Raw genomic sequence first — 57671 nt, forward strand, 5'->3', positions numbered from 1 at the left:
ATACAGGGCGGCGGGTCAATCCTCGGGCTTCTCCTTCGCATCTGCCATGCGGACGATGCGGGGGTTGAATTGGGCGAGCACTTCTACCAGGCCGGCTTGCGCGGCCATTACGGTATGGATGTCTTTGTAGGCCATGGGCGCCTCGTCAACGTCGCTGCCCATCAGGGTAATGCGCTTGTCGATAAGGTTGGCGGCAATGGCGGCCTTATCCAGCGTTTTGAAGGCGGCACTACGGCTCATCAGTCGGCCCGCGCCGTGGCTTGCCGAGTTGATGCTGCTGGCATCGCCCTTACCGCGCACTACAAAACCGGGTGTGCTCATGCTGCCGGGGATGATGCCCAGCACGCCTTCGCCGGCCGGGGTAGCGCCTTTGCGGTGTACCATTACTTCGGTGCCGTCGGCAAGGTGCTCGCGCCAGGCAAAGTTGTGGTGGTTTTCGATCCGCATGGCGGGCTGCAGGCCAAGGGCACGGGCTATTTTGTTGTGTATCTCGTGGTGGTTGGCACTGGCGTACTCGCCGGCAAGGTTCATGGCTATCCAGTACTCCTGGCCCTCGTCTTTGTCGAGGTCGAGCCAGGCCAAATGTTTGGCTTCGGCAGGGAGTTTGGTTTTGCTCATGGCTATACGGCTGTAATGGTCGGCCACCGAGCCACCAAAACCACGGGAGCCCGAGTGCGACAGCAAAGCCAGGTAGTTACCCGCCGGGATGTTGGGTAGGGCGCCTTCGGCAATGGTTAGTTCGCCCCACTCTACAAAGTGGTTGCCGGTGCCGCTGGTACCGAGCTGGGCGTAAGCCTTATCCTTGAGCGAGCGGATGACCTTGGTTTCGCCCCAGGTTTTACTATCGAACAGGGAGCTATCAAAGTAGCTTTTGGTGGTGCATCCCATACCGAAATAGGTATTATCCAGCAACAGCTGTTGCAACTTGTCGGTTTGGGTATCTATCATCGCGGCAGGCAGATCGAAAATGCTGAGGCACATACGGCAGGCAATATCCACACCCACCGCGAAGGGGATGATGGTATTGGCCGTGGTAGCCAGCACGCCGCCAATGGGCAGGCCGTAACCCTGGTGAGCATCGGGCATCAAAGCGCCGGCAACAGCTATGGGCAGCTGTATGGCGGTACGCATCTGGGCAAGGGCGCCAACTTCGATATGCTCCAATCCCCATACGGGGAAATGGGCGATCTCCTGCTTGAGCGCGAAGGTGCTGCGTTCCTGCTTGACGAAGCGGCCCTCTTTACGGAGGTTGATGACGCTTTCGGCCAGGTTTTTAAACTTGCCGCCTTTTTTGAGGGCGTAGGGCATAGGGTCGGCAATGAGAGCTTCGAGGTTGGCGAGGATGGCAGGTTTATCCATTACGCCGTGCTTGAGCAGTCCGTTAGCCACGCGGCTAAAGCTGACGAGTATCTCGACGTCGTTGATGCCGAGGGCTTGAGTTCGTTGTTGGTTATTTTTTCCTTTTCCATAGGATGGTTGAATTGATATAATGATACAAAGAAATATGGTATGTGCGCAGTGTATTTGCGCAGTGGGAAATAATTTTTAATTTCGGATGTCGGATGTTCGATTTCGGATTTAAAAAATGGAAAGTCTCGAAATCACAAACAAATCCGATATCGTAATTCGTAAATCCGACATCAAACCATGCCTGTTAACCGCAATGCACTAATCCGCTACCGTACCATTGACCAGTGCCTGCAAAACCGTCGCCGGAAGTGGACGCTGGATGATCTGATAGATGCCTGCAGTGATGCCATTTATGAATACCAGGGGATAGATACCGGCGTGAGCCGTCGCACTGTACAGGCCGATATGGAAATGATGCGCAGCAATAAACTGGGTTATGAGGCGCCCATTGTGGTGGTAGATAAGAAATACTACATCTACAGCGACAAGAATTACAGCATTACCAATAGTCCGCTGAACCAGCAGGATATGCAGGTACTGAGCGAGGTATCGGGCTTGTTGAAGCAGTTTAAGGGTTTTAACCACTTTACGGACCTGAACGAGATGGTGAGCAAGCTGGAGGATAAGATATACAGCCAGAAAACACAAAGCACACCTGTGATCGACTTTGAGAAGAACGATAATCTGAAAGGGTTGGAATGGATAGAGGTGATCCGTAAGGCAATTGTGGCGAAGAAAACGATTTACATTACTTATCAATCCTTCAAAGCCAGAGAAGCCAGCACGTTTTGCTTTAGCGGATACCTGCTTAAGGAATACCGAAACCGCTGGTTTGTTTTAGGGATGCAGCACAAGCGCAATGCGCACATTATGAATTTGGCCCTGGACAGGATACATGCCGTAGAAGAGCACGATGAACCTTACCGGGAGAATACTGAGCTTAACCTGGCTACTTATTATGATAATTGCATCGGGGTAACCAAATCTCCCGGCCAGCGCGACTGTGAGGTGGTGTTCTGGATAGATGCGGCTAATGCGCCCTATGTGGTAACCAAGCCTTTGCACCATACCCAAAAGCTGTTGAGTGAAGATGAGACCGGTAAGATATTCAGCATTAAAGTAATACTGAATTTTGAGTTGGAGCGAGAATTATTAGGCTTTGGGGCCAAAATGAGGGTACTTGGGCCAAGAGTATTGGTAAAGCAGATAAAGGCGCAATTGAAACAAACATTGGAACAATACGATGCCATAAATACCATCACCTATAATGGTGATGGTTGATCATGTACAGATATAGCGGTTCAATTAAATAAGTTAGTCACTTGAAATCATTCATTAAACAGGTTCAGCCAGTAAGGGCGCTATTGCAGCTTAACCAAAGCTTTTGCTAACAAGTGGGCATCAAAAGGTGTAAATGTGAACGGCATTGCACCCGGCTATATCGCGACAGGCAATACCGACGCGTTACACGCTGATCCGGACAGGAGCAAATCGATATTGGATCGAATAACCGCCGGCCGTTGGGGTGAAGTAGAAAATTGAATTAACTTATTGGAAATACATTAATTGGGTGAGTGCCTCAACTTAATAAGATTATATACTGAATATTGATTATGACGCGACTACTTATTGATGAAAAGTTAAATATATATAAATAAGGATACATTGTTTATTTTGATCGACACGCTAAAAAATGACAATCCAAAAATGTCATTAGGATCATAATATTTAACATGTAATAAAATATTTATAGAAATTTGTTTTTATTATTTATAAACCTAATATTTACATAACTTAAAGATTGTGCAATATATTTTTTGAGTTTGTTGAAGACTGCTTTCCCCAGGTCAGACACAGGTTTTCCTTTTCCATAGGTCCTTATTATTAACATGAAAAAAACATTCATACTGGCATTGCTAATGCCTTGTTATTTCCCAGGTAAAAGCTCAGTATAATACTGAAGTTGTTTCTAACCCATCTATACCATTATATATTTATTTGGGTAGTTTACCTGAAAGTTCAGCAGGTAATTTACATAAGTTAAAAGTTGATGTATTAGGGGGAGCATGGGAGTCATTCTCTACCGGAGAAACTACGTTTTATATATCCAATAGAAACGGTTTAAAAATAGATCAAACTACGATGGGCAGTACCAGTGCAGGCCGGTACTCCCTACATGCTTATACCAACTCGGGTAACGGTATGGATTTTTATTTATTAACAAATAACTATACGGCAATAGCGGTAAAATCATGTATGCTGGGTGGTGGCAATGCAACTCAGCTTATTACAAATACATATTCTGCAAATGCCCCGAGCGGCGTTACCGAAATTACACCCTTAACAATCAATCCCATATTGATCACTAATGAATTAGGTAATATTGGGATAAATACAGCTTTGCCGATAGATAAGTTTGACATAACCGGATCAACCGGAGGTAATCCCGGGCATGTGGTTTTTGGTGATGGAAATGTGTATACACCATACATGAAATTTTTTAAATGGGCAGGCAGTGGTAACATTTACCTGCAAACAACCATAGCAAACAGCCTTGATGTGAATGGCGGATTTTCTTTCCAAACAGGCAGCGGGGGCAATGTTATAGGCAGTGATGCTCAAACAACACGAATGGTAATAACACAGCCCGGTAATGTGGGAATTGGCACAATAGCACCCGGGTTAAAGTTCCATACCGATGGAGCAACCGGTTTTCCGGCAAGCTCAGGGACAACACAAACAGGTGTAATGCGGTTAGGTGTTACCGGCGGATATGGTTCAGTACTTGATTTTGGTTCTAATGGTGTTTTAGGACAGGGGTGGATACAGTCGACAGACAGAAGTAATTTGGCTTTAAATTACCCCCTACTGCTAAATCCGAATGGAGGCAATGTAGGCATCGGGACTAACAACCCCGGCGCAGGTCTTCAGGTTCAAAAAACATCCCAACTACAGCCTGCTATAATGATCGGCGGGGCATTTTCAAATGGTCCCCGGCTGCAGGTATATGGGCTGGATGCCGATTCGCAAGCATATATGGGCTTAGGCACGGATATGGGCGGAGGGCCTTATGAACACAGTGTTTACTTTCCCACAGGTCCTTCCTGGGGCCCTGGTAAATTAACTTTTGGTGATTATAATGGCTCACAGTATAATACCAGGATTACCTTATTGCAAAATGGCAATTTAGGTATCGGTGCAACGGGGCCCAATGTTAAATTGCAGGTGAACTCTAATAATAGCGGCACTGGTTATAACGATTGGATTACAGCAAATTTTGGTGCGGCGTCAGGAGACCGGCTTGTAGTTGGATTACTAGACGGAACAGCAACAATAGGCGCACATAATAACACACTCACTGCCTGGTCGGATATTTCAATAAATCCCTTCGGTGGACGGGTAGGCATTGGCACAAAAACGCCAAATGCCAATCTTGAGGTAAATACAAACACAATAATGGGTACGGGAGGCGATAAGTTTAATACCGCCCTCACCTTAATAAAAAACGGAGACGCCTATGGTATAGATTATCCTGCACTGGTAATAAAGCATAGCGGCAGCGGAGTGAATAGCTACGGCAACCCGGGGAGTGATAATGGTATTATTCAGATAACAGGATTTAATACCGGCGTATCAAACAAAGCTATTAACTCTAATAACAACTTTTATGTATTTACAAACGGTACGGTGGCTGTAAATGCAAGCCGTGTACCCACCGGCTATAATTTCGCAGTAGGTGGTAACGCCATAGCCGAGCAAATGACCGTTATGTTACAGGCCGATTGGCCCGATTATGTTTTCGAAAAGGATTATGCCTTAATACCGCTAAAAGAATTGGGCGACTATGTAAACAAAAACCATCACCTCCCCGAAATCCCATTGGCTGCCGAAGTTAAAAAAGACGGCCTGAACCTGGGTGAGATCAATGGCCTGCTGGTTAAAAAAGTGGAGGAGCTGACCTTGTACCTGATCGAAAAGGAAAAAGAGATCAGGGAATTAAAAGCATCACAGGAAGAACGGCTAAAAAAGCTGGAGCAGCGCTTAGAACTTTTGGAGAAACAATAACGTAAAAAACGGCAACCTATCCACCTTATGAAAAAACTTTGGCTCAGCTTCCTATCAGGATTAATTTTCCTGAATTTTTCTTATGCTCAAAATACGGATCCATGGCCGTCAACCGGTCCGGTTGGCATAGGTACAACCAGCCCGGCATCAGGTCTTATGCTGGATGTTATTGGCAATGGTAGTTTCTCGGGCGCTTTATCATTGGGAGTAGGCGGAGCAGCAACAAATATTTTTCAGCAAACGCTGGCTCATAACTATTACGGAATTTCGGGTGTAAGCTATCCGGGTCAATTCAGGTGGTACGCATCTCCTAACAATTCGTTATATAAAGACAATGCCTTATTTCAATTACGCTCGTGGGATGCGGGAACAAATACAGAAAATACGATGGCCACTTTTACAGGTGGTGGAAACTTTGGTATTGGCACACTGCCTACAGGTGGCCGGTTACATGTGCTTGGTGCCGCGGGCCTTTCGCCGATTTACCTTGCAGGCGAAACTGTTGAGGGTGAATTTTTAACCGCAACAAAATCAAATGGTGCTTATGCTACCCACTTCTACACTTCGGGCGGTAATAACGCGACAGATCAAGCCCTGAGAGTAGGAAATGCTCAAGGTAACGCATTATTTACGGCATTATATAATGGGAATTTTGGCATTGGTACAACCACTCCTGCCACAATGTTGCATGTTACAGGAGGGGGGAGTGCTTATGGTAATATACTTACTAATGTAACACCAAGTCTTTACTCGAACGGTAATGCAAGTGGATTGGGATATGGATTGCTCAGTAATACCACATTTGCTAATCAGGGAGCATGGTCAGATATTGGTTTAGTACAGCAAACATCAAATGCAAATGATATTGCTGCCGGAGTACATCTGGCCATTTACGGATGGTACCAAAATAGCGGAACATCATTGCCAATATCATTAGGTGGCGGGTACGCGGGTATGACCCCATCGGTTTACATTGCATCGGGCGATGCTTACGGAAATGGCAATGTAGGTATTGGAACGATCATATTTGACTCCCCCCCGCTACCGCAAGCGTCCCCGCTTGTGGTAAACATGCTAAGTAGCGAGTAGGTTAGTAGGACTATAGTTAACATTAAACCAATGAGCCGCAACTATAAATTTCATAACCCGGAAGGTTTATATTTTGTAAGTTTTGCTACGGTTTTTTGGGTTGATGTATTTGTAAGGCGCATATATTTTGATTGCCTTACAGATAACCTGAATTATTGTGTTAAGGAGAAAGGGATGGAAATTTATTCATGGTGCATAATGCCGAGCCACGTGCATTTGGTTTTCAGGTCAAACTTAATTAAACCGGATGAACTGATAGGAGGTTTTAAATCTGTCACATCAAGAAAATTGATAGCTTTGATCGAAGAGAATATGCAGGAAAGCCGGCGTGAGTGGTTATTAAATTCGTTCAAAAAAGCAGGTGCAGCAAATTCAAATAATACTAAAAATCAGTTTTGGCAGCAGCATAATAAACCTATTGAATTATGGAGTGCAGCAGTGATACAACAGAAAATAGATTACATTCATAATAACCCGTTAATAGCCGGTTTTGTTGAAAATGATTATGAATATTTATACAGCAGTGCAAGGGACTATTGCGGTACAAAAGGATTTGTTGATGTTTTAACTGCCTAATTATTACTTGCCTCAGTCCACAAGCGGGGACGCTTGCGGTAGCGAGGGGTAGTGCACTAAAACTGTTGGTATTTATTTACCGCCCCCGTGCTGGCGCACGCGTGCCGCGTGTGAAATAGTTGGTCAACTATGCAGCAGGAGTTTTTTATATCATAAACTCAAAAGCTCATATTTAAACAATGAGTAACTCATCAGAATTCAGAAGCCCCAAAAAATTTCTTACAATTCCCCCTTCCCGCCGGCGGAGGCACCAACAGGTTTTACTTATATTAACTTTATGTTTTACCGGGCGACAGAAAAGTAATAAGACTTATTGAAAAGAAGAATATCACTTAACAATAAGGTAATAGCTATCTGTTTTATTTGTAATAAACTTAAAACATGGCACAATTACCTTCCAATCCGGAAACTATCGTGAGTGCAGTATTTGCACTTTATATGAAAAACATATCCCTTACAATTTTGGCTTTGGTAATTGCCTCGCAGTTATTTGCTCAACAGCACAAAACTGAAAATGTAGTAATAGTAACGCTTGATGGCTTTCGCTGGCAGGAAGTTTACCGCGGTGCTGATTCTGCCCTGGTAAACTCAAAGTATACCCAGGATAAGCAAGCGACACGCACAAAATATTGGGCAAAAACTGCTGCTGAGCGCAGGTTGCTGCTAACTCCTTTCTTTTGGTCGGCGCTGGTAAAGCAAGGCCAGTTTTATGGTAACAGGGATTTGGGTAGTAAAGATGAGGTGGCCAACCCGTTTCACTTTTCATACCCGGGTTATAATGAAATAGTGACCGGCTTTGCCGACCCGAGGATGAATACCAACGATGCAATTACTAACCCTAATATGAACCTGTTTGAGTTTTTAAATAAACAAAAAGGCTTTGAAAATAAGGTTGCCGCATTTGCATCGTGGGAAAGATTCCATCAAATATTTAATGTGGAACGCTCGGGCTTGTTGGTTAATTACGGGTATAAAAACCTGGATGTGCCGGGTATTAATGCACGCTTAGCGTATTTAAATGAAATACAATGCAAAGCGCCGCATTACCTTGGCGACTCAACCCGTATTGATTTTTTAACCTGCGAATTTGGAAAGGAATATATGAAGCAGTTTAAACCGCGTGCATTGTATATAGGCCTTGATGAGGTTGACGATATGGCGCATGACGGTAATTACCAGTATTATCTGGATCGTATACACCAACAGGACGAATTTATTAAACAGTTGTGGGAATACATCCAATCAGACCCTTTCTATAAAAACAAAACTACACTTTTAATTACCTGCGACCATGGCAGAGGCGATACAAGTATAGAAGCATGGCGTGATCATGGTGCCAAAGTAGTGCACTCTGAACAAACATGGTTTGCCATAGTAGGGCCCGATACACCTGCAGGTGGCGAAATGACGAATAGCACTACAACCTATCATAAGCAATTAGCCCAAACCATATCAAAACTGTTGGGGTTTGATTTTAAAGCTGCTGCCGGGCACGAAGTTGGCGACCCTATAGCTACGGTTACCAAACCCTGACCTGGAAAAAGGTAAGCAACAAGTAATAATTGCTATTTAAGGGAGTTTACCCAAACCTGTAACGTGTTTTATCCCATTGGTAATAAAAACTGAAAGCTACTACCTTCGCCCATTTCGCTGTGTACGCTTATTTTACCTTGCTGGGCCTCAATAAAATCTTTGGCTATGGCCAGGCCCAAACCCGTGCCCGATTGATCTGCGCTGGCACCGGGGATCTTAAAGTAGCGGTCGAATATTTTGGAGAGGTATTTTTGTTCGATACCCTGGCCATGGTCGGTAACGGTGAAGGTAATGGTATCCCCCTTGTTTTTACTCACCAATAGTTCAACAGTTGTTCCCTCGCGGCTGTACTTTATCGCGTTTGATAGCAGGTTGATCAATACCCATGTCGATTTATCCAGATCAGCACGAACATTGGGCAGGTTGTCATCACATTTAATGCTGATGCTTACCTGGCGTTGGTCGGCAATAAATTTAACGGCTTTAACCGCATAGTCTACTATGTTTTTGGGATGGGTGCTGCCAAAGTTGAGTTGTATTTTACCGGTTTCTAACTGGCCCATATCCAACAATTCGCCGGTGATGAGGAGTAACCGTTTGGTATCATCCTCAATGTTTTCTAACAGGGCACGTTGCTCGGTGTTTACTTCGCCAACGCGGTTATCTTCCAACAGTTTCAGGCTCATTTTAATGGACGATATAGGCGTTTTTAACTCGTGCGATATGGTAGCTATAAAATTGGTTTTGGCTTCATCCAATTGCTGAAACTCGGTAATGTTTTTCAGGATGATCACCTTACCTATAAATTTATCCTCATTTGTTACCTCCAAAACTTCTTTGGTAAAATAACTTTCCTGATCATCGGCATATATCTTCATCTTTTTGTTTTCGGTAATGAGCATATTGCGCAGCAGGTCGTTCTCATCGGCAATGTGTGGTGCAAATTGGCCAACTAATTTATCCTCGGGCAAACCAATCAGGTTACAAGCCACCTCATTCACAAAAATGATAATTTGTTTATCATCAAAGCCTATTAAAGCATCATGCATTGCATTGATGATGGTTTCAATACGCCTTTTCTCGAACAGTATATTCGCCAGGTTACTGGTTTCATACTCGCTTAATTTTTTAGCCATCTGGTTAAAGGCGGTTGACAATTCGCCATACTCGTCGTCCGAATTAAACATTAGCCTCTTGCTGTAGTTTTTATTGGCTATCTGCAAAATGCTTTGGGTTAATTCGCGAATTGGTGTAGCGATATATCCCGGAAAGTTGATCATAAATGTAAAGCCTATCAAAAAACAAAACGAACCCAACAAACCGATAATGATCAAAGCACGGCTCGAAGTATCGGCAGCCTTTTTATCTTTTTGCTGGATGGCGTTCATGTTCATCGTCATGATACCGCTAATGGCATCGCGCATTTTTATACTAAGGGCTTGTTGTGCAGCCGGGTTTACCTGCGCGGTTTGGTATTGATTAAAGAACTGTTGCAGCGAGTCGGTAAGTTCTTTTTCACCTTTTTCGGTAATGTTATGTTCCTGTTGCGTCAGGTTAGTTTGAATGTCTTTTAAGCGGTTGGGTTTTAAAGCCGGCGGGGCATCCAGCAAGCTGCTGATGTTTTTGGTATAAACGAGGGTACGGTAATTATCCTTCAGGATAGCACGCGAATCGTTGGATAGCTGTTGCAGGTAATACACCGCAAAGCCCGAACATAGTAGCGCCAGTAAAAACAAAAAACTGATACCGGTGCGGAGTTTATTTTTAATGCTCATGGTTATGATAGGATTACAATATCAATAGGTGTTTTGGCTATTTTGTTAAGTAGTTGGGTAAATACGGCTGTTTTTAAAACCAACTGGTAAAACTTGAATTGCGGCGTGCCAATACAAATGGTGGTAATGTTGTATTGCTCGGCGGTAGCCCAAATGGTTTTGGCAATGTTGTTACTTTTAACTTTAAGCAGCTCGGCGCCCAACTCGGTAGCCAGTTTAAAATTGTTGATGAGGTAGCGCTGTGATGCCAGGTTGATCTTATCGCTGCTCTCATTATCGGTTTGCACATATAGCACATACCATTTGGAGCGATAGTACGATGCCAGCCTTGCAGTTTTACGGATGATGACCTTTGCTGAAGTATCATTAGTGCTGATGCAGGCCAAAAAAAGTTCCGGCCTCAGTTTGATATTTTGCGGTACTTCGATGGATATTTTACGCTCCACCTGGTGGGCTACTTCTTTCAAAGCCAGTTCGCGCAATTGCAAAATACGCTCCCACTGGAAAAAGTTGTTGAGTGCCAATGGCACCTTTTTAGCATCGTATATTTTACCTGCCTTTAGGCGGTCTATCAGTTCATCTGCCGTAAGGTCAATATTTACAACCTCGTCGGCCAGTTCGAGGATGCGGTCGGGTACGCGTTCTTTTATGGCTACGCCGGTTATCTTTTCTACCTCTTCGTTCAGGCTCTCAATATGTTGGATGTTAATGGCGCTGATCACATTAATACCTGCATTCAATAGCGCTATCACATCTTGCCAGCGTTTTTCATTGGTGCTGCCTTCAATGTTGGTATGGGCAAGCTCGTCAACTATCACAACTTCGGGATGGATGTTGATGATGGCTTTCAGATCCATTTCTTCTAACTCTTTCCCCTTGTAAAACAACTTACGGCGGGCAATCACAGGCAAGCCCTGCAATTGCGCTTCAGTCTCAACACGCTTATGTGTTTCAACATAGCCTATCTTCACATCGATATTGTTGCGTAGCAAAGCCTGTGCTTCTAACAGCATGCGGTAAGTTTTACCTACACCGGCGCTCATGCCAATGTATATTTTAAACTTACCCCGTTTTGATCGTTTGATCAGTTCGAGAAAATGCTCAACCGACCGTTCTTTAGGATCATCCATATCTGTTTATTTGTGGCTCATTTTAAACTGATGATAGGGGATGTTGCCACCCCCTATACATCATGAACCGATAACTCACTTATCAATCAACATCAAACAAACTATAATTCAACGTTAATCTGTTCATACTCTTTGCTACTTATTTCCTCAATTGATCCAAAGCCACATTCAGCTTTAGTACGTTTATTTTTGATGGGCCGAACACACCCCATAAAGGCTGCTCGGTATGCGCGTTAACCAAAGCAGCAACTTTATCAGCAGATAGGTTGCGTATTTTAGCGATACGTGCGATCTGAACCTTTGCACCTTCGGGCGATAGATCGGGATCTAAACCACTACCTGATGCGGTAACCAACTCCGCCGGAATTTGCGCCCGTGTTACATCCGGGTTATGCTTTAAAAAGTTTTGAATACGGCCTTCAACATCCTTTAAGTAATCGGGGTTGTTGGGGCCTTTGTTCGATCCGGCAGAACCGTCGGCGGCATAATTAACAGCCGACGGGCGCGACCAGAAGTACTCGTCTTTAGTAAACTTTTGGCCAACATTAGCAAAGCCAACTACCTTACCATTTACCTTGATCTCTTGGCCATCGCCACCACCGGGGGTTAACTTACCGATAGCCGAAATAAGCAAAGGATATACACCACCTGCCAATACGATAAGTATAAGGGTGAGTTTTAATGATTGAAAAAAATGCGTTTTCATTTTCTGAATATTTAGATATTGATATTTTGCCGGGTTTATATACGGGCACATCACAATACGTTTAATTAAATTAATGTACCTACAACCAGATCTATCAGTTTGATGCCGATGAACGGAATGATGACCCCGCCAAGGCCATAAATAAACAGGTTGCGGCGTAACAAGGCGCTTGCACCTATAGGTTTATAGGCTACACCGCGCAAAGCCAATGGTATCAGTAACGGAATAATAATGGCATTGAATATCACTGCCGAAAGGATAGCCGATTGCGGGCTGTGCAGGGCCATGATATTCAAAGTTTTTAACGCTGGAATTGACACCATAAACAACGCCGGAACAATGGCGAAATACTTAGCCACATCATTAGCGATAGAGAAGGTGGTGAGTGTACCGCGTGTCATCAGTAACTGCTTGCCTATCTCCACAATCTCGATCAGTTTGGTTGGGTCGTTATCCAGGTCAACCATATTACCGGCTTCTTTGGCGGCTTGGGTACCGCTGTTCATGGCTACGCCAACATCGGCCTGGGCCAGGGCTGGGGCATCGTTGGTTCCGTCGCCCATCATGGCTACAAGTTTGCCGCCTTGCTGCTCTTTTTTTATGTAGTTCATTTTATCTTCGGGCTTAGCTTCGGCAATAAAATCATCAACACCGGCCTTTTCGGCAATAAATTTCGCGGTAAGTGGGTTATCGCCGGTTACCATTACGGTTTTAACCCCCATTTTGCGCAGGCGCTCAAAACGCTCGGCTATGCCGGGTTTAATAATATCCTGCAATTCTATCACACCTAATATCTGTTCATTTTCGGATACCACTAATGGCGTACCTCCGTTTGATGAGATATTACGTACCTGCTCTTCAGTTTCGGCAGGGAATAGGTTGCCTGCTTTTTTAGCGATGTTGCGAATGGAATCGAAAGCACCTTTACGGATGCGCAGGCCATCAGGCGTATCTAATCCGCTCGAGCGGGTTTCGGCAGTAAATTTGATAAACACCGAATCTTTTGGTGCTTTGATAGCTGCCATCCCGATAGACTGCTCGGCAAGTTCAACAATCGATTTACCTTCGGGAGTTTCATCAGCCAGCGAGCTTAAAATGCAGGCTTTTGTAAAGGCGTTCACATCAACACCATTAGCCGGGTAAAAGTTGGTGGCTTTACGGTTGCCGATGGTGATGGTGCCGGTTTTATCCAGCAAAAGCGTATCCAGATCGCCTGCAGTTTCAACCGCCCTGCCCGATTTGGTGATCACGTTTGCGCGCAAAGCCCTGTCCATACCCGCAATACCAATGGCCGATAACAGGCCACCGATTGTAGTTGGTATCAAACACACAAATAAAGAAATGAAAGCGGCTATGGTGATAGGCGTGTTTGCATATTGGGCAAAGGGTTGCAGGGTAACGCATACAATAACGAAGATGAGCGTAAAGCCTGCCAGAAGGATGGTCAACGCTATTTCGTTCGGGGTTTTTTGGCGCGATGCACCTTCAACCAATGCGATCATCTTATCCAAAAAGCTTTCGCCGGGTTGGGTGGTTACCATTACTTTTATCTTGTCGGATAAGACTTTGGTGCCACCTGTTACCGATGATTTATCGCCACCCGACTCCCGGATAACCGGGGCAGACTCGCCGGTAATGGCCGATTCATCTATCGTAGCTATACCTTCAATGATCTCGCCATCGGTAGGGATATTATCACCCGTTTCGCAGATAAACACATCGCCTTTTTTTAGTTGTGATGACATTACCTTTTCTTCCCTGCCGTTAACCAGTAAGCGTGCAGGTGTTTCTTCGCGGGTTTTGCGCAAGCTTTCGGCTTGTGCCTTGCCACGTGCTTCGGCAATGGCCTCGGCAAAATTAGCGAAGAGTACAGTTAACAGCAGCACCATAAAAATGGTGAAGTTATAACCAAAGTGGCCCTGGCTGCCATTTGATAGCGAGTATATGGTAACGATGGCCATTACCGCAGTGCCTATCTCTACCGTAAACATTACGGGGTTGCGCACCAATATGCGGGGATCAAGTTTGATGAGCGATTGCTTTAGCGCATCTTTCACCTGGTCGCCCTGGAATAATGTATTTGAGGTTGATTTCATTGTCTTATTTATTTAATAGAAACGTGTTCGGCAATTGGGCCGAGCGCCAGTGCAGGGAAGAATGATAGCGCAGCAACAATTAATATCACAGCAAATATCATCAGTCCAAAGGTTATGCTATCGCTTTTAAGCGTACCTGCCGATTCGGGTATAAACTTTTTGCCTGCCAACAAACCTGCGATAGCTACCGGGCCGATGATGGGTAAAAACCTGCCGATGAACATGACGATACCCGCGCCAACATTCCAGAAGATTGAGTTATCGCCCAGGCCTTCGTAACCCGATCCGTTATTGGCGGAACTTGACGTGAATTGGTACAGCATTTCGCTAAATCCGTGAAAGGTTGGGTTAGCCAACCATGCCGAAGGCTTTTCGGCCCAGTTGATATTAGGGAAGTGCACTAAAAAATAACATGCCGTAGCAGTACCCACCAGTATCAGGAAAGGATGCAATAAAGCGATAAGCGATGCGATCTTCATTTCGCGGGCCTCTATCTTTCGGCCCATAAACTCGGGTGTTCTCCCTACCATTAAACCCGATATAAATACCGCGATAATAATGAAGATGTAGAAGTTTAAGTAACCTACGCCAACACCCCCATAAAACGCGTTGATCATCATATCGAACATTTGGCCCATGCCCGATATCGGCATCATGCTATCATGCATGGCATTAACCGAACCGTTTGACGTTACCGTTGTAGTGATTCCCCAGTAAGCTGAAGCAGCAGGGCCGAAACGAACCTCTTTGCCTTCCATTGATCCGGTGGCTTGTGTAACGCCCATGTGCGCCAGGGCCGGGCTGCCACCTGTTTCGGCATTGATGGACAATAACAGCATGGTGAGAAAGCCCGCCGTCATCACACCATAAATAACCCATGATAGCTTGCGCCTGTTGAGGTAAAAACCCAATGCAAATACTAAAGCCATAGGTATTAGTAAAATGCTGATATTTTCGACCATATTAGTTAAATAGTTCGGGTTTTCAAGTGGGTGGGCAGAGTTTGCACCGAACCAACCACCACCATTTGTACCTACTTGTTTAATGGCTATCATACCGGCAGCCGGCCCGCGAGATACATGTGTGGTATCGCCTTGTAAAGTTATCACTGTTTCTTTGCCTTTATAGCTGGTTGGCGTGCCGTTAAATGCTAATATAACAGCAACTACAAAACTGATAGGTAATAATATGCGGGTGATGGATTTGATAAAGAAATCCCAAAAGTTACCCAACTTATCGGTCACCTTATCTTTCATGGCTTTAAACACTACCATCATGGCGGCAATGCCTGTGGCGGCACTAACAAAGTGTAAAAAAGTAAATACGAATAGTTGCGTATAGTACGTAGCGCCGCTCTCGCCCGAGTAATCCTGCAGGTTAGTATTAGTAATAAAACTGATGGCTGTATTAAAAGCCAGATCGGGTGTTTGGCTTGGGTTGCCATCAGGGTTAAGCGGTAAATGGCTTTGAAACAACAGGCAGAAAAAGGCATAAAATAACCACAATACATTAATGGTAAGCAGCGCTTTTAAATGCTGTTTCCAGTTCATCTCTTTTTCGGGATTGATGCCGCTTAGTTTAAAAATGAGCCGCTCCAGCGGGGCAAAAAAGTTGAGCCATGTTTTTTCGCCATTAAATACCCTGGCAATATACTTTCCAAGCGGGATGGCTAAAAGGATGGTGACCGCATACATGGCCACTACCCCGAGTAATTCGGTGTTCATAGGTTAAAATTTTTCAGGTTTAAGCAGTACGTAGATCATGTAAATGAACACGGCCACTGCAACAATGAATAGTGCGATCATGATCAGATGTTTTCGAAGTAGTTAACGGATTTAAAAAAGAGCCAAAAGAAAACCATGAAGATGGCGACGTAGGCGATAGTGAGTATAGTATCCATTTTAATAAGATTTCGGAGCACCTTGCCAAGTAAATGCCAGTTGAATAAGATTGTTATTAAATTATTGATTATTAATACTTTATATATTATATGGCTGTGTAGGGATTAAAAAAACCCTTCCGTTTTGGAAGGGTTTTGCCATAAAGGGTAGGATGAGGTAGAACTTTACCTATTGAATTATCGTTCAGCCGGCGGCGGCTATTATCAGCGCCACTAATCTGGAATTTCCGACCCCGTAATCGCTTTAGCTATATCCAGGATGCAATGCGTAGCAGGCAGTACCATGATATTTTGTATATAATGATTGTTAAGGCCAGGTATGCAAAAAACTAATTGCCCGGATAGTAGGGCCTCAAAATAAATTTTTGTTGAATTAATGTCAGATATGCAAAATTTGCCATAATGGTGATTTTTGCATATTTAAATAAGGTGATATTGGCTAAGATTGTAATTAGCCCTATTGCTAATAAGGCAGCACTATTTTTTTATTGATTAACCCATTAACATGACTTCTAAAAAACCCGCCACGCACTCGCCATGACCATTTCCAAATGGATTAAAACTTAATCTGGCATCAAGAGAAAATTAACAAACTGACTCTAAATTAATTAACATGAAACAAAAATTACTTATTTTTTTATTAGTATGTTTTGGTGCATTTACAAGTGTGTATGCTCAAAACAGAAAAATTACCGGCAAGGTTACAGGTGCCGATGACGGACTGCCTCTGCCTGGAGTATCCGTAAAAGTTCAAGGTGCTTCAACCGGTTCACAAACAGATGGTTCTGGTAACTTTTCAGTTGAAATGACACCAGGTTCAACATCATTGTTATTCTCTTATATCGGTTATGGATCAAAAACTGTTGTTGTAGGCAGCAAAACAAGCCTCGCTGTAGTGCTTGAGCCACTGGCAAACCAACTACAGGAAGTTGTTGTATCATCAGGTTTTGGTATTGTTCAGTCTAAAAAAGACGTTACCGGATCTACTGCAACCATTGGAGGTAAAGAGATAGAAGACCTGCCATTACAAAGTGTTGACAGGGCTTTGCAAGGTCGCATCCCGGGTGTGCAAGTTTCTTCTACCAGCGGTATACCAGGCTCGGCTATTGATGTTCGTGTACGTGGCGCGGGATCGTTAAGTACCGCATCTGCGGCTAACAGCCCATTATATGTAATTGACAACGTTCAGGTAACATCGGGTGATCAAACAAGAGGTACCACAAGCTCTAATGCGCTGGCATCTTTAAACCCTGATGATATTGAAAGCATTACAGTATTAAAGGATGCTTCTGCCGCTGCAATTTATGGTGCACAGGCTGCAAATGGTGTTGTGGTAATTACTACCAAACGTGGTAAAAACGGTGCAACTCAATTAAACGTAAGCTCATATATTGGGTATAATGATTTTCTTAAAAACCCGCAGCTTTTAACAGGGCCAGAATATGCTCAGTTATCTTTAGAGGCTTACGGTAACCGTTACGGATACACTTCAACACAATATACAAGTTATTATAATACCTATGTTGCGCCTTACGGATCAGTAGCTAGTGTACCTACTTATGACTGGCTTAAAGCTGTATCACAAAAAGGCAGAACAACCAACTACGAGGGTAATGTACGTGGCGGTAATCAGAATACGCAATTTTATATCGGTGCAAATTATAACGCACAAGATGGACAGGTTATTGCAACTGATTTTAGCCGCGGAAGTTTAAAGATCAATTTAGATCACCAGCCAACCAAAAAATTGGAAATCAGTACATCTATCAATTTAGCAACTGTAAATCAGCGTACATTTTCAGGTGCTGGTGCATTTGCTAACTTGAGTCGTATTGGTCAGTTGCAAGCACCAAACAATCCTATTTATAATGCCGATGGCAGCTATAACACCAACTTGCCGGGTGCTTACGATGGCTATAATGTTGTACAATTGGCCGAGTTTAATAAAAATACAAACGTTACAAAACAATTTACCGGTAGCGGAGCGCTTAAATATTATATTTTACCTGAATTATCAATCAGGTCAAGTTTTGGCTTAGATTACTACCTGGGTAATGAAATTAACTATTTGGATCCTCGTTTTGGTGATGGCAAGGCATCAAATGGTGATGTTACTGCATTTGAGAATCAAGTAACAAACTTCCAGAATGATGAAGTATTAACTTATACTAAAACTATAGCGAAAAACCATAATATAACTGCATTGGCCGGTTTTAACTATAGAAGTGTTGTTACCACTACATTAACAGAAGAATCGCAAAACTTTCCTTTGTATTTGTTTACTCAAATATCAAGTGGTTCGGTTCCATTCTCAACTTTGCAAACATTTACCAACTACCGTACTGCCGGTTATTTTGGCAAATTAGATTATAACTACAAACAAAAGTATTACGCATCGGTTACAGCGCGTTATGATGGTTCATCACGTTTTGGTACTGATAATTCTTTTGGATGGTTTCCTGCAGCAGCGGTTTCTTACCGTATCAGCGAGGAGCCTTTCATGAAAAAATTTACCTTTTTGGATGATTTGAAAATACGTGCAAGTTATGGTATCACAGGTAACCAAGGTGCTTTAGGTAACTATGATTCTAAATCATTATATGTAAAAGCAGGTGATTATTTAAATAATGGTCTATTATCAACCGGTTTGAATAATACCTTAGGTAACTCACAATTAAGGTGGGAAAAATCAGCCACAACAGATATTGCTGTAGAATTCTCATTATTTAATTCAAGGTTAGCCGGTTCAATAGGTATTTATCGTAAAGTTACAAATGACCAGTTAACTGCTGCTGCATTACCGTTAACATCGGGCTTCGCAACAATTACTCAGAATGCTGGTAAAATAAGCAACGAAGGGTACGAAATTCAAGTGAGCTCTATCAACTTTGCTTTAAAAAATGGCTTTAAATGGACAACAGATTTTAATCTTGCGTTTAACCGTAACAAGTTAGAAGAATTACCAAACGGACAAACAATTTTAGCCGGTGATTATACTTATACAGTAGGTTTACCTGTTGGCCAGTTTTATACTTACAACTCAGCAGGTGTTAACCCTGCCGATGGACGCGCCATGTTTTATGATGGTAACGGCAACATAACTTATACATTGAACGCCGCTACTGACCGCGCTTACTGGGGAGATAGAAACCCCCGTTTTGTAGGTGGTTTGGGTAATAACTTTTCTTACAAAGGTTTAACTTTAAGTGCTTTCTTCCAGTTTAGCTTAGGTAACTACGCATTAAACTCTGACAGGACATTCTTTGAAAGAAGTGGTTCAACAACTGATCGTAACCAATATGCTGATAACTTACGTCGCTGGACAACTCCTGGCCAGATCACTGATATCCCGAAACCATACTCTGGCGGTACGGTAATTGTAAGTGGTATTACTGCTTCATCGCAATATGCTACATCAAACAGGTTTGTTGAAGATGCATCATACATCAGGCTGAAAAACATCACTTTAAGCTACGATCTTCCAAAATCGTTATTGAGCAAAGCTAAAATACGTAGTGTTAAAGTATACGCCCAGGGTGTTAACCTGGCTACAATAACAAAATACCGTGGTATAGATCCTGAAACACTATTGACAGGTGATTTTGGAACCTATCCTCAGTCTAAAAATTATACACTGGGTATTAATGTTGGATTTTAATTAAAAAAAGATAGATGAAAAAAATATATATCATACCGATTCTGATAACAGGAATGTTAGCTTTCGGTTGCAAAAAAACGCTTGAAACCACGCCTAAAAACTCAGTTGCGGCCGAGAAAGTAGTAACACAAGGTGCAGGTGTTGAGGCTATGTTAAATAGCGCCTACGAAACCATGCAGTTGGCGGCATACTACGGTCGTGATTTATTTGTAGTGCCCGAAGTTTTATCGGATAACATGCGTATCGTAAACAGTAATTCAAACCGTTTTGTTAGCGAATCCAATAACCTTAATTCTGCTGTTATTAACATCTGGCAAAACGCATATTTGATTATAAATAAATGTAATGGTACATTAAAATATGCTGATCTGGTTACAGATCTGTCTGACGCGAGGAAAAAGCAAATAAAAGGCGAAGCATATTTTTTACGTGCTATGGCTTATTTTGATTTGGTGAAAACCTACTCATATAATCCGCGCTTTGTTGTGGCCGGTCAGGATAAAGGCGGTGTTCCAATCATGTTAAATTATGTACAAAGTTACCCTGATGACATTAAATACCCTGTAAGAGCAACAACTGTTGCAGTGTACGATCAGGTGAAAAGTGATTTGAATGCCGCTATAGGTTTATTCCCTGCAACATCTATTGATGGGGTTAAACGTGGTAACAAGGCTGCCGCTTACGCTTTACTTTCGCGTGTTAACCTTTACTTGGGCGAATGGCAAGCTTGTATGGATAATGCAACAAATGCTTTATCTTCTGGTGTTGGAACATTTGTAGATGCCGGCCTTGCTGCCACTACGCAACAAAAATCAGATGCTTACAAATCAATCTGGTACTCTGGTACAGCGGTTTCTCCTGAGTCTTTATTTGAATTAAACTACGAAGCCACTGAAACCTTAGGTTCTGATGGTTTAAGTTCAATTTATACACGTAGTACGTTTGGTGGCATACCATCAACAGGTGGTGCTGGCTATGGCGATGCTGCTCCGCAGGCAAACCTTCTTGCTGCTTATGAAGCAGGTGATGTTAGAAAAGATTTACTTTTTGCTATTACAAAAGGATCTGAAGCTATTTTTTGGAATCAAAAATATCCTGCTCAAAAAGCGGCATCTGTTGATAACAATAAGCTTTTGCGCGTGTCGGAATTGTATTTGAACAGGGCTGAAGCGGGTGTTCAATTAGGTACTGCCGCATCAATATTAATAGCTCAAGGCGATTTGAATAAAATTCGCCAGCGTGCAAACCTGCCAATAGTACCGGCTACTTTTACAAGTGTTTTTAACGAAAGACGCATTGAGTTAGCTTATGAAGGACAGCGCTGGTTCGATCTGTTGCGTACAGGTTCTGCTATCAATAAATCAACAACAACTTTGCCTGCTAATGCAACCCCAACATCGACTATTCCATACACTGATTACAGGTTATTATCTAAAATACCTACAACAGAGGTAACAAATAACCCGAATCTTGGCGGAAACAATTTTGGTTACAACTAAAACAAATACGATGAAAAAGATAAAATATATATACATAGTAGCGGTGCTATTTAGCATAGCGAATGTTTTTACCGGTTGTATGAAAGACCGTGCAAACCTTTACACGGGTCCAACTGTAGTTGAGTTTTCACCTATTACGGGTTCTGTTAAAAAGAGTGTTACAACAGGATCGGCTGTATTGGTACAGTTGGTAGGCCCACAGGTATCTACACCTACTGAGGTTAACTATGAAATTGCCACTACAAGCACAGGTGTTATGGGAACAGATTATTCAATTAGCGGAACAGTGGGTAAAGCTACTATCCCGGCTAACTCAAGCTCTGCAACCATTACAATTACGCCTTTGGCTACATTCCCGGCAACGGGTAGCAAAACCGTAGTTTTAACTTTGCTTGGTAATAGTAGTGTACCGGCAAATCCAAACTATAAAACTTTTACGCTAACTATAACTCAGTAAGCTACAAATTGTAAAATAGTAAAGCCGTATCATTTAATAATGATACGGCTTTTTTTATTGATCGGTGGTATGAGGGAAATGTAATTGGCAGCTACTAAAAAGTGAAAAGCCAACTGCTTTGTGTAATTGAAAATGCTAAACCGGTTAAGCCGCTAACTTTCTGAATTTCATTGGGGTTGTTTTGTACTTGTTTTTAAACAGCCTGATAAATGAACTTGGACATTCAAATCCTACCATACAAACAATGTCGTTTATGGAGTACTCCGTACCGCGTAACAATAATTGAGCACGTTGCAAACGTAATTGCGTTAAAAACTGGTGCGGCGATGAGTTGAACGCTTGTTTAAATGTACGTAATAAATGGTTTACTGATAAGCATGAATGCTGGGCCAGATCTTCAAGTAATACATTTTTATTATAATTTGTATACATGTACTCTTTGGCCGAGTTTAAACGCCTCATTATTTCAACACGTGTTTTTTTATTGGTGAATGCTAATTTTTCTGATTTATTAAAAATTTCACTCTGGTAAATACGGTGATAATTTATCAGCGAGTGGTGCAGGTACTCGTTAATAAGCAACTCATCCTGTAAGCCACGTTCTATATTGTTTTTTAAATGAGTTATGTTAAATTTCATATCACCTTTAAAAGGGTATATAGTTTCATTAAAATCGGTTTGCAGCGCCACGGGGTTATCTAGCAAACTGCTATCGGTATTGGCATAAGCATTATTAAAGTCATTCAAAAAATTCTGATCATATGCGATCGAGAAAACTTCTACAGGAGTTTGGCTATCTATTTTGCTTGTGTATTGTGTGCCTTTATTCAGTATCAAAAATGAATCGGGATAAATGGATAGCTCACGCCTGCCCAGCCGGTACACTTCGTTTCCGCTTAGTGCAAACTTAAGCGTAAAATCATCAGTACACTGTATCTGATAACGATGCTCCCTGGTTTCGCATAATATTTTATTGTTGTTGGTTAATGTTTTACTGTAATCCATAATTTAAAATTATAGGTCGTTATAGTTTCTTTCTTCCAATAACACATATTCGTTACCGTAGTCATCATTAAATTCTGCCGCAAGTCCTATTGGCAAATATTGCGGGGGGGTATTGAAAGCTATACCTGTGCTCTTTAAATTGTGATAATCTTTAAGGCAATCATCGCTGTTAAATATTACACGTGTTTTGGCCCCACTGTTGGTTTCGTCAACGGTAAGAGCAAGGCATATACCGTTAATTTGCATAAGCTGATATGCTGTGTTATTCAGTATCATTATATCCATTGTGGTGCAACCAAGTTTGTTTTTAAAAAAACTAACCCCGTCTTCAATGTTTTTAACAAAAACAGGGATGTATTTTATCGTCATACGTGCAGTATTACAAATATTTATACTTTACAAAATTAAAAATGAATCGGTAATTGGTCAGTTTTTTACGTTGGGAGTGAGTAAGGCTTGGCAAGTACCTTTACTTGTACTTGCCATTATAAGTATCAAAGTTAAATTATTTTTTAAATCCCTCCCAACTCATGAGGTTTTAATTATTAGACACCTAATAAATTAAACTGTTACACAAAACAGTAAAAAAATTAATAGGATTTAACAACCGTTGCTTTTGTAAATTATTATTAATGCTGAAGTTTTAAAAAAAAAGCATTGTAGTTTGTTAATTATCAGGCAACTATTTTTGCAAAAATAATTTATTTTAATTAGTTTGCAAGGCATTTTACTTCTTGGTTAAAGTGTATTTGACACCCTGTTTTTGAATGTTATTGCCCCGATCGTGTAAATGGCTGTATGCTCATACAGCTGCCTTATTGGGTATTGCAAATGGTTTCAAAAAAAATGTTTGGTTTTAAATGACAACCAGGTTGTAGTGTAGTGCGCTGATCATAATTCAGATATTTTTTGTGTGCATAGCGTTTCGTTGTTGTAAGAATTAACATTGTGTTAATATGCGGGGCCTTGTCGCGCTGTATATTTGCTCCCCCTGTATTGATTAAATTATTGATTAACTGATAGTACATGAAAAAACTTTTACTCCCGCTCATTCTTTGTATTGCATTTATTTTACCGGCAACGGTATGGGCCGCCGCGCCAACCGTACAGGCATCTAACCTTGTTTTTACAAACCTTACTTCAACAAGCGCTACGCTAAGCTGGACCAATGGTAACGGCACGGCACGTGTTGTATTTTTAAAAGCCACAAGTACTACCACTATTCAGGCACCGGCGGCAAATACTACTTATAACCCCAATACAGCTTACGGGTCGGGTAGCCAGATAAGTACTTCAGGTTTTTATTGTGTTTATAATGGTGCCGGGTCATCGGTTAACATAACAGGCCTGGCATCCAATGTAACGTACACAGCCGAAGTAATTGAGTATAATGGTATTGCCGGGGCCGAAACTTATCTTACTACCGGTGCACCTGTGGCCAATCCACTTGTGATGGCAACGAATACGATGCTTGCCTGGGATTTTATTAACCAGGCGGGTACGCAAACATCTAATACCCCCACATCGGTTGCTGCTAATTTAAACAGCGCGGTAACTATTTCGCGTGGTTCGCTTAATGTAGGAAGTGTCACAGGGAGTACTTTTAATGCAACTAATTTTACAGCAAACGGCGACTCTACAGATGCAGTTGCAGTAAATAAATATCTCCAGTTTACTGTAAACGCGTCATCGGGCTATAACGTAAATTTGAACTCAATTGATGTGAACTTTAGGAAATCAGCTACAGGGCCATCAAGTTTTATCTGGAAATACAGCCTTGATGGTTTTGCTACAACAGGGGTTACTATCGGTAATATTTTTACTTTTTCTACGGGTGTTGCAAACACTGGTACTGCTCAAACACAGATACCTCTATCCACAATAACTGCGCTACAAAATGTAGCCTCAGGTAAAACCATTACTTTCCGCTTATATTGCTGGGGAGCTACGGGCACCGGCGGAACTTTTGGATTTGGTAACGTAACAGGTAATGACCTTGCCGTGGGGGGTACGGTAACGGCGTCTGCTGCACCGGTTAATACGTCAACTTATCCTAAAGTGAGCAATCCCCTTAGTTCATCGCTCGATCTGACAAGCAACCTGAATATCCCGGGGAAAACATATTATGTAGCCATCCCAACTACGGGGGGTACTGCGCCAACAACCGTTGCGCAGGTTTTAGCCGGGCAAGACGGGAACAACAACCCGGCTGCTGCATCAGGTTCGTTTGTTGTGCGCTATGCATCTACTGATGCAACAAAAACTATAACAGGTTTAACCCCATCAACAGCTTACACCATATACACCGTTTCGCAGGATCAGTCAATTACTCCGATCAACCAGTCGGCTATTTCATCAGCTACAGGTACAACTGCCGCGGGTTTATCATCAAATGCCGACCTGTCTTCACTATCGGTTAGTGGCGGCTTCAGCTTATCACCAACATTTGCGGCAGGAACTACAAGTTATACAGTATTGACACCGTTAAACACCTCAAGTATTACAGTTACGCCAACGGTGGCCGATGCAAATGCCACGGTTAAAGTAAATACAGTAGCCGTAACCAGCGGGGCAGCTTCGGGTAATATATCACTTAGTGCAGGGGCTAATAGCATAAGCGTTGTAGTAACTGCCCAGGATGCTTCTACAAAAACATATACCATAAACGTAACCGTAGCTAACGCACCAACGGCGGTTACAGCCGCCGCAAGTAGTATTGGTACAACATCAGCCACGTTGAACGGTACCATTAACGACAATGGAGCCAGTACAACGGTTACCTTCGAGACCAGCTCGGTAAGTGCGGCTACAGTAAGCAGCGGCAGCGGTACATCGGCCGGAGCGACAACCAACGCGACAGTAGCTGCCAATACCGGTAGCGTTACCGCCACATACAGCTTTACCGGCTTAACCGCGGGTACTACTTATTATTATAGGGTGAAGGGCATAAATGCCGCAGGATCAACTGCCGATGCCGGTCTTAGCTTTACCACCTTGCCGGTAGCGCCAACGTTAACGGGCGTAGCAGGTGTTAACGCAACAAGCTTCAATGTAGATTGGACGGCAGGATCAGGCGCTGCAAGTTATACTTATGATGTGGCTACCGATGCCGGATTCAATTCAATTGTATCTGGCTACGGCAGTGTTTCTACTACATCAACCAATGCCACAATAACAGGGTTAACTACCGGTACTACCTATTATTTTAGGGTGAAAGCAGTTAGTGCCGGAGCGGCAAGCAGCAGTGCATCCGTAAGTACATCTACAGCAACACTTGCAGCAACAAACTTTACGGCAAATTATGATTTTGCTTCAGCATCGGGCGTATCGCCCGACCCTACACAGGTTCCATTAGTTGATAATGTAACTTTGGGATCATTTGCCATAACCGGGGCGGCAGCTACAAGTGCTGCAGGCCGTTTTAATGCTAATACCTGGACAACTGCTACAAGCATCGATCTTACCAAATACTTTTCTGTTACCGTAACACCGGCATCTAACTACAACTTATCGCTAACAGGCCTTTCATTTACCGTACAGCGTTCAAGCGCATCGGGACCGGGGCAATACAGTGTGCGCAGCGATGCGGGTGGCGATAATTTTGCAACCGACCTGACAGCTAACAGCTCCAATGGTGTGATAACCACATCGGGCGGCATATTTACCAATACCAATACCAGCTCTGCCTCCCAGTCGGGCAGCAGCGTAACATTGGGTAGTAATTTTACCAATTTAACCGGCGCGGTTACTTTCCGCATATACGGTTTTTCGGCAGGCAACGCTTCTTCGGGTACGTTTAGTTTAGATGATGTTAAGTTTACAGGTACAGTGGTTTCAACTGCTACCCCAAGTATATCATCAACAGGTACTTTATCTGCTTTAAGCACTACATACGGTACTGCATCAGCCTCGGGCACATTCAATGTATCGGGTACAAACATGACGGCGGGTATCCTGGTCACTCCGCCAACGGGCTTCGAGGTTAGTGCGGATAATACTACTTTTGCATCAACAGTAACTATTGGCGCCGCCGGAACCATCACTTCAACACCGGTTTATATCAGGTTAACATCAACCGCGGCCACCACTTTCTATTCGGGTAATGTGGTATTGAGCAGCAGTGGTGCTACCAATGCAAATGTGGCAACGGTATCGAGCACAGTAAGCGGCGCGCCAATTACTATTACAGCTACAAATGCCAACAAAACATACGGAACGGCTATTACAGGTGCTACCGGTTCAACAGCATATTCATTATCGAGCGGCACATTAAAAAACAGCAACACCATTAGTTCGGTAACTATTGCGTACGGTACAGGCGCAGCCGCAAACGATGCCGCCACGACCTATACCGGACAAGTAACACCATCAGCAGCGGTAGGTGCAAACGGGTTTTTAACAAGCAATTATGTAATTACCTATGCAACGGGTAATATTATTGTTGGCCAGATCCCATTGACGGTAACAGCCACCGGTCCTTCAAAAGCCTACGGTACATCTTTAACAGCAGGAGCGAGTACCACTAACTTTACCGTTACCGGGACACCTGCAAGTGGTGAAGCGTTGACAAGCATTACACTTACCCCTGATGCGGCAGGCTTATCAGCCACTACAGCGGCAACATCTGCTTATGTGGTTACTCCGAGCGCGGCAACAGGTACAGGTGGTTTCTCAGCGAGCAACTATAACATTACTTATGCACCGTTTAATGGGACGGTATCGGCAGCGGCACTAACAGTTACGGCCACCGGCCCGGCTAAATCCTACGGTACAGCTTTAACAGCAGGTGCAAGCACCACTAATTTTACTGTTACCGGGACACCTGCCAGCGGCGAGGCATTGACCAGTGTTACACTTACCCCGGATGCGGCAGGTTTATCCGCAACTACAGCGGCAACATCTGCTTATGTGGTTACTCCGAGCGCGGCAACAGGTACAGGTGGTTTCTCAGCATCAAACTACAATATTACTTATACACCATTCAGCGGAACAGTATCGACAATACCGTTAACGGTAACAGCTACTGGTCCCTCAAAAGCTTATGGTACATCTTTAACAGCAGGCGCGAGTACCACTAACTTTACCGTTACCGGGACACCTGCCAGTGGCGAAGCATTAACCAGTGTTACTTTAACGCCAGATGCAGCGGGTTTATCAGCCACTACAGCGGCAACATCTGCCTATGTGGTTACTCCGAGTGCGGCGACAGGGACAGGTGGTTTCTCAGCGAGCAACTATAACATTACTTATACACCGTTTAATGGGACGGTATCCGCAGCGGCACTAACAGTTACGGCCACCGGCCCGTCTAAAACATATGGTACAGCGTTAACAGCAGGTGCAAGCACCACTAACTTTACCGTTACCGGGACACCTGCCAGCGGCGAGGCATTAACCAGTGTTACTTTAACGCCAGATGCAGCAGGCTTATCAGCAACTACAGCGGCAACATCTGCCTATGTGGTTACTCCGAGCGCGGCAACAGGTACAGGTGGTTTCTCAGCGAGCAACTATAACATTACTTATACACCGTTTAATGGGACGGTATCGGCAGCGGCACTAACAGTTACGGCCACCGGCCCGTCTAAAACATATGGTACAGCGTTAACAGCAGGAGCAAGCACTACCAACTTTACGGTTACAGGCACACCTGCCAGCGGAGAAGCGTTGACAAGTGTTACTTTAACCCCTGATGCTGCCGGTCTATCGGCTTCAACCGCGGGTGGGTCGTCATATACGGTAACACCATCGGCTGCAACAGGTACAGGTGGTTTCTCGGCATCAAACTATAGCATTACTTATACCACTTACAACGGTACAGTTAGTAAACCCAATATTACTGTTTCAGCAACCGGACCGGGCAAAACGTATGGTACAGCATTAGCGGCAGGTAGCAGCAGCGCTAACTTTAATGTAAGTGGTACTTTGGTAGGAAGCGAGGCAATAAACAGTGTAACCTTAACGCCTGATGCGGCAGGCTTATCTGCTACTACTTCGGCGGGTTCTGCTTATGTTGTAACCCCCTCGGCAGCTACAGGCACCGGAGGATTTTCGGCATCCAACTATAATATTACCTATACTGCTTATAACGGCACGGTTAGCAAACCAAGTATTACGGTAATAGCAACCGGCCCGGCTAAAACATACGGTACAGCTTTAATCACAGGCGTCAGCGCTACCAATTTTTCTGTCACCGGTACTTTGGTGGGAAGTGAAGCAATAAACAGCGTAACATTAACACCTGATGCAGCAGGTTTATCTGCAAGTACTTCGGCAGGTTCAGCCTACACGGTAGCACCGAGTGCGGCGACAGGTACAGGCGGTTTCTTAGCGAGTAACTATAATATCACTTATACTGCTTATAACGGCATAGTTGCTACAACAGCACTTACCATTACAGCAACCGGCCCGGCTAAAAGCTATGGTACAGCTTTGAGTGCAGGAACCAGCACTACCAATTTTTCGGTAACGGGTACGCCTGCAAGTGGCGAAGCAGTTACCGGGGTTACTTTAACTCCCGATGCGGCAGGCTTATCAGCAGCCACAGCCGTAGGTTCATCGTATGTTGTAACGCCATCGGCGGCAACGGGTACAGGCGGCTTCGCGGCAAGCAACTATAACATCACTTATGCTGCTTATAACGGCACAGTAACTACAAGAGCAATAACTGTTACGGCAACCGGCCCGACAAAAAAATATGGCGTTGCTTTAACTGCAGGCCCGGTTACTACTAATTTTTCGGTATCAGGCACTTTAGCCTCGGGTGAAGTATTGGATGGAGTTACGCTTACGCCCAATGCAGCAGGCTTATCGGCAACAACAGCCGCAGGTAGCACTTATGTGGTTACACCTTCGGCAGCTACAGGCTCTGGCGGTTTCCTGGCATCAAACTACAATATTACTTATTTAGCTTATAACGGTACGGTTGCCAAAACAACTGTGCTTATTACCGCAGCCAATGTTAGCAAAGTATTTGGAAATACATTAACCAGTGGTACGGGCTTTACATCGTTCAGCTCGGCGGGACTTGCAGGTAGTGAAACTATTGGCAGTGTCACAGTTACTTACGGTACAGGTGCGGCAGCGAGCGATGCTGTAGGTACTTATACCGGACAGGTGCAAATATCTGCAGCCACCGGCGGTACTTTTAGCGCATCAAATTACAACTTTAGCTATGCTTATGGAAACATTGTTGTAACAGCAACGCCTACGCCTGCAATAACTGTTACAGGTAACCTATCCGCGTTTACCGGGACATTTGGTACGGCATCATCATCCGATAGCTTTAATATATCGGGTACGGATATGACGGCAGGTATTACCGTTACGCCACCGTCAGGGTTCGAGGTAAGTGCTGATAACACTACTTTTACATCAACTGTAGTTATAGGAGCGGCGGGTACAATTTCTTCAACACCTGTTTATGTAAGATTATCAAGTGCCAACAATGCAGGGAACTATTCTGGTAGCGTAGTAATGACCAGTTCAGGCGCTTCGAGCGCATCGACGATAATTCCGTCGAGTACAGTTAGTAAATATAATCTGACCATTACGGCAAGTACGGCTAATAAAACTTATGGCAGTACATTAACCAGCGGTACAGGCTCAACTGCATACTCAATTACAAGCGGTAGCTTGCAAAACAGCAATACCATCAGTTCGGTTACCATTACCTACGGAACAGGTGCCGCGGCAACAGCCCCGGTTGCTACCAATACAGCAACGGCGGTACCCAGCGCGGCTGTAGGCGCTAATGGCTTCTCTACAAGTAACTATAACATTACTTATGCGGGTGGTAATATTGTGGTTGGGCAAGCTACCTTAACGGTGACGGCAACCGGAACAAACAAAACATACGACGGTAGTAACACTGCAACTGTAACCCTGAGTGATAATCGTGTTAACAGCGATACCTTTACCACTACTTATACTGCTGCTTTTGGCGATAAGAACGTTGGTAATGGCAAAACCGTGAACGTAACAGGCATTAGTATTAGCGGCGGGGCTTCGGCCAATTATACCCTTGCAGGAACAACGGCATCAACCAATGCGAACATTAGCAAGGCAAGTGTAACGGTAACCGCGCAAACAGATACCAGGGTGTATAACAGAGCAACAACATCATCGGTAAGTCCGTTAGTAGGAGCATTACAAGGAACCGACGTGATTGGTACTGCACCGGTACAGGCTTTTGCCAATGCCAATGTGGGTACTGGTAAAACCATAACGCCATCGGGATTGGTAATTACGGATGGTAACAGTGGTGGCAACTATAACATCACTTACACAAATAACACTACGGGTGTTATCACGGTAGCAACAGCAACTGTGACCGCGCAAACCGACACAAGAACGTATGATAAGACCACCGCATCTTCGGTAGCGCCGGTAGTAACGGGCCTGATAAGCGGTGATGTTGTTGGTACTGCACCAACACAAGCTTTTAGTAGCGCTAATGTGGGCACGGGCAAAACCATCACAGCATCCGGTCTGGTAATTACCGACGGCAATAGCGGGAACAACTATACCATTAGCTATGTAAATAATGCTACAGGTGTTATTACCGTGGCAACCGCAACGGTAACCGCGCAGGCAGGCACCAAAACTTACGATAAAACAACTGCATCGGCAGGAACTCCGGTGGTAACCGGCCTGGCAACGGGTGATGTTGTTGGTACTGCACCAACGCAGGTTTACGCCAACGCCAATGTTGGTACCGGCAAAACACTGAGTCCTTCGGGCTTGGTAATTACCGATGGTAACAGTGGGAATAACTACACTATTAGCTACGTAAACAGTACGTCGGGCATTATTACTGTTGCTACTGCAACGGTAACCGCGCAAACCGATACCAAAGCATATAACAAAACGACAGCGTCATCGGTGGCACCCGTTGTTACAGGCTTGGTAAGCGGCGACGTTGTGGGCACTGCGCCAACGCAGGCATTTGCAAACGCCAATGCGGGTACAGCAAAAACACTCACGCCATCAGGCCTGGTAATTACCGATGGTAACAGTGGGAATAACTATACCATTAGCTATGTAAATAATACAACAGGTGTTATCACTGCAGCAACAGCCACAGTAACCGCGCAAACTGATACCAGGACGTATAACAGGACAGCTGCATCTTCGGTATCACCTGTGGTTACCGGATTGATAAGTGGCGATGTTGTGGGTACAGCACCAACACAAGCTTACAACAATGCAAATGCAGGGACAGGTAAAATCTTAACCCCATCAGGTTTGGTGATCACCGATGGTAATAGTGGAAATAACTACAGTATCAGCTATGTAAACAATGTTACCGGTGCTATAACAAAAGCCACCGCGACAGTAACTGCACAAACTGATACCAAAGCTTATGACAGGACAACTGCATCAAATATTGCTCCTGTAGTTACAGGCTTGATAAGCGGCGACGTTGTGGGAACTGCACCAACGCAAACATTTAATACTGCCAACGTAGGCACAGCAAAAACTTTAACTGCATCAGGTTTAGTGATCACAGATGGTAATAGCGGAGGTAACTATAATATTAGTTACGTAGCCAATACTACAGGGGTAATCACATCAGCAACAGCTACAGTAACCGCACAGGCCGATACAAAAACCTACAATAAAACTACAGTATCTTCGGTTGCCCCGGTTGTTACAGGTTTATTAAGTGGTGATGTTATTGCAACTGCGCCTGTGCAGGTGTTTAACAGCGTGAATGTGGGTACAGGCAAAACCTTAACCGCATCTGGCCTTGTTATTAATGATGGCAATAGCGGTGCAAACTACACCATCAGTTATGTGAACAGCACAGCCGGTATTATCACAACTGCAACCGCTACAGTAACCGCGCAAACCGATACTAAAACGTACAACAGAACTGCAACTTCGGCAGTGGCTCCGGTTGTTACAGGTTTAATAAGCGGCGATGTTGTAGCAACGGCTCCTGCACAGGTGTTTAATAACGCCAACGTTGGAACAGGTAAAACGCTAACCGCATCGGGTCTTGTTATTAATGATGGTAACAGCGGAAGCAACTATTCAATTAGCTATGTAAACAATACTACAGGTGTTATCACTGCAGCGCCAGCCACAGTAACCGCGCAAACGGATACCAGGACTTATAACAAATTAACAACGTCTTCTGTATCACCTGTAGTTACCGGTTTGATAAGCGGCGATGTAGTTGCAACCGCGCCAACCCAGTTATTTACCAATGCCAATGTGGGAACAGCTAAAACACTAACCCCATCGGGCCTGGTAATTACCGATGGCAATGGTGGTGCAAACTATATTGTAAGTTACGTGAATAACACCACAGGTGTTATTACCAAGGCTACTGCAACAGTAACAGCCCAAACTGCCACTAAGGGTTATGACAGGACAACCGCTTCGGCAACTGTACCGGTAGTAACAGGGTTAATTAGCGGCGACGTAGTAAGCACCGCTCCTGTTCAGGTATACAATACAGCCAATTCGGGTACCGGTAAAATACTTACACCTTCGGGATTAGTGATTAACGACGGTAACAGCGGCGGTAATTATAATATCACTTATGTAAATAATACAACAGGTGTAATTACCGCAGCAACAGCAACCGTAACTGCGCAAGCGGCAACTAAGGCTTACGATAAAACAACCGCTTCTGCAACCGCGCCTGTGGTTACAGGTTTATTAAGTGGCGATGCTGTGGCAACCGCGCCTGTACAGGTATACAATACTCTGGCTGTGGGTACAGGAAAAACACTAACGCCATCAGGCCTCGTTATTAACGACGGTAATGGTGGAGCAAATTACAGCATTAGCTATGTGAACAGTACTGCGGGTGTAATCACCACGGCAACGGCAACCGTAACTGCCCAAACCAGTACCAAGGTTTATGATAAAACGACAGCTTCATCGGTACTGCCGGTTGTTACCGGATTATTGAGCGGCGATGTTATCGCAACAAGCCCAACCCAGGTATTTGCAAATGCGAATGTGGGTACAGGCAAAACATTAACGCCATCTGGCCTGGTAATTAACGACGGTAATAGCGGCGCTAACTATACTATCAACTATGTAAATAGCACTACCGGCGTAATAACCACGGCAAGCGCTACTGTAACTGCCCAAACCAGTACCAAGGTTTACGATAAGACGGCAGTTTCGGCAGGTATTCCGGTTGTAACCGGATTGATAAGCGGCGATGTTGTGGGTACTGCTCCGACAGAAGTGTTCAGCAACGTAAATGCAGGTAGTGGCAAAACGTTAGTTCCTTCAGGTTTAGTGATCAATGATGGTAATGGCGGAAGCAACTACAGTATCAGCTATGTAAACAATACTACGGGTGTGATAACTGCGGTAACCGCGACGGTAACCGCGCAAACCAGTACAAAGGTTTACGATAAGACTACGGCTTCGGCAGGTATACCTGTTGTAACCGGATTGGTGAGCGGTGATGCCATCGCGACAACGCCAACACAAATATTTAATAGCGGGAATGTGGGTACAGGTAAAATACTTACAGCATCGGGCCTGATTATAAACGATGGTAACAGCGGAGCTAATTATAACATTAACTATGTAACCAATACTACAGGTATTATCACCGCTAAGGGTGTTACGGTGACGGCTGTAGCAGATACCAAGGCATACAACAATACTACAGCTTCGGTGGGTGTACCAGCTGTTGGCACACTTGTAAGCGGCGACCTTATCGCAACTGCGCCAACGCAAACCTTTAACAGCGCGGCAGTAGGCATAGGTAAAACCCTTACGCCGGCAGGTTTGGTTATTAACGATGGTAACAGTGGCAACAATTATAGCGTTAGCTATGTGCCAAACACTACGGGTGTTATTACGGCTGGTGTATTAACGTATACCGCAACACCTGCAACCAAAGTTTATGGAGCTGCTAATCCAACCATCACAGGTACCATAACAGGCTTTGTTGGTGGCGATACACAGGCATCGGCAACTACGGGTGCAATGAGTTTTGCTACTACCGCTGTTACAGGCAGTCCGGTTGGCACATACGCGGTAACAGGCTCAGGTTTAACTGCAGCTAACTATACCTTTGCACAGGCATCGGCAAACAGCACCGCCTTTACGATAACCCCGGCAACGTTAAATATTGCAGGAACCAGTACCGGCAAAGTGTACGGAGCAGTTAACCCGGCATTGGGCGTAACCTACACCGGCTTTGTAAATGGCGATAGCAATGCCAGCTTAACCACACAACCCACAGCAGTTACTACAGCTGTAACTGGTAGCGTGGTGGGTACTTACCCTATCACGGTATCGGGTGCGGCGGGTAGCAACTATACCATTACTTACACAGCAGGTACGTTAACAGTAAGCCCGGCACCATTAACCATAACCGCGGCTAACCAAACCAAATCGCAGGGAACTGTAAATCCTGCTTTAACCGTTACATATGCCGGTTTTGTAAGTGGCGATACCAATGCGAGCTTAACTGCGCAACCAACGGTAACCACTACAGCGGTAACGGCATCGCCGGTAGGTAATTATCCTATCACGGCAACGGGTGCAGCATCACCAAATTATGCTATTAGCTATGTGACGGGTACTATGACAGTAACGTTGGCAGCTAACCCTAACCTGGCAAGTTTAACACTAGGCTCGGGTACATTATCGCCGGTATTTGCAAGCGCTACTACAGCATACACTGCAGCAGTAGCTAACGCGGTAACATCAATAACGCTTACACCAACCACTATAGATGCTACAACAACTGTAAAAGTAAATGGTGTTTCGGTAGTAAGTGGTGTTGCTTCGGGTAGTATTCCGCTTACGGTTGGTGCTAATGCTATTACAGTTGTTTCAACTGCGCAAAGCGGGCTTACAGCTACATATACGGTAACGGTAACACGTGCGCCATCGGCTATCGCTACATTGGCCAACCTGGCTATCAGCTCCGGTACGTTAACGCCTGCATTTGCTCAGGGAACATACACTTATACTGCATTGGTAGATAACACTATCAGCCAGATAGCGCTTACGCCGACATTGACCGACGCTACAGCAACCATATTGGTGAACGGGCAACCGGCTGCAAACGCGCAGGGTATTACGCTCAATTTGCTGTTTGGCGATAATATTATCAGCATATTTACAACGGCACAGGATGGTATAACCAAGCTAACTTATACCCTGACTATCCACCGAGCAACAGCTCCTTCAGCTATTGCACCAAACAATATCCTATCGCCTGATGGAGATGGTAGAAATGATACCTGGGTAGTAAAAGATATCCAATCATATCCAAACAATAAGGTTACCATTTACGATAGGGCCGGCCGGATAGTATATACCAAAAACACATATACTAATGATTGGAGCGGAACCTTCCAGGGCTCGCCACTGGCAGAGGGTACTTATTATTATGTGGTAGACCTGGGTACCGGCGATAGCCCGATAAAAGGTTTTGTTACGATTATAAGGAGAAGATAGAAAGAAGTTAAAACTTTAAAGTCAAAAAAAGTGAAGAAGTTAAATAAACAGATAAATGGTTTAATGATAGTAGTGGTGATAGCCATTACCATTAGCAGCCAACAGGCAATGGCACAGTTAAGCGGCATGCAAACCATGTATTATCAAAACCAATATATGGCAAATCCGGCTATGGCCGGTATTGAACAGGGATTAAACCTGAACCTGGGCTATCAGCAACAATGGACAACCGTACCGGGAGGGCCCAAATTACAGAATTTTACAGCCGATTATAATTCAGGTAATAGGGTAGGCCTGGGCCTGAGCGTAAATGGCGATAACGCGGGTTTGATAAACCGTACACGCGTAATGGGTACCTATGCTTACCATTTGCCGCTTAACGCGAATGATGATAAATTGAGCTTCGGTATATCATTTGGTATAAACAATACCTATATTGATTATACCAAGGTAAACGGCGACCAGGGCGATGGCTCGGTGCAGAATTTTAACCAGCGAAATATATATGTAGATGGTGATTTTGGAGTAGCTTATACCAGTCAGAAATGGAACCTGCAGGCAGCACTACCGAATTTGAAAAGCATGTTTTTTACAAATGATGCCAATAATAACCTGGAGGTTGACCGTTCAACATTTTTTTCGGCGGTAAGCTACAAAGCACATATTGATAACGGCATCAGTAATTTCACCATTGAGCCTAAGGTTGTTTTTAGGGGAGTAAAAGGTTTTGATAATATTGTTGATGCCGGTGCGCAGATGACAATGAATGATTATCACATCAATTTTGGCGGCATGTACCACACTAATAAGAGTTTTACACTTGCTTTTGGCCTTAACCTCACTAACATGGATATATTGGCAGCCTACACCAATAATACAGGCCCTTTAAGTGTTTATGCCAACAACACTTTCGAGTTTGGTGTTAAACTAAAGTTGTTTGATAAGTAAGTTTAGTTTTGATTGAGCTGGGTGCTCCGGGGATATATTCCCGGGGCTTTTTTGTTAGCTGCTCAAAGCGGAACTTGTTCTGTATAATAAAAAATCGACACCTATAATTTTTAGCTGTTCATCTGCCTTGTGGTTTTGAGTTTGTTTAAGGCAGCATATTTTTAATTTATTGTAAAAGGGGTTTGTACGTATTCGCCTCACCAGGTCTTGTACTTCGTTTTGCAGGTAATCGCAATCAATAATAATGGTGCCCGGTTGGTAGGTAAATAACGACGGGAATATTTTAGACGTTGAGTTAACATGCAGGTACTGCATTTGTGTATTGTTTTGGAAGAAGTAATTATTCTGATCATCGCTTGTGAGCAGCACTATTACTTTGCGGTTTACTTTGTAGGTTGTTGTGCTTGTCATGGTTTAGGCAGGTATTAAGTTTAGGTTGTTATGTTGGTTTTTGATAGTTGTTGCTCTGTATCATAATGTAAAAAACGCCTGCTTAAAATAGCTGCCAAAAAGAATTTGGAATCAAGCAGGCCTGCTTCATCGGCTTTAACAAAAGCTTTGCAAATGGTAATAAAATCAGCATAAGATATGGCACGGATGCGTTGCCCGTCTTTCATAAAAACAATACTTAATCTTATTTTTCGCTGTATAAATAAAAAGGGCAGGTAAGGAACAAGCGCCGAAAGGTGTTTGTGCAGGTTTTGATTACTATAATCTGCCATGATGATATTCAACAAGCGGGTATGCGAAAAAACTTTATCGCCATTGTTTAACGTATAGCATATAAATTCAAAATCACCTAAAAGTATTACTTTTTGTTCTGCACTAAATAGCTCCATTTAAATGGCAGGTTAATTAATTTTATATAATTGTGTATAATTTTTGTTTGTTTCATTTAGATGGCGCATATTTTCCTTACACGCAATAATTAAATTGGTAGAATAATTGGCTGTTAACATTTGTTAATAAGTGCCAGGCTTTTTTAATACTGCCATTAAGCATTTTTATAGCTGATGCACCCTAATGCTATTCCCCTATGTTTATTAACATGTGTTAATTACGTGTTAAGTTTCTTTTACGAAACTTATTTGCCTTTAGTTTCAAAAAATATTCATACCGGAAATTACAAGAGAATATATTGGTTTGTAACCTTTTATAATTGCCTCCGTATAAAGGTCATAATAATGCTGAAGAGGGTTTTAATTTATGGACCTTAATTTAGTGAAGCATGAATAAAAAGATTAAACACACCACGTTTATCATTCTTCTTAGTTTTCCCCATTTTTTGTTTGCCAACGTGGCATTGCTGCGTGCGGTAAATAAACCTGATGGTTTGGGAAGCGGGTATAGTATGGAAAAAAATGCCGGCGGATTTTTCTTTACGGCTCAGCCAATTACCATATGTTCCGGCGCTTCCATCGTAATAAAAGGCGATGTGGTTTCGGCCGTTCCGGATAGTTTTGCATGGGAGGTTTTACAGGGTGGTGCCTGGGTTACTGCTCCCGGTGTTAACAACACAGCCGATTACCCGCCAACCTTGTTGGTAAACAACACAAGCAGTAATATTATTTATGATATCAGACGTAAAGTTACCATCGGCGGTGTAGCATCATATGATTCATTTTACTCTGTTACCGTTTTAACTACAGCCCCTATCAGTAATAATACCATTACATCTCCTGCCGTAACGGTGTTTTGTAATACCGGTAGTCCGGCTACCATAAAAGGCAGTACGCCAACAGGTGGAATAGGCGGCTTTGTTTATCAATGGCAGCTATCAACAGACAATGTTACTTTTACTGATATATCAGGTGCCAATGGTATCGATTACAGCCCGGGCGTACTTTCTACCACTACCTATTATCGCCGTATTGTATTGGGCAGCTGTACCGTTCCGTCAATAAGTGCAGCTATCAGCATCAACATACTTTCGGGCGTGACCAATAACATCATCACCCCGCCCGCTATTAACAGTTTTTGTTTAAATGGCGACCCCACGGTTATTACCGGCAATTTACCAAACGGGGGAAATGGCCTTTATACTTACCAATGGCAGATATCAACAGATGCGGTTAATTTTACAGATATAAACGGTGCTACATCAAAGGATTATGACCCGCTTGCCATATCGGTAACTACATTTTACCGTCGTTTGGTAAGTGCCGGTATATGTACAGTTCCGGTTTATAGTAATGTGGTTATTATCAATATTTTGCCAATGGTTGCAAATAATCTGATCACGGCACCAACAGTTACCTCTTTTTGTATTGTAGGCAGCCCTGCCACTATTACAGGCTCTACACCTACCGGTGGCAACGGTGGCTATACCTATCAATGGCAATTATCTACAGATAGTACCAACTATATTGACATAGCCGGCGCAACATCAAAGGATTACACGCCTGCAGCAATAAATGTAACCACGCATTACCGCCGCATAGCGGTATCAGGTTCATGCGCTACACCTTTGGTAAGTAACGCTGTTGCCATGCACATTACACCATTGCCATTATCGCCGATACTGGCGCCAACATCCACAACTATATGTCCCGGCAGTATAGCAACATTTACAATCATTAACGCGCAGGCAGGCATGACGTATAGGTGGTATGATTCCGCTGCTAAAACCAACCTGCTTTTTACAGGTATTACCTACATAAGCCCGCCAATTTACGCGCCTGCAACGTTATATATTGAAAACTCCAACGGTTCATGCGCAAGCGCTTCGTCAACCGTGCAGATCAATATCATTCCGCCACCAGCTGCCCCTGTGTTAGATAATACTACGCTGAGTACTTGTAATGGCTCATCAGCTACGGTAAATGTATTAAGCCCGCAGGCAGGCTATGTTTACAACTGGTACACTGCTGCCACCGGCGGAACACCCGTATATACGGGCACCAGCTTTACCACACCCGGCCTGTTTGCTACTACTACATATTACGCCGAAGGTGTTAACATTGCAGGCTGTAACTCTACCACACGCACACCGGTAGTTATAAATATTTTTGCTGCCGATGTAATAACTGTTCAGGGAGCGTCAACATGCCCGGGCTTGAGCGTTACGCTATCAGCAACAAGCAATTCTAATACTACCATAAACTGGTATACTACCCCAACGGGAGGGAGCTCCATATATACAGGTACTACTTTTACAATCCCATCGCTCATTGCCGATACAAAATATTATGTAGATGCCACAAACGGTGTAACAGGTTGTATTTCTGCCAGTCGCGAGTTGGTACTGGCGCAAGTACTGCAACCCCTGGCAGTTCCTGTTGTAACGGTTGATGCCACAACCGGTTCGAGCGTTACTTTTAAATGGCCGGCAGTTAACGGAGCAGTAAGTTATTTAGTAAGCCTTGACAATGGCATTACGTTTAATAGTGCAAACGGTAACCTAACCCATACTGTAACAGGGTTACAGTTAAACCAGGCAGTAAACATTTTGGTGAGTGCCGTTGGCAGCACCGCATGCCAGGTTAGCGCCGCCGGAGCTGCTGCAGGCAATGCCATAAGCCAAACGGATGAGATATATGTACCTAATGCCTTTACACCTAACGGCGATGGTAAAAATGATTTTATATATGTACGCAGCCAAAGCATCAAAAATTTGAAGTTCTACGTATACAGTCAGTGGGGGGAGTTGCTGTTTACATCAACCGACGCCAGCACCGGCTGGGATGGTACATTTAAAGGTACAAAAGAACCTGTTGGGGTATATGTTTACTATTTAAAGGCCGAAATGCTGAACGGGCATGAGGTGAGCAAAAAAGGAACAATAACTTTACTGAAGTGAAAAAATTAATACTCATCAATTGTATACTGCTGTTGGCTATTTGCGTAAACAAGGTTTATGCACAGGTTGACCCGCACTTTTCACAATATTATGCTTACCCGCTATGGCTTAACCCTGCTTTAACAGGTGTAGTAGATGGTGATATGCGTTTTACTGCCAACGTTAAAGATCAATGGACAGGCATAAGCAATGGTTACAAAACCGCTGCCGTTTCGGGCGATTTCCGCACATCGGACAAAGTAGCATTGGGTTTTAATATGATAAACCAGAGCGCGGGCAGTGCCGGGTACAATTATTTTGCAGGATATGCATCTTTTGCTTACCAGATAGCCTTTTCACAAACAGGGTATCAAAAAATAAACTTTGGCTTACAGGCGGGTATAATTAACCGCAGTATTGATGCCAGTAAACTACAGTTTGATGATCAATACACACCTGGCCTGGGTTACGATCCTACCATTCAAACTGCCGATAACCTGTCGGCTACGAACGGTACTTTGTTTGATGCCAACGCCGGAGTTTTTTATTATGATGGCGACCCGGCAAGTAAAGTGAATTTGTTTGCCGGTGTAAGCGCTTCGCACCTCACGCCTACAAAAAGCCAGACAGCCAGTGATGGTCTTGCGGGTGCCATACCTTTCCGTTACACTATACATGGCGGTGCACGCATAAGGGCCGCAAACTTTGCTGATATTACCCCGCATGCCATATACATTGGGCAGCAAAAAAATAATATCATTGCCGGGGGTATGAACGTAGAGTTTAAATTGCATGAAAATTATAGCTTTATTTTAGGTGGAATGTACCGGGTAAATGATGCTATGGTAGCCAATACAGGATTTCATCTAAAAAATATGATCATTGGTATGAGTTATGATTTTAATAACTCACTTTTACAATCGGCAATTAACCGCCAGGGCGGCTACGAGATATCGCTTAGCTATGTATTTACGCACCGGCTTGCCAGTCGCGAACAAGTATGCCCAAGGTTCTGATACTAATGATGAAAACGCTAAGCTTAGTACTTTTTATTTTTGTTACAAACATCGCTTTAGGGCAGGTAAAAGCCTATAAAGACATGGGCGATAAAGCCTATAAAAGTAAAGACTACTATACTGCAGCATATTACTATGATAAAGCCATGCAGGAGAAAAGCACATCATCTGCAGGTACTGCGGTACCTTACTTTTCGAGCAGGCTCACCAAGAAACAACAAGAACAGCAAATGGGGCAATTGAGCTACCGTTTGGCCGAATCGTACCGCTTATATCATAACTATGTACAGGCCGAAGGCTGGTATAAACAGGTGACCGAAAAGTACGAACAAACCTATCCGCTCGCACGATTTTGGTATGCCGTATGCCTGCGCTCAAACAACCATTATGATGAAGCGATTACCCAGTTACAGGCATTTATAAAAGCAAGCACCGCTAATACAGAATTCATCAAATTGGCAGAAAAAGAATTGCAGGATGCTATGTTTGCCAAACAACAATTGGCCCACCCCGAACTGATAAAAGTTGTTAAAATGGCCGGGCACTTAAATGCTGATGCAGGCGATTTTGGTATCAGTATAAACAACAACCAGTTTTACTTTACCTCATCGCGTACAACAACGGCAAGCAGCAAGCATATTAACCAGATATACGTACGTAATAAAGATAACTCGTCATACGTAACCAAGGTTGATTTTGAGTTGGGTTTAAAACCCGGTTTGCAGTACAGTACGCCTTCTTTAGATACAACCGGTAAGCTCATGTATTTAACCATTTGGCATGCCGATGGTAATAAACCAGCTATTGCGATATATTTAAGCAGGTATGCGAATAAAAAATGGAGTACACCACAAAAGCTGAATACCGAAGTAAACGCTGATGGCTATAACTCGATGCAGCCATTTGTAACGGGTGATGGTAAGCATTTATATTATGCATCCAATAAACCCGGTGGCCTTGGCGGAACTGATATTTGGATGAGCGACCTTGGGGCTGATGGGCAGGCCGTTAACGCGGTTAATCTGGGCAACAAAATAAATACCACTGAGGATGAGCAGGCTCCATTTTACAACCCCCGTGATCATAAACTGGTGTATAGTACCAAAGGACTAACAGGCATGGGTGGATTTGACTTGTTTGAAAGTTTTAATACCGGAACACAATGGGATACCCCAAGAAACCTGGGTTACCCTTTTAATTCTACAAAGGACGACTTGTACTATTACCCTGATGAAAAGGATGATAATGCCGTTTATTTAAGTTCGGACAGGGAATCGGAGTGTTGCCTTAACTTATTTAAGGTGTATTATTATGCGCCGCTGCTAACAGGTTTGGTTATTGATTGCGCAACAAATAAACCCCTGCGCGATGCCAAAGTAAGCCTTGTTGATTCGGTAACAAAGGTTACTATTGATTCGATGAGCACTACCCGTTCTGCGCAATACTCATTTAAGCTTTCGGTTAAACGATCATATATCCTTAAGCTGGAAAAACCAGGTTATTTCACAAAAAATATCCCTATTCCGGCTATTACGCTTGCAAAATCAGATACATTATACAATCCTACCGTATGCCAGCAAAGTTTCCAGTTGAATAAGGCTATCGTAATTAAGAATGTTTTTTATGATTTCAATAAAGCAACGCTAAGGCTCGAGTCGCAGATTGTTTTAAATGATTTGGTAGCAATTTTGAATGATAACCCTAAAATAAAGGTTGAACTTAGTTCGCATACGGATTCTTTTGGCACCGATGTTTATAATATGAACCTCTCGCAAGAGCGTGCACAGGCTTGTGTTGATTATATTATATCTAAGGGTATTAATGCCGATCGTATATTTGCCAAGGGTTACGGCAAAACAAGGCCTATTCAACCCAATACATTCCCCGATGGAAGAGACAACCCAGCCGGGCGCCAGCAAAACAGGCGTACCGAATTTAAGGTGTTAAGTACCTTATAAATTGGGTGTGTAACATACCTGCTACCTTCTGGCTGGTATACTATTTATTGCTTAATTATTGATTAAGTATTATTTCGTATTTCATTGTAAGATAATGTATTAATCTGACTTTCAATTAAATTAGTAATTATTATTTAACACGTGTTAATTTTTAATTAAGGCGAAAATTAATTGAGTTTTTTTATCAATAAAGCATAACCTAACGGCCTAAAATTCCGTAAAAAGGAGTATATCCCTATCATGTAAATCATTTTTTACATGATAGGGACACACTAAACGGCAATAGGCAGGCATGAAGAAACTTTACAAAGCTTTATTTACAGCTAAAACAATGCTTTTAGTAGCATTGTGGCTGTTTATAAGTGCTTTTGTATCTTCCTCGCATACAGGGATAAAACGTTACGCTTTTTTCTTCGATACTACCTTGTGTGGTAGCAGCGTAACCCTCAATGCCACAACCGGTTTAACAAATTATAAATGGAGCACAGGGGCTACCACGCAAAGTATTAACGTTACAGCCTCTGGTAACTATTGGTGGGAGACTATCGATTATACCAATAACAAGGTAGTGAACGGTACATTCACATCGGGTAATACCGGTTTTACCAGCAGTTACGTTGTGCCACCCGGCGCGCAGAATAATTCGTTGCTATACCCGGAAGGCACATACGCTATAACCAAAGACCCCAATAATGTACATAGTGGTTTTTCATCGTTCTATGATCATACCACCTCGAACAATAGCGGTAAAATGATGGTAATAAATGGGGCATCAGTAGCCAATGTTACCGTATGGAGCGAGAATATTACTGTTGCGCCAAATACTAACTATCTTTTTTCAGTTTGGTTCGCGTCGGCCCACCCGGCCAGCCCCGGCCAGCTAAATTTTTCTATTAATGGCTCGCCATTGGGTACTACTATTCAATTGAGTACAACAACCGGTGTATGGCAAAACTTTACCACCACCTGGAACTCCGGCAGCAGCACCACGGCAACCATCGGGTTAATTAACCAGAATACCGCCGCCAGCGGTAATGATTTTGCAATGGATGATGTGGTGTTCGCACCCATCTATCATCATGATATCGCGGTAACGCTTAATCCTAACCCGGTGCTAACAGTAACAGCGGCACCATCCTCGTGCGCGGTTTATAACCTTACCAATGCCATAAGCGGTTATGATGCTGCCACCTACACCTACGTATTTAAAGATGCATCCAACAACGTGGTTTCAACCACTAACGCGCAGGCTATAACAGTAAGCGGTACCTATACCGTAACTGCTCAAAATAAAGTTACAGGCTGTATATCGGCAGCTAAAAGCATAACAGTAACCATTAACCCCGTACCGTCAAAACCCAACGTAACATCGCCATAAAAAACAATATAAAAACGCACCTATAAAAAACAAAAACTACTATGAAAAACATCAACTCACTTCGCATTGTCTTCACTTTATTATTTGTCGCGATAACGCATTTTGTAATGGCCCAGGCCAGCGATCCCACGTCCGCACCGCCTCCAACAGGTACTGCCGATAAAATTATCTGTTCAAGCCAGGGCATTTCTATTGTTGGTCCGCAAAATGCAGGGGTTGATTATCCGGCCTACCAATGGTATAAACTGGATGCAGCCGGTGTGGCGCATTTAACCACAACAACCACACGCACCTACACCGAAACACCAAGTGGCGCAGGTTATTACAGCTACCAATTGGTTACAGTTAATGCTAATGGTTGTACATCGCCAATGTCTGATGTTTTTAAAATTTATGTATTGCCGCCTATAACTGCCACCATAACAACATCAGTAGCTAACAACACTATTTGTGCCAACAACCAAAGCTCAATTGTGCTTACAGCAACGCCATCAAACCCTGCAGCTTATACCTATACCTACCAATGGACAAAGAACGGTACAAATATTCCGGGTGCAACAAGCAATACATATACATTGTCTGAGGCAGCCAGCGGATCAGTTAATATGGGTGTTATTATAAGTTACACCTTAAACTCGGGATGCTCTGCAACAGCTACACAAAGCATTACGGTTGATCCTATCCCGGTTAAACCTACTATAGGGTCCAATTAATGCGTATGTAACCTGTAATAAACGTTTGCATGCGTTATTGGTATAAAATTATTTGTAACAGTGTACTGCTTTTGCTGGCAGCCACCCTCGCCTTTTCGCAGGCGGGCGGTGGCTCCGTGCAAAGCTTTGCTGTTGTATATACCATAACTGCAGGTAAAACCATTACCCTGAATGCCGGAAAAAATATTGCTCCTGCATATCAATGGTATAAAAACGGGGTAGCTATACCAGGCGCGGTTGGTAAAAATTATACCACGGGCCAGGCCGGTATTTATACTGTGATAGCCTACAATGCCGAAGGCTGTTCTTCAACCCTTTCAGACGGGGCATTGATCATTGTTACGCCGGTTGCGCCAAAGCCCGATACGGTAGTTGATCTGGGTGTAACCATACATTCATCAAACAAGCTGGCACGTTTGGGCGAAACATTTGAATATGGTATTACCATAAAAAACCATAGCGTATTAACCGGCCACCAGGTAGTGTTAAGGTACCCGCTTCCTTCAATATTAAGAGGGCTGCCACCCCTAAAACAAGTTACTATAGGCAATTATTCGTATGATCCGGTTAGCAATATTTTTACCTGGTATGTTCCGCAATTAGCCGGCGGGCAATCGGTAAGTATTAGTGCTTTGGTTAAGATATTAAAGGCAGGGGCAATTACCAGTACGGTACATGTAAGCGGTAAAGAGCGCGATCCGGTATTGGCCAACAATGATGATACCGATACGCAGCAAATATCAGGCTTAATGGTACCCAATGTGTTTACGCCTAACGGCGATGGGGTAAATGATACTTTCATCATCCCCGGCCTTAACCAGTATACCGAAAACGAACTGGTTATTATTAACCGCTGGGGCAACCACGTGTACGAAAAGAAGAACTATAATAACGAGTGGACAGGGGAAGGATTATTAGATGGTACCTATTACTATGTTTTAACTGCCAAAAACCCATCCGGAGATACCGAAACTTATAAAGGGTATGTTACCCTGTTACGCAAACGCATGTAAACCATTAAGAACGATGAAGAGGATATTAGCATTTGGGGTTCTGTTTTTTTTGCTGCAAAGCGCCAAAGCACAGCAGGATGCACAGTTTAGTCAGTACGTTTTTAACGGGATATACTTGAACCCTGCCTACGCGGGTTACAAGCAAGATTTGCAATTACACAGCTTTTGCCGTTCGCAATGGACAGGCCTGACAGGCGCGCCACTAACTTATGCAGGTGCTGCCGATGTTGCCGTACTTGATGGCGCGGTAGGCTTGGGCCTGATGGTTAACCATGATCAGCTTGGGGCGCAAAGCTATACATCAGGTTATGCCAATGCATCCTACCGCATCCAGTTTGGCAGGGGCGATGATAAGTCATGGCTTTCATTTGGTTTAGGTTTTGGGATGTTGCAAACCGGCCTTGATGGTACAAAGCTAAATGCAACACAAAGTGGTGATATGAATATTCCCACTACTTTTCAAAGTACATCATTACCTGATGCCCGGATAGGGGTATTATATACTACCGATAATTTTTTTGCGGGGTTTTCAGTAGATAACCTTTTGGCACAGTACATGCACCCGCCGGCAACGTCAGAAAGTTTGATGCTTGTGGTGCCAAAGCCGCATAAATACCTTACTGTAGGCGCGTTATTCAGCCTGAATGATGATACAAAAATTAAGCCTTCTATTATGATAAAAGAAGCACAAGGTGCACCTACAAGTATTGATGTAAACACTTTTGTTTTGATGAGCGAAAAGTTTTGGATAGGTGGCACTTTCCGTACCGGGTTGGATGCTTTTAAAAATAACCTGCAATCGGGCCTGCGTTCATCAAGCGCTTTGGTAGGTATGGTTGAGTTTTATCTTGGTCCTGATTTTAGGATAGGCTATGCTTACGATTACTCATTAAATAAATTAGGCTCATACGGCTATGGCTCGCACGAGATATCGTTAGATATCGTATTCAAATCAAGCAAGCGCGATTACTATATCTCGCGCCATTGTTATTTTTAAATAATTATAAAGTTTCGCGGGTGGTGCCGCATTCCAGCATTTGCTTACCGTAGTAAGGGTTACGTATGGCCGCGGTTTCGCTTATCCACATCTGTTTTTTCATGGGGCAATATTGCTCGTAAACCGTGAGGGTATTAAGCTTCAATTTTTTTAATACCGCGAACATGTTTTTTGACAGGGTACCAAAATGCTCACGCTGATGGGCTACAACAGTAGTTTCGCTGATATGCCTGGTATCGAATTTTAATTTATCTGCAAAAGCAGCCCATTGCACTTTTTGTTCAGGTTTTAACCTTTGCTCAGGGTTAGCAGATAATTCTTTAAGCAAAAGCTTTGCCCTTAGTTGCGCCTGGCCGCCATCACTTTCAACCAGCGCGTTTTTTACACCGATGTAAGCATTGGTTATTTTATCGATAGCGTTACTTGCAGGTAATACCGGCTGGGCCTGAGTATATGCACTACCAAATATTAATATCAAGGCAACAAAACTTATTTTGAGTGATCGCATTGACAAATATAGCTCAATTTACCTTAAACTGAAACACGCCTGAATCAGAAGTGTTGCCCGATATGTCCTTTGTAACTATCTTCCAATAATAGGTTGCACCTGGTGTTACTGTTACATTATTCAAAACCATAGCCGTAACATTTGCCTGTAGTAACGGTGGTGTAGTGGCCGTTCCGAAATAAACATCGTAACCTGCAATGTCATTGTCTGCATCGCTGCCAAGCCAACTGATATTGACCGTGCCAGCTGCGGTCGTTATGTTTGATCCGAATACAGGTGAAACCCCATCAGCCGGAAATGGCGGATGCGAGATGATTGCCGGCCCGGAGTTATAGAATTTCCATACATCGCTTACTTTGGTAACGCCCGTATCGTTCGACTTTGAAGTAACATACCATGAATAAGGTGTATTACGAAGTAGGGTAACAGCAATTTGGTTGACGTTGATGGTCTGGGTAATTACCGAGTTGGTCAGCAAATTCTTTATCGTTATTTCGTATGAGTCGGTGTTTTCTGCCGCCACCCATGTAAAAGTAATTGAGCTTTGTGTAGCGGTCAAAACGGTACCGGTAGTGCAAGCCGAATTTTGGGCAGGGAAACTCAGCCCCGCTTTACCCGGATCGGGGGCTATGGTGTTTTTTTTGTCGCAACTTGTTATTACGAATAATAAAAGCAGAAATGAAAGTGATCTTATAATATGCTTGTTCATTTTATCTTTTTATTATTTTGAATACTGAGTCTGTGCTATCGGTCGATAATTTTAAAACGTAAAGGCCGGCCTTTAAACCCGAAAGGTTAAGCGGTATCGAACCAACAACATTATTATACTTTGTAGTAAATGCTACTTTGCCATCTGTACTGTAAATATTCACCGCGGCTGTTTTAACTATGCTATTGCCTAAACTCAAATTCAATATATTATCGAACGGATTAGGGTAAATCAAAGCTTCATCGGACACTGTGATATTTTTTTCGATGACGCCCTGGCAAGCCTTGTCGGTGGATACCAAAATGGTATTCAATCCTTTGGAGAGTGATAATGTTACCTGGCTGTTTGTTGTAGTGGTTACTGTTCCGTTAAGACTGATATTATAGCTTGAGCCACCGCCCATGCTGATCACCACCTGGTTACCTGCCTTTATATTTGCCACGTACACTGAAAGGTCTTTAGGTTCGCTAACTACAGCCGTGAAACACTGCTGGTAGGTAGGTTGTCCCGCTACGGTAATACAAATGTTGTAACTCCCGGCAGGTAAACCTGATACTCTCAATGAGTCGGTAAAAGGTAATGCTACACTTGTACCGTTCAATGTTGCGGTGGCAGTATAGCTTAAGCGTTGCGTTGCCAAAATAGTTATGGTACCATTGTTCGATCCTTTGCAGGTTGCGCTGGTATTGGTTATTCTAAAATTGTTGACGGGTAATCCAAACACCGAAGTAACTACTATAGGCAATGATACCTGGTTGGTCGTATTTGCCAATATACTTACTTTATAGGATCCACTTTGTGTTGCTGTATATGTTGAATTTGTTGCACCGATGATATTGGCGCCATCTTTTATCCATTGATAACTATAACCTGTACCTGGAGTAGCCGATAAAACCACATTACCGCCGGTAATAAAAGTAGTTGGACCACCTGCAGATATAACAGGTACCGGCACATATACAAAACCGACAGAGCTGCCCAAACCATTTGCATTGGATACAGCTATATTCCCTGTATTGCCCGCACCCACTACAGCTGTGATATTTGTTGCTGAATTTACCGTAAACGATGCCGCCGGAGTACCTCCGAAAGTTACCCCGGTTGCGCCGGTAAAGTTAGTGCCGGTTATGGTGACCAATGTTCCGGCGATAGCCGTAGCCGGAGAAAAGGACGTGACCACCGGCGTAGGCAGATACACAAAGCCTGGTGAACTTACTGTACCGCCATTGGTAGTAACTGTTAAATTTCCGCTTGCCCCTGCGCCAACAACTGCGGTCATTGTGGTAAATGATGTTACTAAAAATGAGGAGGCAGGCACGCCGCCAAAGCTTACTGCCGAAGTACCGCTTATATAATTACCTGTAATAGTGACGGTGGTGCCTGTACTTGCAGAGGTAGGGGTAAATGATGTGATGATGGGAGCAGGTACAAAAACAAAACCACCAATAGTACCTGTACCACCTGGTGTTGTTACCGAAATATTGCCGCTTGCCCCGCCCGGCCCTACTACTGCCGAAATAGCTGTTGAAGAAATAATACTGAACGATACAGCGGGCACTCCGCCAAAACTTACCGCTGTTGCTCCTGTAAAACCCGTTCCAATAAGGGTTTCTGTTGTACCGGCAGGAACAGTATTGGCACTAAAAGATGAAATAGTTGGAGCGGGTATAAAAGTGAAACCTGCCAGTGTGCCGGTACCGTTTGGTGTAGTAACGGTTATACTACCTGATACTGCACTACCAACAGTAGCTGTAATACTTGTTGCCGAATTAACAGTAAATGATGTTGCGTTTGTCCCACCAAATTTTACTGCGGTTACGCCCGTAAAATTAGTACCTGTTATAGTAACCGTTGTGCCAATTATTCCGGTTGTTGGTGTAAATGCCGTTATTGTTGGCCCGGGTAGGAAAGTAAAGCCAGCAAGACTTGCAGTGCCGCCTGTTGTGGTAACAACTACATTCCCGTTTGTAGCAGAGGTGCTTACCACAGCTGTTATACTTGTTGATGATACAACAGAGTATGAAGTTGCAGCAACCCCACCAATGCTTACCGCTGTTACACCAGTAAAATTAGTGCCTGTAATTGTAACCGTTGAAGCGCCTCCTGCTGCGGTTGGAGTGAAAGATGTTATAGTGGGTGCAGGTAAAAAAACAAATCCGGCCAGGTTCGCCGTACCCCCCGGTGTGGTAACCGACACGTTGCCGCTTGTGCCGGTCGCGACAACTGCCGTAATGCTTGTAGCCGAAACTATATTAAACGATGTAGCATTAGTGCCGCCAAATTTAACTGATGATGCATTAGTAAAGTTAGTGCCGGTTATAGTAACTATAGCTCCTGAAATGCTTGACAAAGGTGTAAAGCTACTAATGGTAGGCTGCGGAATATAAGTAAACCCGGCTAATATCCCTGTACCGACCGAATTTGTGACCGATACACTACCTGAGGCACCTGCTGCTACTACAGCGGTAATGGTTGTAGGTGATACAACGGTGAATGAGGTAGCTGCTGTTCCACCAAACTTTACCGCCGTTGTGCCTGTAAAATCGGTTCCGGTTATTGTAATTGTTGTACCGGTTGCGGCAGTGGCAGGGGTAAATGCAGTAATAGCCGGAGGGGCTGAAATAGCGTATGAATACCAGGATTCGTAGCCGTTGAGTTGATCATTAACCCCCGTTGAACTTGTATTAAGTGCTGTTACCGCAATAGAGTCGGTTAAAGAAGCACCAGAAATAGTGTATGATGTATCGGTTGCAGCTATAGTTGCCGAATTAGCATATGTGAAATTGTTTACATAGCCCCAGTATACTTTATAGTTTTTAAGATTAGTCTCTTTGTTTTTATTCCAGGTAACCAAAACCTGGCCGTTGCGCGATGCTTTAACAACATTGACAGGACTTGAGATGGTTGTATTACTTATAAATCCGGTTGCAACAGGCGTATAGGTAACGGTACCATAATGCAGATCATCGTTACTGTCGAAGATCATATCATCGATGGTTTTACCAGCCTTTAGCTGGAAGTAATTATTTGTGATGGAAAAGTTCTTGACACTGTAATTTAATATATTATAGCTGGCTGTATTGATGAAATTATTGTTTTTAATAGCCGCTATACTATTGAAATTATATACATAAACACCATCATTCAGGTTTTTGAACGTGTTATTGCTTATGTTAACTGTAGCGCTACTGCTATTTATCAATATTGCACCAACAGGGCTCAAGGTATAGTTTATGACCTCAGAATTTGTCATATTACAATTACCCGCTATGATCACATAGTTTGATGCCGAGAAATATAACCTGTTTGAAATGGGTTTGGTAATAATGAACTTTGAATTAACTATATTGTAAGTGAAACTTATGGTATTTATGATGGTATTTAAAAATACAGAATTTGTAATTGATACGGGATTACTCTGCTCGCCTGCGTTAGTGATATTCGAATCTTCGACCTGGCAATTATTAAAGCTGAAATTAGCACCACAGCAGTTTACAGTAAAAGTGATATTCCTTAGATAACAATTGTTGAATCCGATCCCCAAATTATAAGAATCGGATGTTATTTTTGAATTAAAAATTCTTGTATTACTGATGTTTATTCTTTCCGAAAGAGGATAGTAGCCAATTACCGTTGCTGATATCATTAATGAACTATCAATATTTAAGCTATTAGCTGCCTGGTACCCTTTAGTTATTGTCCAACCATTGCTTAAATTAGAGCGGGATATTTTAAGTGTACCCGAATTTTTGGGCGAGGTTTGTGCAAACTCGCTTTCATCGCCGACCTGAATATTGCTTGCGCTTACATTTTGATTGTGAAAACTCACAAACCTAAAGCTTGAAGCGCTTAAATTACTCTTTTGAAATTGTACAAAATAGGCTCCCGGATAAACTAATGTAGACCCCAAATAAACACCGGACCCACTACTAAAAACTATGCTGTCTGTAGCCGACCCATTACAGATCATCGCACCGTTCAATAAGATTTGGTAGTTTGTGTTACGCTGAACAGTTACACCAGGTTCGATGGTGAGTGTGTAAGCGGCGGGCACACCTACGTTACCGGTAAGAATATACGGACTGCCTGCCTTGGTCCAAATAGTATTTGATGTGATATTGCCGCTCACATTGGTTTGAGCCATAGTAACCGAACTCGTTATCAAAATAATGAAAAATAAAATAAAGTGTAAAGCTTTCTTCATTTATAATGTTTAAACATCAGGGTTAATAACCTTATGTGATTTATATATCTCGTAAAAGTAAAAATATTATTTATAATTAAACGGGTAGCTTTTTAACATAATAAATATTTAACATCAATGATACGTTAAAGCAACACAGAAACTTATTTAAATGTAGCCATATTCATAATAATTTTGCCTATCTTAAAGCGGAAAAATAACGTTAAACAATGTCCGCTGCCGAAACCTTAAAACGTACACTTAAACCTATACATTTATGGGCCATTGCCGTAGGCTTGGTAATATCCGGCGAGTACTTTGGCTGGAATTTAGGCTGGGGCGTATCGGGTACCATTGGCCTGCTTATCGCAACCATTATCGTTACGGTAATGTACATCGCTTTCATTTTTAGCTATACCGAACTCACTACATCTATACCACATGCGGGCGGCGCGTTTGCGTATGCTTACTGTGCTATGGGGCCCTTTGGCGGGTTAATTGCCGGGTACGCCACCCTTATTGATTTTTTGCTGGCTACCCCGGCCATCGCTTTTGCGCTGGGGAGTTACCTGCACTTTTTGTACCCGGCTGTTCCGGTGCTTGAATCGGCTGTGGGCTTTAACATCGTATTTATTATTATCAATATATTAGGGGTTAAAGAGTCGGCAGCGTTTTCTGTTTTTATTACCGTTTTGGCTGTTGCCGAATTATTGGTTTTCTCGGGCATCATAGCTCCGCACTTTAAATTGGCTAACTACATTGCCGACCCGATGCCTTTTGGCTGGGCCGGTATATTTGCCGGGCTGCCTTTTGCCGTGTGGCTGTATTTGGGTATCGAGGGTGTGGCACAAGTAGCCGAAGAGGTAAAAGATCCTTCAAAAAATATCCCGAAAGGTTATATATCCGCCATCGTAACCTTAACCTTGCTGGCTTTGGGTGTGATGATATTAACCGGCGGCATAACAAATTGGCATACACTAAGCACCACCACCAGTCCGCTGCCCGACGCCATCGCCATTGTTTTGGGTAAAGGCAGCAGCTTTACCAAAGCCTTTGTAAGCATTGGTTTATTTGGTTTGGTAGCATCATTCCATGGTATGGTACTGGCATCATCAAGGCAGGTGTTTGCTATGGCCAGGAGCGGTTATTTACCGCGCGGGCTATCAGGTATTAACCGCAAATTTAAAACGCCGCATTGGGCTTTAATTGCAGGCGGCCTGGTTACATTTATTACTTTGTATATCGCAAATAAGTTTGCTGATAAGCCCGATACCGTGATCAACCCGGTCATTGTATTATCTGCCCTGGGCGCCATTGTAATGTACCTGATGAGTATGGCCAGCGTGTTCGTTCTTCGCCGTAAGGAGCCTGATCTGAAACGGCCCTTTACTTCGCCATTTTACCCCATTTTTCCGGCAGTGGCATTAGTTCTTTCAGCCGTATGTTTGGTGGCTATCGTCTATTATAACATAACGGTAAGCTATATCTTTTTCGGCGGCCTTGCCGCTGCCCTTATTTTGCTGGTGCTGACAGGTAAGCACAAAATGAAGATAACCGATGATGTTTTGTTGGAGCAGGCAGCCGTAATGATAGAATAACATGGCATACCAGCATACCATCCGCAATAAGGTTTACAGCTTCCGCGATTTGAAAGACGTGATGGCCAAAGCTACACCTTTTCGTACAGGTGATGCCCTTGCCGGGATATGCGCCGATAGCTACGAAGAGCGTGTTGCCGCCCAAATGACGTTGGCAGATATACCCCTCAAAAACTTTTTGAATGAAGCTTTAGTGCCTTATGAGGACGATGAAGTTACGCGACTAATAATTGACAGCCATGATGCCGCAGCCTTTGAACCTATTAGCCATTTAACCATAGGCGAGCTACGCGATTGGCTGCTAAGTGATGAAGCCGATGGCAAAATATTAGAAGGATTGAAATGGGCCATCACGCCCGAAATGACGGCCGCCGTATCCAAACTGATGCGTAACCAGGACCTGATTGCCGTAGCCAAAAAGTGTGCAGTAATTACCCGGTTTAGAAATACGATAGGCTTGCGTGGACACTTCTCTACCCGCCTGCAGCCCAATCACCCCACCGACGACCCCAAAGGGATAGCCGCCAGTATGATAGATGGTTTACTATATGGCAGCGGCGATGCGGTTATAGGCATAAACCCGGCAACAGATAGCCCCGCCGCCGTAACTAACCTGCTCAACCTGATAGATACTTTAAGGTTGCAGTTTGACATCCCAACTCAATCCTGTGTGCTGAGCCATGTTACTACCACGATAGGTTTAATTAACAGCGGCGCACCTGTTGATCTGTGTTTTCAGTCCATCGCGGGAACGCAAAAAAGTAACGCGAGTTTTGGTATTGATTTGAAAATACTGGACGAGGCTTATGATGCCACACTATCTCTAAACCGTGGGACCGTTGGCAACAATGTAATGTATTTTGAAACGGGGCAGGGTAGTGCGCTATCGGCAAATGCGCACCATGGCATCGACCAGCAAACCTGCGAGGCAAGGGCTTACGCTGTGGCGCGAAAATATAACCCGCTGCTGGTAAACACCGTGGTAGGATTTATTGGCCCGGAGTATTTGTACGATGGCAAGCAAATTATCCGTGCGGCGTTGGAAGACCATTTTTGTGGTAAGCTTTTGGGCCTGCCCATGGGTGTTGATGTATGTTATACCAACCACGCCGAGGCGGATTCGGACGATATGGACAACCTGCTCACCCTGCTTGGCGTTGCGGGCTGCAATTTTGTGATGGGCATACCCGGATCTGATGATATTATGCTGAGTTATCAGTCAACCTCGTTTCATGATGCTTTGTACTTGCGCAAGGTGCTGGGCCTGCGCCCTGCCCCGGAGTTTGCAGCCTGGTTATTGAAACAGGGTATTACTGATGTGCAAGGCAAACTGGCGCATACGCAAAATATGAGTAAACTGATTGAACACTTGTTTTGATTTCGGATTTGATTTAGTAAAATGGAATGTGTGTGAGGCTCCCCCTCTTGAGAGGGGCAAGGGGTGTGTTATTCGCTAACACAACCCTGCGGTGACACAAACCCAACGCGCCCCCTCTCAAGAGGGGATTTAAAAACAAAATGAAAGACCTATCCAAAAAAATAACCGACCCCTGGGAGTCGCTTAAGGAATTTACAGCAGCGCGCATTGCCATGGGCAGGGTGGGTAGCAGTATACCGCTCAAGCAATCGCTGGAGTTTAAGCTGGCGCATGCACATGCCCGCGATGCGGTGTATTCTGTTTTGGATGTAGATGGGTTATTGGAAAGTATAAAAACATTTGGTTTGCCTAGGTTAAAACTCCACAGCCAGGCCGAAAATAGGCATCAATACCTGCAACGGCCCGACTATGGCCGCCTTTTGGATGATGCTTCGGTACTGCTCATTAACGAAAGCGCCTACCCCTGCGATATCTGCATTATTATTGCAGACGGCCTTTCGGCAACAGCGATAAATGAGAACGCGATACCCTTGCTGGATGCTTTGCTCCCTTTGCTCAGATACAAACTGTCGCCTATCTGCCTTGCCGAACAGGCGCGTGTTGGTCTGAGCGATCATATAGCTCATGGCCTGCAAGCCCAGCTTTGTATTATGTTGATAGGAGAGCGGCCAGGCTTAAGCTCGGCAGATAGTATTGGTGCTTATCTTACTTATAACCCGCAACCCGGACTTACCGACGAGATGCGTAACTGTGTATCCAATATCCGCCCCGAGGGTTTGCCTTTTGACCAGGCGGCCCAAAAGATATTCTATTTGGTACAGGAGGCTTTCAGGTTGCAGTTATCCGGCGTTAATTTGAAAGATAACTCGGGCTTGCTTGATGGCTGAAAACAGGGGGTAAATGTGGGTATTGTATAACCAGTCATGCCGGATTTATTTCGGCACCCCACTTGCTAAGTCATAAACTATTCGTCACTCGCACACCCTTCTGATGGGGTGCTGAAACAAGTTCAGCATGACCCGCTGACAAGTGGCAGGGGGTAAAAGTGGGTATTTTAAAAAGTTTTTTAGCTTCTTTATAACAACCTTACATTCATGGAGATATAACGATTTTGAACGTTATGTGTCGATTTTACTTTGATAT

General features: G+C 43.6%; 34 protein-coding genes and 1 pseudogene. 21 read left to right on the forward strand and 14 right to left on the reverse strand.

Annotated features, from left to right (window positions below; genetic code table 11):
- Positions 1–15: 15 nt before the first annotated feature.
- Positions 16–1389, reverse strand: a complete 1374-nt coding sequence (locus tag KXQ82_RS18265; protein ID WP_369412486.1) for an RtcB family protein — start codon at positions 1387–1389, stop codon at positions 16–18.
- Positions 1390–1647: 258 nt separating this feature from the next.
- Between KXQ82_RS18265 and KXQ82_RS18270 the strand changes: the two genes are divergently transcribed.
- The 6 genes and pseudogenes from KXQ82_RS18270 (at position 1648) to KXQ82_RS18295 (ending at position 8673) form a co-directional block, all read left to right on the forward strand.
- Positions 1648–2691 (forward strand): helix-turn-helix transcriptional regulator, encoded by a 1044-nt coding sequence (locus KXQ82_RS18270; protein ID WP_219489989.1) that lies wholly within the window; start codon positions 1648–1650, stop codon positions 2689–2691.
- Positions 2692–2755: 64 nt separating this feature from the next.
- Positions 2756–2949: pseudogene (locus KXQ82_RS18275) on the forward strand (SDR family oxidoreductase); the annotation flags it as partial.
- 459 nt (positions 2950–3408) lie between these two features.
- Positions 3409–5475 (forward strand): hypothetical protein, encoded by a 2067-nt coding sequence (locus KXQ82_RS18280; protein ID WP_219489990.1) that lies wholly within the window; start codon positions 3409–3411, stop codon positions 5473–5475.
- Positions 5476–5502: 27 nt separating this feature from the next.
- Positions 5503–6564 (forward strand): hypothetical protein, encoded by a 1062-nt coding sequence (locus tag KXQ82_RS18285; RefSeq protein WP_219489991.1) that lies wholly within the window; start codon positions 5503–5505, stop codon positions 6562–6564.
- 30 nt (positions 6565–6594) lie between these two features.
- Positions 6595–7140, forward strand: coding sequence for a transposase (locus KXQ82_RS18290; RefSeq protein ID WP_219489992.1), 546 nt, complete (start codon positions 6595–6597; stop codon positions 7138–7140).
- A 381-nt stretch (positions 7141–7521) separates the two neighbouring features.
- Entirely contained in the window at positions 7522–8673 is a 1152-nt protein-coding gene (locus KXQ82_RS18295) for an alkaline phosphatase family protein (protein ID WP_219489993.1), read from the forward strand.
- 68 nt (positions 8674–8741) lie between these two features.
- Here the strand turns inward: KXQ82_RS18295 and KXQ82_RS18300 are convergent, their stop codons facing one another.
- From KXQ82_RS18300 to kdpF, 6 genes are all read right to left on the reverse strand, one after another.
- A complete protein-coding gene (locus tag KXQ82_RS18300; RefSeq protein ID WP_219489994.1) occupies positions 8742–10448 on the reverse strand; it encodes a HAMP domain-containing sensor histidine kinase in 1707 nt (568 codons plus the stop codon).
- A gap of 2 nt (positions 10449–10450) precedes the next feature.
- Positions 10451–11578, reverse strand: coding sequence for a sensor protein KdpD (locus KXQ82_RS18305; RefSeq protein ID WP_219489995.1), 1128 nt, complete (start codon positions 11576–11578; stop codon positions 10451–10453).
- Positions 11579–11717: 139 nt separating this feature from the next.
- Positions 11718–12284, reverse strand: coding sequence for a K(+)-transporting ATPase subunit C (locus tag KXQ82_RS18310; protein ID WP_219489996.1), 567 nt, complete (start codon positions 12282–12284; stop codon positions 11718–11720).
- A 65-nt stretch (positions 12285–12349) separates the two neighbouring features.
- Positions 12350–14380: a potassium-transporting ATPase subunit KdpB gene (gene kdpB / locus KXQ82_RS18315; RefSeq protein WP_219489998.1), complete on the reverse strand. Its 2031-nt coding sequence runs from the start codon at positions 14378–14380 to the stop codon at positions 12350–12352.
- A gap of 8 nt (positions 14381–14388) precedes the next feature.
- Positions 14389–16104, reverse strand: coding sequence for a potassium-transporting ATPase subunit KdpA (kdpA, locus tag KXQ82_RS18320; RefSeq protein ID WP_219490000.1), 1716 nt, complete (start codon positions 16102–16104; stop codon positions 14389–14391).
- A gap of 3 nt (positions 16105–16107) precedes the next feature.
- Positions 16108–16185: a K(+)-transporting ATPase subunit F gene (gene kdpF / locus KXQ82_RS20005; RefSeq protein ID WP_219490245.1), complete on the reverse strand. Its 78-nt coding sequence runs from the start codon at positions 16183–16185 to the stop codon at positions 16108–16110.
- Between the two features lie 708 nt (positions 16186–16893).
- On the opposite strand from kdpF, the gene KXQ82_RS18330 reads away from it, so the two are divergent.
- Genes KXQ82_RS18330 through KXQ82_RS18340 form a run of 3 tightly spaced genes read left to right on the forward strand, consistent with a single transcriptional unit; the run spans position 16894 to position 21894 of the window.
- Complete coding sequence (locus KXQ82_RS18330) at positions 16894–19938, forward strand: SusC/RagA family TonB-linked outer membrane protein (protein WP_219490002.1); 3045 nt, start codon at positions 16894–16896, stop codon at positions 19936–19938.
- Positions 19939–19952: 14 nt separating this feature from the next.
- On the forward strand, positions 19953–21437 hold the full coding sequence (locus tag KXQ82_RS18335) for a RagB/SusD family nutrient uptake outer membrane protein (protein ID WP_219490004.1): 1485 nt from the start codon (positions 19953–19955) through the stop codon (positions 21435–21437).
- A gap of 10 nt (positions 21438–21447) precedes the next feature.
- Entirely contained in the window at positions 21448–21894 is a 447-nt protein-coding gene (locus KXQ82_RS18340) for a hypothetical protein (protein ID WP_219490006.1), read from the forward strand.
- Between the two features lie 144 nt (positions 21895–22038).
- Here KXQ82_RS18340 and KXQ82_RS18345 read toward each other — a convergent pair whose 3' ends face one another.
- The gene (locus tag KXQ82_RS18345) at positions 22039–22899 is read right to left on the reverse strand and encodes a helix-turn-helix transcriptional regulator (protein WP_219490007.1); all 861 of its coding nucleotides are present in this window, start codon (positions 22897–22899) and stop codon (positions 22039–22041) included.
- A 9-nt stretch (positions 22900–22908) separates the two neighbouring features.
- Positions 22909–23268, reverse strand: coding sequence for a VOC family protein (locus KXQ82_RS18350; RefSeq protein ID WP_219490009.1), 360 nt, complete (start codon positions 23266–23268; stop codon positions 22909–22911).
- 657 nt (positions 23269–23925) lie between these two features.
- On the opposite strand from KXQ82_RS18350, the gene KXQ82_RS18355 reads away from it, so the two are divergent.
- On the forward strand, positions 23926–36351 hold the full coding sequence (locus tag KXQ82_RS18355) for a YDG domain-containing protein (RefSeq protein WP_219490011.1): 12426 nt from the start codon (positions 23926–23928) through the stop codon (positions 36349–36351).
- Between the two features lie 30 nt (positions 36352–36381).
- Positions 36382–37299, forward strand: a complete 918-nt coding sequence (locus KXQ82_RS18360; protein ID WP_219490013.1) for a PorP/SprF family type IX secretion system membrane protein — start codon at positions 36382–36384, stop codon at positions 37297–37299.
- A gap of 54 nt (positions 37300–37353) precedes the next feature.
- Here the strand turns inward: KXQ82_RS18360 and KXQ82_RS18365 are convergent, their stop codons facing one another.
- Together KXQ82_RS18365 and KXQ82_RS18370 are read right to left on the reverse strand one after the other, a co-directional pair.
- A complete protein-coding gene (locus KXQ82_RS18365) occupies positions 37354–37710 on the reverse strand; it encodes a hypothetical protein (protein ID WP_219490014.1) in 357 nt (118 codons plus the stop codon).
- Between the two features lie 20 nt (positions 37711–37730).
- Positions 37731–38138, reverse strand: a complete 408-nt coding sequence (locus KXQ82_RS18370; RefSeq protein WP_219490015.1) for a hypothetical protein — start codon at positions 38136–38138, stop codon at positions 37731–37733.
- A gap of 389 nt (positions 38139–38527) precedes the next feature.
- Here KXQ82_RS18370 and KXQ82_RS18375 point away from each other — a divergent pair, with 389 nt between their 5' ends.
- The 7 genes from KXQ82_RS18375 (at position 38528) to KXQ82_RS18405 (ending at position 48152) form a co-directional block, all read left to right on the forward strand.
- On the forward strand, positions 38528–41098 hold the full coding sequence (locus KXQ82_RS18375) for a DUF8696 domain-containing protein (RefSeq protein ID WP_219490016.1): 2571 nt from the start codon (positions 38528–38530) through the stop codon (positions 41096–41098).
- Positions 41095–42093 (forward strand): PorP/SprF family type IX secretion system membrane protein, encoded by a 999-nt coding sequence (locus KXQ82_RS18380; RefSeq protein ID WP_219490017.1) that lies wholly within the window; start codon positions 41095–41097, stop codon positions 42091–42093. Before KXQ82_RS18375 ends, KXQ82_RS18380 begins: the two co-directional genes overlap by 4 nt.
- Before the next feature lie 5 nt (positions 42094–42098).
- Complete coding sequence (locus KXQ82_RS18385; protein WP_219490018.1) at positions 42099–44051, forward strand: OmpA family protein; 1953 nt, start codon at positions 42099–42101, stop codon at positions 44049–44051.
- A 292-nt stretch (positions 44052–44343) separates the two neighbouring features.
- Positions 44344–45429, forward strand: a complete 1086-nt coding sequence (locus KXQ82_RS18390; protein WP_219490019.1) for a carbohydrate-binding protein — start codon at positions 44344–44346, stop codon at positions 45427–45429.
- Between the two features lie 41 nt (positions 45430–45470).
- Positions 45471–46142, forward strand: a complete 672-nt coding sequence (locus KXQ82_RS18395) for a hypothetical protein (RefSeq protein ID WP_219490020.1) — start codon at positions 45471–45473, stop codon at positions 46140–46142.
- A gap of 29 nt (positions 46143–46171) precedes the next feature.
- Positions 46172–47155, forward strand: a complete 984-nt coding sequence (locus KXQ82_RS18400) for a T9SS type B sorting domain-containing protein (protein ID WP_219490022.1) — start codon at positions 46172–46174, stop codon at positions 47153–47155.
- A 13-nt stretch (positions 47156–47168) separates the two neighbouring features.
- The gene (locus KXQ82_RS18405; RefSeq protein ID WP_219490024.1) at positions 47169–48152 is read left to right on the forward strand and encodes a PorP/SprF family type IX secretion system membrane protein; all 984 of its coding nucleotides are present in this window, start codon (positions 47169–47171) and stop codon (positions 48150–48152) included.
- A 4-nt stretch (positions 48153–48156) separates the two neighbouring features.
- On the opposite strand, the gene KXQ82_RS18410 is transcribed toward KXQ82_RS18405, so the two are convergent.
- From KXQ82_RS18410 to KXQ82_RS18420, 3 genes are read right to left on the reverse strand one after another with little or no spacing between them, the layout of a single operon-like run.
- Positions 48157–48660, reverse strand: a complete 504-nt coding sequence (locus tag KXQ82_RS18410) for a DUF3347 domain-containing protein (protein ID WP_219490026.1) — start codon at positions 48658–48660, stop codon at positions 48157–48159.
- Positions 48661–48673: 13 nt separating this feature from the next.
- A complete protein-coding gene (locus KXQ82_RS18415) occupies positions 48674–49369 on the reverse strand; it encodes a hypothetical protein (protein WP_219490027.1) in 696 nt (231 codons plus the stop codon).
- A 1-nt stretch (position 49370) separates the two neighbouring features.
- Entirely contained in the window at positions 49371–53573 is a 4203-nt protein-coding gene (locus KXQ82_RS18420) for a beta strand repeat-containing protein (protein WP_219490028.1), read from the reverse strand.
- Between the two features lie 209 nt (positions 53574–53782).
- Here KXQ82_RS18420 and eat point away from each other — a divergent pair, with 209 nt between their 5' ends.
- From eat to eutC, 3 genes are all read left to right on the forward strand, one after another.
- Entirely contained in the window at positions 53783–55150 is a 1368-nt protein-coding gene (eat, locus tag KXQ82_RS18425) for an ethanolamine permease (RefSeq protein WP_219490029.1), read from the forward strand.
- A gap of 1 nt (position 55151) precedes the next feature.
- On the forward strand, positions 55152–56528 hold the full coding sequence (locus tag KXQ82_RS18430) for an ethanolamine ammonia-lyase subunit EutB (RefSeq protein WP_219490030.1): 1377 nt from the start codon (positions 55152–55154) through the stop codon (positions 56526–56528).
- 140 nt (positions 56529–56668) lie between these two features.
- Positions 56669–57415 (forward strand): ethanolamine ammonia-lyase subunit EutC, encoded by a 747-nt coding sequence (gene eutC / locus KXQ82_RS18435; RefSeq protein WP_219490031.1) that lies wholly within the window; start codon positions 56669–56671, stop codon positions 57413–57415.
- Positions 57416–57671 lie beyond the last annotated feature (256 nt).

Source organism: Mucilaginibacter rivuli (genome assembly GCF_019391655.1).
Taxonomy (GTDB): domain Bacteria; phylum Bacteroidota; class Bacteroidia; order Sphingobacteriales; family Sphingobacteriaceae; genus Mucilaginibacter; species Mucilaginibacter rivuli.

Excerpts from the sequence above, each read along its gene's own strand:
- KXQ82_RS18270 (WP_219489989.1), top strand. The coding sequence starts at position 1,648 with ATGCCTGTTAACCGCAATGCACTAATCCGCTACCGTACCATTGACCAG.
- KXQ82_RS18285 (WP_219489991.1), top strand. The coding sequence starts at position 5,503 with ATGAAAAAACTTTGGCTCAGCTTCCTATCAGGATTAATTTTCCTGAAT.
- KXQ82_RS18290 (WP_219489992.1), top strand. The coding sequence starts at position 6,595 with ATGAGCCGCAACTATAAATTTCATAACCCGGAAGGTTTATATTTTGTA.
- KXQ82_RS18295 (WP_219489993.1), top strand. The coding sequence starts at position 7,522 with ATGGCACAATTACCTTCCAATCCGGAAACTATCGTGAGTGCAGTATTT.
- KXQ82_RS18300 (WP_219489994.1), bottom strand. The coding sequence starts at position 10,448 with ATGAGCATTAAAAATAAACTCCGCACCGGTATCAGTTTTTTGTTTTTA.
- KXQ82_RS18305 (WP_219489995.1), bottom strand. The coding sequence starts at position 11,578 with ATGGATGATCCTAAAGAACGGTCGGTTGAGCATTTTCTCGAACTGATC.
- KXQ82_RS18310 (WP_219489996.1), bottom strand. The coding sequence starts at position 12,284 with ATGAAAACGCATTTTTTTCAATCATTAAAACTCACCCTTATACTTATC.
- kdpB (WP_219489998.1), bottom strand. The coding sequence starts at position 14,380 with ATGAAATCAACCTCAAATACATTATTCCAGGGCGACCAGGTGAAAGAT.
- kdpA (WP_219490000.1), bottom strand. The coding sequence starts at position 16,104 with ATGAACACCGAATTACTCGGGGTAGTGGCCATGTATGCGGTCACCATC.
- kdpF (WP_219490245.1), bottom strand. The coding sequence starts at position 16,185 with ATGATCGCACTATTCATTGTTGCAGTGGCCGTGTTCATTTACATGATC.
- KXQ82_RS18330 (WP_219490002.1), top strand. The coding sequence starts at position 16,894 with ATGAAACAAAAATTACTTATTTTTTTATTAGTATGTTTTGGTGCATTT.
- KXQ82_RS18335 (WP_219490004.1), top strand. The coding sequence starts at position 19,953 with ATGAAAAAAATATATATCATACCGATTCTGATAACAGGAATGTTAGCT.
- KXQ82_RS18340 (WP_219490006.1), top strand. The coding sequence starts at position 21,448 with ATGAAAAAGATAAAATATATATACATAGTAGCGGTGCTATTTAGCATA.
- KXQ82_RS18345 (WP_219490007.1), bottom strand. The coding sequence starts at position 22,899 with ATGGATTACAGTAAAACATTAACCAACAACAATAAAATATTATGCGAA.
- KXQ82_RS18350 (WP_219490009.1), bottom strand. The coding sequence starts at position 23,268 with ATGACGATAAAATACATCCCTGTTTTTGTTAAAAACATTGAAGACGGG.
- KXQ82_RS18355 (WP_219490011.1), top strand. The coding sequence starts at position 23,926 with ATGAAAAAACTTTTACTCCCGCTCATTCTTTGTATTGCATTTATTTTA.
- KXQ82_RS18365 (WP_219490014.1), bottom strand. The coding sequence starts at position 37,710 with ATGACAAGCACAACAACCTACAAAGTAAACCGCAAAGTAATAGTGCTG.
- KXQ82_RS18370 (WP_219490015.1), bottom strand. The coding sequence starts at position 38,138 with ATGGAGCTATTTAGTGCAGAACAAAAAGTAATACTTTTAGGTGATTTT.
- KXQ82_RS18375 (WP_219490016.1), top strand. The coding sequence starts at position 38,528 with ATGAATAAAAAGATTAAACACACCACGTTTATCATTCTTCTTAGTTTT.
- KXQ82_RS18385 (WP_219490018.1), top strand. The coding sequence starts at position 42,099 with ATGATGAAAACGCTAAGCTTAGTACTTTTTATTTTTGTTACAAACATC.
- KXQ82_RS18390 (WP_219490019.1), top strand. The coding sequence starts at position 44,344 with ATGAAGAAACTTTACAAAGCTTTATTTACAGCTAAAACAATGCTTTTA.
- KXQ82_RS18395 (WP_219490020.1), top strand. The coding sequence starts at position 45,471 with ATGAAAAACATCAACTCACTTCGCATTGTCTTCACTTTATTATTTGTC.
- KXQ82_RS18400 (WP_219490022.1), top strand. The coding sequence starts at position 46,172 with ATGCGTTATTGGTATAAAATTATTTGTAACAGTGTACTGCTTTTGCTG.
- KXQ82_RS18405 (WP_219490024.1), top strand. The coding sequence starts at position 47,169 with ATGAAGAGGATATTAGCATTTGGGGTTCTGTTTTTTTTGCTGCAAAGC.
- KXQ82_RS18410 (WP_219490026.1), bottom strand. The coding sequence starts at position 48,660 with ATGCGATCACTCAAAATAAGTTTTGTTGCCTTGATATTAATATTTGGT.
- KXQ82_RS18415 (WP_219490027.1), bottom strand. The coding sequence starts at position 49,369 with ATGAACAAGCATATTATAAGATCACTTTCATTTCTGCTTTTATTATTC.
- KXQ82_RS18420 (WP_219490028.1), bottom strand. The coding sequence starts at position 53,573 with ATGAAGAAAGCTTTACACTTTATTTTATTTTTCATTATTTTGATAACG.
- eat (WP_219490029.1), top strand. The coding sequence starts at position 53,783 with ATGTCCGCTGCCGAAACCTTAAAACGTACACTTAAACCTATACATTTA.
- KXQ82_RS18430 (WP_219490030.1), top strand. The coding sequence starts at position 55,152 with ATGGCATACCAGCATACCATCCGCAATAAGGTTTACAGCTTCCGCGAT.
- eutC (WP_219490031.1), top strand. The coding sequence starts at position 56,669 with ATGAAAGACCTATCCAAAAAAATAACCGACCCCTGGGAGTCGCTTAAG.